The 57,671-nt window shown below is 71.0% G+C and carries 44 protein-coding genes, 3 tRNA genes and 1 pseudogene (1 of these 48 running past the window's edge); 34 read left to right on the top strand and 14 right to left on the bottom strand.

Annotated elements, in window-relative coordinates; all coding sequences use genetic code 11:
* Positions 1–588 carry the 3' portion of a MerR family transcriptional regulator gene (locus JUB10_RS06985; protein ID WP_207454986.1) on the top strand. 165 nt of this gene lie to the left of the window's left edge, so only the last 588 of its 753 coding nucleotides appear in the window; its start codon lies off the left edge, out of view; its stop codon occupies positions 586–588.
* Positions 589–750: 162 nt separating this feature from the next.
* Here the strand turns inward: JUB10_RS06985 and yczE are convergent, their stop codons facing one another.
* On the bottom strand, positions 751–1,392 hold the full coding sequence (gene yczE, locus JUB10_RS06980) for a membrane protein YczE (RefSeq protein ID WP_207454985.1): 642 nt from the start codon (positions 1,390–1,392) through the stop codon (positions 751–753).
* A gap of 62 nt (positions 1,393–1,454) precedes the next feature.
* Between yczE and yczR the strand changes: the two genes are divergently transcribed.
* Positions 1,455–2,873 (top strand): MocR-like transcription factor YczR, encoded by a 1,419-nt coding sequence (yczR, locus tag JUB10_RS06975; RefSeq protein ID WP_207454984.1) that lies wholly within the window; start codon positions 1,455–1,457, stop codon positions 2,871–2,873.
* A gap of 94 nt (positions 2,874–2,967) precedes the next feature.
* A complete protein-coding gene (locus JUB10_RS06970; RefSeq protein WP_207454983.1) occupies positions 2,968–6,093 on the top strand; it encodes an efflux RND transporter permease subunit in 3,126 nt (1,041 codons plus the stop codon).
* Between the two features lie 163 nt (positions 6,094–6,256).
* Here JUB10_RS06970 and JUB10_RS06965 read toward each other — a convergent pair whose 3' ends face one another.
* The gene (locus tag JUB10_RS06965; RefSeq protein WP_207454982.1) at positions 6,257–7,207 is read right to left on the bottom strand and encodes an alpha/beta hydrolase; all 951 of its coding nucleotides are present in this window, start codon (positions 7,205–7,207) and stop codon (positions 6,257–6,259) included.
* A gap of 239 nt (positions 7,208–7,446) precedes the next feature.
* Between JUB10_RS06965 and JUB10_RS06960 the strand changes: the two genes are divergently transcribed.
* The gene (locus JUB10_RS06960) at positions 7,447–9,519 is read left to right on the top strand and encodes a DEAD/DEAH box helicase (protein ID WP_207454981.1); all 2,073 of its coding nucleotides are present in this window, start codon (positions 7,447–7,449) and stop codon (positions 9,517–9,519) included.
* A gap of 109 nt (positions 9,520–9,628) precedes the next feature.
* Here the strand turns inward: JUB10_RS06960 and JUB10_RS06955 are convergent, their stop codons facing one another.
* Together JUB10_RS06955 and JUB10_RS06950 are read right to left on the bottom strand one after the other, a co-directional pair.
* Complete coding sequence (locus JUB10_RS06955; protein WP_207454980.1) at positions 9,629–9,964, bottom strand: hypothetical protein; 336 nt, start codon at positions 9,962–9,964, stop codon at positions 9,629–9,631.
* A gap of 50 nt (positions 9,965–10,014) precedes the next feature.
* The gene (locus JUB10_RS06950; RefSeq protein WP_207454979.1) at positions 10,015–10,887 is read right to left on the bottom strand and encodes an EamA family transporter; all 873 of its coding nucleotides are present in this window, start codon (positions 10,885–10,887) and stop codon (positions 10,015–10,017) included.
* 81 nt (positions 10,888–10,968) lie between these two features.
* Between JUB10_RS06950 and JUB10_RS06945 the strand changes: the two are divergent.
* Positions 10,969–12,329 (top strand): annotated as a pseudogene (locus JUB10_RS06945) (L-serine ammonia-lyase).
* A 49-nt stretch (positions 12,330–12,378) separates the two neighbouring features.
* Here JUB10_RS06945 and JUB10_RS06940 read toward each other — a convergent pair.
* On the bottom strand, positions 12,379–13,242 hold the full coding sequence (locus tag JUB10_RS06940; protein ID WP_207454978.1) for a S1 family peptidase: 864 nt from the start codon (positions 13,240–13,242) through the stop codon (positions 12,379–12,381).
* 243 nt (positions 13,243–13,485) lie between these two features.
* On the opposite strand from JUB10_RS06940, the gene JUB10_RS06935 reads away from it, so the two are divergent.
* The 4 genes from JUB10_RS06935 (at position 13,486) to recQ (ending at position 20,613) form a co-directional block, all read left to right on the top strand.
* Positions 13,486–17,094, top strand: coding sequence for an ExeM/NucH family extracellular endonuclease (locus JUB10_RS06935; protein ID WP_207454977.1), 3,609 nt, complete (start codon positions 13,486–13,488; stop codon positions 17,092–17,094).
* 137 nt (positions 17,095–17,231) lie between these two features.
* Positions 17,232–18,173, top strand: coding sequence for a cysteine synthase A (gene cysK, locus JUB10_RS06930; RefSeq protein WP_207454976.1), 942 nt, complete (start codon positions 17,232–17,234; stop codon positions 18,171–18,173).
* Positions 18,170–18,706 carry a serine O-acetyltransferase EpsC gene (gene epsC, locus JUB10_RS06925; protein WP_207454975.1) on the top strand — a complete coding sequence of 179 codons (537 nt, stop codon included), beginning with the start codon at positions 18,170–18,172 and terminating at the stop codon, positions 18,704–18,706. Before cysK ends, epsC begins: the two co-directional genes overlap by 4 nt.
* 62 nt (positions 18,707–18,768) lie before the next feature.
* On the top strand, positions 18,769–20,613 hold the full coding sequence (recQ, locus tag JUB10_RS06920; protein WP_207454974.1) for a DNA helicase RecQ: 1,845 nt from the start codon (positions 18,769–18,771) through the stop codon (positions 20,611–20,613).
* A gap of 91 nt (positions 20,614–20,704) precedes the next feature.
* Here the strand turns inward: recQ and JUB10_RS06915 are convergent, their stop codons facing one another.
* The gene (locus tag JUB10_RS06915; RefSeq protein WP_207454973.1) at positions 20,705–21,997 is read right to left on the bottom strand and encodes a GNAT family N-acetyltransferase; all 1,293 of its coding nucleotides are present in this window, start codon (positions 21,995–21,997) and stop codon (positions 20,705–20,707) included.
* 99 nt (positions 21,998–22,096) lie between these two features.
* Here JUB10_RS06915 and ypfJ point away from each other — a divergent pair, with 99 nt between their 5' ends.
* The 6 genes from ypfJ (at position 22,097) to JUB10_RS06885 (ending at position 29,099) form a co-directional block, all read left to right on the top strand.
* Positions 22,097–22,978, top strand: a complete 882-nt coding sequence (ypfJ, locus tag JUB10_RS06910; protein WP_207454972.1) for a KPN_02809 family neutral zinc metallopeptidase — start codon at positions 22,097–22,099, stop codon at positions 22,976–22,978.
* Positions 22,979–23,092: 114 nt separating this feature from the next.
* On the top strand, positions 23,093–24,625 hold the full coding sequence (locus JUB10_RS06905; RefSeq protein ID WP_207454971.1) for a CoA-acylating methylmalonate-semialdehyde dehydrogenase: 1,533 nt from the start codon (positions 23,093–23,095) through the stop codon (positions 24,623–24,625).
* A 145-nt stretch (positions 24,626–24,770) separates the two neighbouring features.
* On the top strand, positions 24,771–25,667 hold the full coding sequence (locus tag JUB10_RS06900) for a serine/threonine-protein kinase (RefSeq protein WP_307859174.1): 897 nt from the start codon (positions 24,771–24,773) through the stop codon (positions 25,665–25,667).
* Positions 25,668–25,846: 179 nt separating this feature from the next.
* On the top strand, positions 25,847–26,470 hold the full coding sequence (locus JUB10_RS06895; protein WP_207454969.1) for a hypothetical protein: 624 nt from the start codon (positions 25,847–25,849) through the stop codon (positions 26,468–26,470).
* Between the two features lie 140 nt (positions 26,471–26,610).
* Positions 26,611–27,561 (top strand): DUF2382 domain-containing protein, encoded by a 951-nt coding sequence (locus JUB10_RS06890; RefSeq protein WP_207454968.1) that lies wholly within the window; start codon positions 26,611–26,613, stop codon positions 27,559–27,561.
* A gap of 155 nt (positions 27,562–27,716) precedes the next feature.
* Positions 27,717–29,099 (top strand): PRC-barrel domain-containing protein, encoded by a 1,383-nt coding sequence (locus JUB10_RS06885; protein WP_207454967.1) that lies wholly within the window; start codon positions 27,717–27,719, stop codon positions 29,097–29,099.
* Positions 29,100–29,218: 119 nt separating this feature from the next.
* On the opposite strand, the gene JUB10_RS06880 is transcribed toward JUB10_RS06885, so the two are convergent.
* From JUB10_RS06880 to JUB10_RS06865, 4 genes are all read right to left on the bottom strand, one after another.
* Positions 29,219–29,563 carry a hypothetical protein gene (locus JUB10_RS06880; RefSeq protein WP_207454966.1) on the bottom strand — a complete coding sequence of 115 codons (345 nt, stop codon included), beginning with the start codon at positions 29,561–29,563 and terminating at the stop codon, positions 29,219–29,221.
* A gap of 356 nt (positions 29,564–29,919) precedes the next feature.
* Positions 29,920–29,995 (bottom strand) — tRNA-Phe (locus JUB10_RS06875).
* A 23-nt stretch (positions 29,996–30,018) separates the two neighbouring features.
* Positions 30,019–30,092, bottom strand: a tRNA-Asp gene (locus JUB10_RS06870).
* A gap of 41 nt (positions 30,093–30,133) precedes the next feature.
* Positions 30,134–30,206: transfer RNA gene (locus JUB10_RS06865), tRNA-Glu, on the bottom strand.
* A gap of 292 nt (positions 30,207–30,498) precedes the next feature.
* Here JUB10_RS06865 and JUB10_RS06860 point away from each other — a divergent pair.
* Together JUB10_RS06860 and JUB10_RS06855 are read left to right on the top strand one after the other, a co-directional pair.
* Entirely contained in the window at positions 30,499–31,845 is a 1,347-nt protein-coding gene (locus JUB10_RS06860; RefSeq protein WP_207454965.1) for a M23 family metallopeptidase, read from the top strand.
* Positions 31,846–31,852: 7 nt separating this feature from the next.
* Positions 31,853–33,289, top strand: coding sequence for a C40 family peptidase (locus JUB10_RS06855; protein ID WP_207454964.1), 1,437 nt, complete (start codon positions 31,853–31,855; stop codon positions 33,287–33,289).
* A gap of 71 nt (positions 33,290–33,360) precedes the next feature.
* On the opposite strand, the gene ppa is transcribed toward JUB10_RS06855, so the two are convergent.
* Complete coding sequence (ppa, locus tag JUB10_RS06850; protein ID WP_207454963.1) at positions 33,361–33,852, bottom strand: inorganic diphosphatase; 492 nt, start codon at positions 33,850–33,852, stop codon at positions 33,361–33,363.
* Positions 33,853–33,900: 48 nt separating this feature from the next.
* Between ppa and tilS the strand changes: the two genes are divergently transcribed.
* From tilS to JUB10_RS06770, 16 genes are all read left to right on the top strand, one after another.
* Positions 33,901–34,896 carry a tRNA lysidine(34) synthetase TilS gene (gene tilS / locus JUB10_RS06845; RefSeq protein WP_207454962.1) on the top strand — a complete coding sequence of 332 codons (996 nt, stop codon included), beginning with the start codon at positions 33,901–33,903 and terminating at the stop codon, positions 34,894–34,896.
* A 12-nt stretch (positions 34,897–34,908) separates the two neighbouring features.
* On the top strand, positions 34,909–35,475 hold the full coding sequence (gene hpt, locus JUB10_RS06840) for a hypoxanthine phosphoribosyltransferase (RefSeq protein WP_207454961.1): 567 nt from the start codon (positions 34,909–34,911) through the stop codon (positions 35,473–35,475).
* Between the two features lie 200 nt (positions 35,476–35,675).
* Positions 35,676–37,670, top strand: a complete 1,995-nt coding sequence (ftsH, locus tag JUB10_RS06835) for an ATP-dependent zinc metalloprotease FtsH (RefSeq protein WP_207454960.1) — start codon at positions 35,676–35,678, stop codon at positions 37,668–37,670.
* 1 nt (position 37,671) lies between these two features.
* Positions 37,672–38,535 (top strand): dihydropteroate synthase, encoded by an 864-nt coding sequence (gene folP / locus JUB10_RS06830; protein WP_207454959.1) that lies wholly within the window; start codon positions 37,672–37,674, stop codon positions 38,533–38,535.
* On the top strand, positions 38,532–39,008 hold the full coding sequence (folK, locus tag JUB10_RS06825) for a 2-amino-4-hydroxy-6-hydroxymethyldihydropteridine diphosphokinase (protein WP_207454958.1): 477 nt from the start codon (positions 38,532–38,534) through the stop codon (positions 39,006–39,008). The genes folP and folK overlap by 4 nt, the downstream gene beginning before the upstream one ends.
* The gene (locus tag JUB10_RS06820) at positions 39,005–39,490 is read left to right on the top strand and encodes a DUF3180 domain-containing protein (protein ID WP_207454957.1); all 486 of its coding nucleotides are present in this window, start codon (positions 39,005–39,007) and stop codon (positions 39,488–39,490) included. Before folK ends, JUB10_RS06820 begins: the two co-directional genes overlap by 4 nt.
* 20 nt (positions 39,491–39,510) lie before the next feature.
* The gene (locus tag JUB10_RS15030; protein WP_307859131.1) at positions 39,511–40,002 is read left to right on the top strand and encodes a PH domain-containing protein; all 492 of its coding nucleotides are present in this window, start codon (positions 39,511–39,513) and stop codon (positions 40,000–40,002) included.
* The gene (locus tag JUB10_RS06810; protein WP_307859130.1) at positions 39,999–41,705 is read left to right on the top strand and encodes a PH domain-containing protein; all 1,707 of its coding nucleotides are present in this window, start codon (positions 39,999–40,001) and stop codon (positions 41,703–41,705) included. Before JUB10_RS15030 ends, JUB10_RS06810 begins: the two co-directional genes overlap by 4 nt.
* Entirely contained in the window at positions 41,702–42,451 is a 750-nt protein-coding gene (locus JUB10_RS06805) for a Rossmann-like and DUF2520 domain-containing protein (RefSeq protein ID WP_207454956.1), read from the top strand. Before JUB10_RS06810 ends, JUB10_RS06805 begins: the two co-directional genes overlap by 4 nt.
* Positions 42,448–43,302 carry a pantoate--beta-alanine ligase gene (gene panC, locus JUB10_RS06800; protein ID WP_307859129.1) on the top strand — a complete coding sequence of 285 codons (855 nt, stop codon included), beginning with the start codon at positions 42,448–42,450 and terminating at the stop codon, positions 43,300–43,302. The genes JUB10_RS06805 and panC overlap by 4 nt, the downstream gene beginning before the upstream one ends.
* A gap of 17 nt (positions 43,303–43,319) precedes the next feature.
* The gene (gene lysS, locus JUB10_RS06795; protein WP_207454955.1) at positions 43,320–44,861 is read left to right on the top strand and encodes a lysine--tRNA ligase; all 1,542 of its coding nucleotides are present in this window, start codon (positions 43,320–43,322) and stop codon (positions 44,859–44,861) included.
* 239 nt (positions 44,862–45,100) lie between these two features.
* Positions 45,101–47,695, top strand: a complete 2,595-nt coding sequence (locus JUB10_RS06790; RefSeq protein ID WP_207454954.1) for a M14 family zinc carboxypeptidase — start codon at positions 45,101–45,103, stop codon at positions 47,693–47,695.
* A 93-nt stretch (positions 47,696–47,788) separates the two neighbouring features.
* Positions 47,789–50,701, top strand: a complete 2,913-nt coding sequence (locus tag JUB10_RS06785) for an aminotransferase (RefSeq protein ID WP_207454953.1) — start codon at positions 47,789–47,791, stop codon at positions 50,699–50,701.
* A 59-nt stretch (positions 50,702–50,760) separates the two neighbouring features.
* Positions 50,761–51,588, top strand: coding sequence for an HpcH/HpaI aldolase/citrate lyase family protein (locus JUB10_RS06780; RefSeq protein WP_207454952.1), 828 nt, complete (start codon positions 50,761–50,763; stop codon positions 51,586–51,588).
* 142 nt (positions 51,589–51,730) lie between these two features.
* On the top strand, positions 51,731–51,904 hold the full coding sequence (locus tag JUB10_RS06775) for a hypothetical protein (RefSeq protein WP_207456105.1): 174 nt from the start codon (positions 51,731–51,733) through the stop codon (positions 51,902–51,904).
* 10 nt (positions 51,905–51,914) lie between these two features.
* Complete coding sequence (locus tag JUB10_RS06770; protein ID WP_307859128.1) at positions 51,915–52,592, top strand: SAM-dependent methyltransferase; 678 nt, start codon at positions 51,915–51,917, stop codon at positions 52,590–52,592.
* Between the two features lie 93 nt (positions 52,593–52,685).
* Here the strand turns inward: JUB10_RS06770 and JUB10_RS06765 are convergent, their stop codons facing one another.
* From JUB10_RS06765 to JUB10_RS06755, 3 genes are read right to left on the bottom strand one after another with little or no spacing between them, the layout of a single operon-like run.
* A complete protein-coding gene (locus JUB10_RS06765) occupies positions 52,686–53,657 on the bottom strand; it encodes a pirin family protein (protein ID WP_207454950.1) in 972 nt (323 codons plus the stop codon).
* 10 nt (positions 53,658–53,667) lie between these two features.
* Positions 53,668–53,919: a helix-turn-helix domain-containing protein gene (locus tag JUB10_RS06760; RefSeq protein ID WP_207454949.1), complete on the bottom strand. Its 252-nt coding sequence runs from the start codon at positions 53,917–53,919 to the stop codon at positions 53,668–53,670.
* Positions 53,919–54,554, bottom strand: a complete 636-nt coding sequence (locus JUB10_RS06755) for a hypothetical protein (RefSeq protein ID WP_207454948.1) — start codon at positions 54,552–54,554, stop codon at positions 53,919–53,921. Before JUB10_RS06755 ends, JUB10_RS06760 begins: the two co-directional genes overlap by 1 nt.
* Positions 54,555–54,742: 188 nt before the next feature.
* Here JUB10_RS06755 and JUB10_RS06750 point away from each other — a divergent pair, with 188 nt between their 5' ends.
* Positions 54,743–57,226 carry an ATP-dependent Clp protease ATP-binding subunit gene (locus JUB10_RS06750; RefSeq protein WP_207454947.1) on the top strand — a complete coding sequence of 828 codons (2,484 nt, stop codon included), beginning with the start codon at positions 54,743–54,745 and terminating at the stop codon, positions 57,224–57,226.
* Positions 57,227–57,671: the final 445 nt, after the last annotated feature.

The following is a 57,671-nucleotide window of genomic DNA, read 5'->3' as shown; positions in this document are numbered from 1 at the left end:
CGGGAGCTCGGGCTCGGCCTGCCCGCCATCGCGGAGGTGCTCGAGGGCGAGCGCGACGACGCCGCGGCCCTGCGGCTGCACCTGACCTGGCTCGGTCGCGAGAAGGACCGGCTCGACCGGCAGATCGCGAGCGTGCGGAGAACCCTCGAGGCACTGGAGGGAGGTGAGGAACCCATGGCAGAGGAGATGTTCGACGGCTTCGACCACCGCCGGCACAAGGACGAGGTGGTCGAGCGCTGGGGGCAGGATGCGTGGACCGCGAGCGACCGCTGGTACTCGAGCCTGTCCGAGGACGAGAAGCGCGGCTTCATGGCGAGCCAGCAGGCGATCCAGCGCGACTTCGCCGCGGCGCACGCGGCGGGCGAGCGGCCCGACGGCGACGTCGCGCAGGCGATCGCCGCGCGCCATCACGAGTGGGTCGGCATCGGCTGGGGCGGCAAGCCCGTCGATGCGGACGCGTTCATCGGGCTCGGCGACATGTACGTCGCCGACCCGCGCTTCGGCCGCAACTACGGCGAGCCGGGCGACGGCGGCGTCGAGTTCGTGCGTGACGCGATGCGCACGTACGCGGAGCGGAACCTGCGGTAGCCGTTCGGCGGTCGAGTATGCGGCTGTTTCCGCCTACTCGACCGCCGTTCGCGGGTCAGAGGTACCGCACGGGCACCGCGCGGTAGCCGTCGCGGGCCAGGTCGCCGACGGTCGTCAGCGCACCCCAGAGGGAGAGCACCGCGAGCGCGAGCAGGAAGCCGGTCATGATCGCCTCCCTTCGAGAGCGGGAGCGGGCGCGCCGTGAGCGGATGCCGCGGCGCCGGGAGTCAGGAACCAGGGGAGTGTCAGCTGCAGCAGCGGCCCCACGAGCAGTGCGAACGCGAGGGTGCCGATGCCGACGGTGCCGCCGAGCAGCCAGCCGATGGAGAGCACGGTGAGCTCGATCACGGCGCGCACGCGGCCGATGCGGAAGCCCCAGCGGCCGTTGATCGCGGTCATCAGGCCGTCGCGGGGGCCGGGGCCGAAGCCGGCGCCGATGTAGAGGCCGGTGGCGATGACGAGCAGTCCGAGTCCCGACGCGAAGAGCAGGGCCTGCGCCCAGAGCTCGGTCGGGGCGGGGATGAACGGCATCGCGACATCCGCCGCCGGCCCGACGAGGAGGACGTTGAGCAGCGTGCCGACGCCCGGCTTCTGCAGCGGCAGCCAGGCGAGCAGCACGACGGCGCCGATGAGCAGGGTGACGAGGCCGAAGCTCAGCCCGGTGTGGGCGGAGACGCCCTGGCTGAGGACGTCCCAGGGCGAGACGCCGAGGCCGGCGCGGATCATCAGGGCGAGGGCCACTCCGTAGAGCGACAGGCCGACGATGAGTTGCACGAGGCGTCCGGTGAGTCCAAAGCGGGGCATGACGTACATCCAATTGCTCTATTGGCCTTGTTGCTAGAGGCCAATCGTTCTACGGTGGCTCCATGTCGACGCTCTCCGCCCGTCAGACGGGCCTGCTGCTGTCGGGCTGGCGCGACGCGGCATCCGCCGCGGCCTACCTCGCGCTCGCCGACCGGTTGCGGCTTCTCATCATCGACGGCCGCATCCCCGTCGGCACCCGGCTGCCCGCCGAGCGCGAGCTCGCGACGCAGCTCGCGGTGAGCCGCACCACCGTCACGGCCGCCTACGGCGCGCTGCGCGAGGGCGGCTGGCTCACGAGCGTGCGCGGATCGGGCAGCGTCGCGCGCCTGCCCCAGCGGGCGCCCATCCTGACGGAGTCGCCCTCGACCGGGGTGCTCGACTTCACCAAGGCCGCGATGCCGGCGACCCCGGCGCTCGCCGCGGCCGCTCAGCGCGCGGCGGCCCGGCTGCCCGAGTACCTCGGCGACCCCGGCTTCGACCGCGTCGGGCTGCCCGAGCTGCGGGCGCAGATCGCCGACCGCTACACCCAGCGCGGGCTGCCCACCGACCCCGACGAGGTGCTCGTCACGATCGGCGCCCAGCACGCGATCACGCTGCTGCTGCGCACCCTCGTCTCGCGCGGCGATCGCGCTCTCGTCGAGACCCCGAGCTACCCGCACGCGTACGAGGCCCTCAAGCTCGCGGGCACCCGCATGGTGCCGGTCAGCGTGAGCGACGACGGCTGGGACCTGCCCGCCCTCGAGCAGTCGCTGCAGCGCACGAGCCCCGCCATCGCCTACCTCATGCCCGACTTCCACAACCCGACCGGGCAGGTCATGCCGGCCGCGGTCCGCGCGCATCTGCTGGACCTCGCGTCGCGGCAGGGCACCGTCGTCATCGCCGACGAGACCATGGCCGAGATGAACATCGACCACCCAGCCCTGCCGCTGCCGCTCGCCGCGTACGGCGACGCCGTGCTCATCGGCAGCGTCGGCAAGAGCGTCTGGGGCGGGGTGCGCGTCGGTTGGATCCGCGCGGGCCGGCCGCTCATCCAGCGCATCGCCAACGGCCGCACCGCGGTCGATCTCGGCACCCCGACGCTCGAGCAGCTCATCGTCTCCGAGCTCCTGCCGCAGATGGACGACATCCTCCGCGAGCGGGGCGACGTGCTGCGCGCCGGCCGCGACCACCTCACCGCCCGGCTCGCCCGGAGCTTCCCGGAGTGGGAGGTGCCCGACGTCAGCGGCGGCCTGACGTTCTGGATCAACCTGGGCGAGGCCGTCAGCTCGCAGCTCACCCTCGCCGCCCGGGCCGAGGGGCTGCTCCTCGCCGCGGGGCCGAAGTTCGGCATCGACGGTGCGTTCGAGCGCTTCCTCCGCCTCCCGTTCAGCTACCCGACGGCCGAGCTCGACCGGGCCGTCGACGCGCTCGAGACGGCGTGGCGCCGGGTCGGCCACGTCGTGCTGCCGGAGGACCAGGGCCTCCTCGCAGCCGTCGTCTGAGGTAACGGACTGCTGCGAATCATCCTCCGGACTGACTGATCGGTCAGTCCGGTCTGGTTCACTTTCCGGTGCCACCACATCCCCGGGAGCATCCGTGCATCTGCTGTCCGTCTTCAGCCTGCGCAACCGCGCGCTGATCGCGCTCGTCACCATCGTCATCGGCCTCTTCGGCGGTATCGCGCTGACCAACCTGCGCCAGGAGCTCATCCCCTCCGTGCAGTTCCCGCAGCTCGTCGTCGTGACGGCCTATCCCGGCGCCGCGCCCGAGGTCGTCAACACGGATGTCTCGGAGCCGATCGAGACCGCCATCCAGAGCGTCGCGGGGCTCGAGGAGACCTCGTCGACCTCGACCACGAACCTCTCCACCGTCTCGGCGTCCTTCCAGTACGGCACGAACATCACGACCGTCGAGCAGCGGGTGCAGCTCGCGATCAACCGGATCGAGTCGCAGCTGCCCGCCGACGTCGACCCGCAGGTCATCACGGGTTCGATCGAGGACCTGCCCGTCATCCAGATCGCGGTCATCAGCGACCTCGACGCCACCGAGCTGACGTCGCGCCTCGAGACATCCGCGATCCCCGACCTGCAGCAGCTCGAGGGCGTGCGCGACGCGCAACTGCTCGGCACCACCGGTCAGCGCGTCACGATCACGCCCGACCAGACCGCCCTTCTCGCGGCCGGCTTCACGACGCAGTCGATCCGCGACGCGCTCGACGCCAACGGCGTGCTGATCCCCGCCGGGTCGATCACCGAGGACGACAGCACCCTCACCGTGCAGGGCGGCGAGCGCATCGGCGACGCCGAGACGCTCGCGGCGCTGCCGCTCGTCGGCGACCCGGGCGAGGTCACCACGATCGGCGACGTCGCGACCGTCGACGTCGTCGAAGACCCGATCACCGGCTACTCCCGGGTGAACGGCGAGCCCGCCCTCACGATCGCGGTCACCAAGACGCCCGAAGGCAACACCGTCGACGTCTCGCACGTCGTGCAGGACGAGCTGCCCGCGATCGCCGACGCCGTCGGCGGCGACACCGAGTTCACGAACGTGTTCGACCAGGCGCCCTACATCGAGGAGTCGATCGAGTCGCTCGCGACCGAGGGGCTGCTCGGCCTCGTCTTCGCGGTGATCGTGATCCTCGTCTTCCTGCTGTCGATCCGGTCGACGCTGGTCACCGCGATCTCGATCCCCGCGAGCGTGCTCATCACCTTCATCGGCCTGCTCGCGGCCGACTACACGCTCAACATCCTGACCCTCGGCGCGCTCACGATCGCGATCGGCCGCGTCGTCGACGACTCGATCGTCGTCATCGAGAACATCAAGCGGCACCTCTCGCTCGGCGAGGAGAAGCTGCAGGCGATCCTCACCGCCGTGCGCGAGGTCGCGTCGGCCGTCACGGCGTCGACCGTCACGACGGTCGCGGTGTTCCTGCCGCTCGCGCTCGTCGGCGACATCGTCGGCGAGCTCTTCCGCCCGTTCGCGCTGACCGTGACGATCGCGCTCGCCGCGTCGCTCTTCGTCTCGCTGACGATCGTTCCGGTGCTCGCCTACTGGTTCCTCCGCGCGCCCCGCGCCCGCAAGCGCGCGGCGACGGATGCCTCGGGCGGCGCCACCCCGGCCCGGCTCACCCGCTCGGTCGCGGTGCCCCGCCCCGCCGACCTCGAGCGGCGCGGCCCGCTGCAGAAGGGGTACCTGCCGGTGCTCCGCTTCTCGCTCAAGCGCCCGCTGCTCACCCTGCTCGCCGCGGGCCTCGTGCTCGTCGGCACCGTGGCGCTCGTGCCGAGCCTGCAGACCAACTTCATCGGCGACAGCGGGCAGAACACCCTGACCGTGACGCAGGAGCTCGAGCCGGGCACGAGCCTCGAGGCGCAGAACGCCGCCGCATCCGAGGTCGAGGACATCCTGCTCGACATCGAGGGCATCGAGACGGTGCAGACCTCCGTCGGCTCGAGCGAGGGCGACGTGCAGGCCGCCTTCTTCGGCAGCGGCGACGCCACCTTCTCGGTCACGACCGACGAGACGGTCGACCAGGTCGAGCTGCAGGCCGAGGTGCGCGAGCGCCTCGACGAGCTCACGGACGCCGGCGACATCCGCGTCACCGCCTCCGGCAGCGGCTTCGCGTCGAGCGACATCGAGGTCGACGTGCGCGCGGCCAACCAGGACGACCTCGGTGCCGGCGCCGAGGCGGTGCTCGCGGCGGTCGAGGACCTCGACGTCACCGCCGACGCGACGAGCAGCCTCGCCGAGTCGCAGCCCTTCATCGCCGTGACCGTCGACCGCGAGGCCGCCGCGGCCGCGGGGCTCTCGGAGATCGCCGTCAGCGGCATCGTCGCCGAGGCGAAGCTGCCCAACTCGATCGGCGACGTCGTCTTCGACGGCGACACCCTCTCGGTGTACATCACCAACCCCGACGCGCCGCAGACCCTGCAGGAGCTGCGCGACTTCCCGATCCCGACCGCGACCGGACTCGTGCCGCTGTCGAGCCTCGCGAGCGTCGAGGAGCAGCAGGGTCCCGCGAGCATCTCCGCGCAGCGCGGCGTGCGCACGGCGACGATCAGCGTGACGCCGTCGATCGCGGATGTCACGAGCGCGTCGGCCGCGATCCAGGAGGCCGTCGACGAGGCGGACCTGCCCGAGGGCGTCACGGCGGAACTCGGCGGCGTCACGACCGAGCAGGCCGACGCGTTCGGTCAGCTCGGCATCGCCCTGCTCGTCGCGATCCTCATCGTGTACGTCGTCATGGTCGCGACCTTCCGCAGCCTGCGCCAGCCGCTGCTGCTGCTGATCTCGGTGCCGTTCGCGGCGACCGGCGCGATCCTGCTGCAGGTCATCAGCGGCATCCCGCTCGGCGTGCCGTCGCTCATCGGCGTGCTCATGCTCATCGGCATCGTCGTCACGAACGCGATCGTGCTCGTCGACCTCGTGAACCAGTACCGCGAACGAGGGCTGCCGGCGCGCGAGGCCATCGTCGAGGGTGCGTCGCGGAGGCTCCGGCCGATCCTCATGACGGCGCTCGCCACGATCTTCGCGCTGACCCCGATGGCGCTCGGCATCACGGGGCAGGGCGGATTCATCTCGCAGCCGCTCGCGATCGTCGTGATCGGCGGCCTCGTGTCGTCGACCGCGCTGACGCTCATCGTGCTGCCGGCGCTGTACTGGCTCGTCGAGGGGGCGAAGGAGCGCCGGGCGGAGCGCCGCGCGGTGAAGGCGGCGGCTGCGTAGGGGCTGCTGCCCCGCCCAGCCCCGCCCACAGCGGGCGGCGAGTGTACGGAAACTGCTGCCTCCGGTCGGTGCGGGCAGCAGTTCTCGTACATTCGGCCGCGGCTGAAGCAGGGAGAGGGTGCACTTTCGAGGGGCGGGCGCCGCGAAGGGCACCGGCCCCGCGTCAGCCCACCGACAGGTGCAGGTCCAGGAACCGCACGATGCGCTCGCAGATCTTCCGGTCGAGCAGCGCCGAGGCGTGCGCCTGCCCCTCGACGCGCACGAACGTGGCGGAGGCCCCCGCCTCGCCGAGCTGCTCGACGAGCCGCTCCGACTGCTCGATGGGCACCCAGTCGTCCTCGGCATGCACGACGAGGAACGGCGGGTCGGAGGCATCCGCGTGGTACCCGGGGCTCGCGGCGCGGGCGGCGTCGCAGCCCTCGAAGTCGGCGCAGCCGAGGTAGTTGAGCTGCAGCTTGGCGAACGACGGCAGCCCGTACGGCCCGAGCTCCTGCCCCTCGGCGGTGAGGTCGGTCGGGGCGCTGAGGTCCACCACCGCCGCGACGCGGGTGCCCTCCCGGTAGGAGCCCTCGCCGCTCGTGCCGAGCAGCGCCGCGAGGTTTCCGCCGGCGGAGTCGCCCACGGCGCCCACGCGCGCGGGGTCCACGTTGTAGCGCTCGAGCGTGTCGGCGGACCGCACGAACTCGACGGCCGCGCGGGCGTCGTCGAACTGCGCCGGGAAGGTGTGCTTCGGCGCGAGCCGATAGTTCACGTTGAAGACGACGTACCCGGCCTGGGCGAGGTACTGGCAGAGGCTGCGCCGCGAGGCATCCGACTTGCTGCCGCGCGTCCAGCTGCCGCCGTGCAGCTGCACCAGGGCGGGCCGCTCCGCCGTCGCGTCGGTGTCGTCGCCGGCGCCGGGTGGCAGGCAGACGTCGAGCATGAGGGACTCGCCGTCGACCTCCGTATAGGCGACGTCCTCCTCGACGGCGACCTCGGGGTACTCGAGCGTCATCGGATAGGTCGGCAGCACCGGCTCGACGGTCGCGCTCTCGGTGGGGGTCGCGCCCGCGCACGCGACGAGCAGGGCGACGGATGCCGCGACGAGGAGCCCACCGCCCGCGCGTCGCCTCATGGCGCGGAACTATAGCCGCACACGCGCCGACCCTGGTGCGACAGAGGTCCCGCGGGGTATGGTGGAGGGTCGGCCATGGACGGCGCGGAGTTGCAGCCGCGTGAACATGTAGTCCTGTGGGCCGGTTTCGGCAGCGAGTCCGCTGCTGAACACATCCTCATGTGGAACGGCCCCGGTCGACGAATGCCCGGGTTTGTTAGGCGCTGCGCGCCGCCATGTGCACTACCCGGAAGAATCTGATGCCTCAGTTCAAGAAGGCGGCGTCTTCGCACGCCCGCAACAACCCCAACGCCCCGCGCAAGGCGGGCAGCAAGAGCCCCAAGCACCGCGGGTTCCGCGCCGAGTCGGATGCCTCGTCGAAGAAGCCCCGCTGGTCGAGCGACGAGCGAGTGGCCCGTGGCCGTGGCGCCGAGCGTCCTCGTGGGGGCGAGCGCCCCGACTGGAGCCCCCGCGGCAACGACGGCGCCGTGCGCGGCCGCCGCGACGCCGAGCAGCCCCGCGGTGGTCGCCGTTTCGACCGTGACGAGCGCCCCGCCGCCCGCGGTGAGCGTCCGGACCGCCCGACGCGGTTCGACCGCGAGCGCCCGCAGCGCTTCGAGCGCAACGACCGCCCGCAGCGTTTCGAGCGTGACGACCGTCCGCGTCGCTTCGAGGACGACCGTCCCCGTCGCTTCGACCGCGACGAGCGCCCGAGCCGCGACCGCGACGAGCGCCCGGCCCGCGGCTACGACCGCGACGAGCGTCCCCGCCGTTTCGAGGACGACCGCCCGCGCCGTTTCGACCGTGACGAGCGTCCCGCTCGTGACGACCGCCCGGCCCGCGGCTTCAACCGCGACGAGCGTCCCCGTCGTTTCGAGGACGACCGCCCGCGTCGCTTCGACCGCGACGACCGCGCGCCCCGCGAGGACCGCGGCCCCCGCGACGAGCGTCGCTTCGAGCGTCCCCGCCGCGAGGCATCCGCTCACCCCAGCCGCTCCTACGGCGACCGCCCGCGCCGCGACGACCTCGAGCGCGAGCCCCGCAGCTTCGAGGACCGCCGTGACTCGCGTTTCTACCCGGAGCGCGCCGAGCGCTTCGAGCCGCAGGACGACGTGGTGCTCGAGCGCCTCGAGGCCGAGGCCATCCAGGCCGAGGACGTCGAGGGCGTGAGCTTCGCCGACCTCGGACTCGGCGCGAACATCACCCGCGTGCTCGGAGAGCTCGGCGCGACCTCGCCGTTCCCGATCCAGGCGGCGACCATCCCCGACGTGCTCTCCGGCAAGGACGTGCTCGGCCGAGGCCGCACCGGCTCCGGCAAGACCATCGCGTTCGGCGCGCCCCTCGCGGAGCGCCTGCTCGAGAACGGCGGCGCCAAGGGCCGCAAGCCCGGCCGCGCGCCGCGCGCCCTGATCCTCGCGCCGACCCGCGAGCTCGCGCTGCAGATCGACCGCACCGTGCAGCCGATCGCCCGCAGCGTCGGCCTCTTCACGACGCAGATCTACGGCGGCGTGCCCCAGGCGCGCCAGGTGGGTGCGCTCAACCGCGGCGTCGACATCATCATCGGAACGCCCGGCCGCATCGAGGACCTCGTGGAGCAGGGCCGCCTCGACCTCAGCGAGGTCGCGATCACGGTGCTCGACGAGGCCGACCACATGTGCGACCTCGGCTTCCTCGAGCCGGTGCAGCGCATCCTGCGGCAGACCAAGGAGGGCGGCCAGAAGCTGCTCTTCTCGGCCACGCTCGACCGCGGTGTCGCGAACCTCGTCGATGAGTTCCTCGTCGACCCGGCCGTGCACGAGGTCGCCGGTGAGGACCAGGCGTCGTCGACGATCGACCACCGCGTGCTGCTCATCGACCAGCGCGACAAGCGGGAGATCATCGAGCAGCTCGCCTCGGGCGACAACAAGACGCTCGTCTTCGCCCGCACCCGCGCCTTCGCCGAGGAGCTCGCCGAGCAGCTCGACGACGCGGGCATCCCCGCGGTGTCGCTGCACGGCGACCTCAACCAGTCGCGCCGCACGCGCAACCTCGAGAAGCTGACGAGCGGCCGCGTGAATGTGCTCGTGGCGACGGATGTCGCGGCGCGCGGCATCCACGTCGACGACATCACCCTCGTGGTGCAGGCCGACGCCCCGGACGAGTACAAGACCTACCTGCACCGCGCCGGCCGCACCGGTCGCGCCGGCAAGCAGGGCACGGTCGTGACGCTCATCACCCGTGCTCGCCGCCGCCGCATGGAGGAGCTGCTCGGCCGCGCCGAGATCGAGGCGACCGTCGAGGCGGCCCGCCCCGGCGACGCGCTCGTCTCCGACCTGGTCACCTCCGCGCAGTAACCGCGGGGGCGCCATCCGGCGCTCGAGTTGCGGCGCAGCCGCGTATCGATTCCCTCGCACCGAATGGGCGAGCCCCGACAGTCCGACTGTCCGGGGCTCGCCCGTTCCGCTATCCGGTGCCGGAGCCGCTTCCCCAGAGGGGATGCGTCGCCGCGGCCGCCACGATCACCGCGACGCCGACGACGAACAGCACGACCTCGATCCGCGTCGGATGCCGGTGGGCAACTACCCCGCGCACGAGGGCGACCGCGCAGCCCACGGCGAGCAGCGCGGCGAAGCCCAGCAGCGTCCAGGCGAGGGCCCACGCGCCGGTCGACAGCGTCTCGGTCACCGCATCGGCCGATCCGATGGCGTCGCCGACCGCGAACACGAGGGCGGCTGCGCCGGCGAGGACGACCGTGGCGACCGCGACCGGCAGCCCCACCCGGGGCGAACTCGTCTCCATGGCGCGACCCTAGCGTCAGCCCGTGACAGCGTCAGCCGGTGACACCGTGGCTACGCGAGGGCGAAGAGCCCGCTCGCGCCGAGCGCGAGGGCGAGGCCCACGTACTGCAGCGGAGCGATCCGCTCCCGCAGCACGGCGGCGGCGAGCAGGATCGTGCCGGCCGGGTACAGCGCGATGAGCACCGACGTGACCGCGAGGTCACCGAGGCGCAGCGCGATCAGCGAGCCGAGGTTCGCGGCGGCATCCACGAGCCCGGCGGCGATCGCGAAGGCCAGCCCGGTGCGGATGCCGTTGCGCGGGCGCGCCTCGCCCGAGCCATCCGTCGCCCGGCGCCGCAGCAGCACGAGCACGAGCGCGGTGCCCATGATGAGCGCGTTGACCCCGCGGTTGTAGAACAGCGGGATCAGGCCCGAGTCCTCGGGGGTCAGCTCGAGCAGCACGAGGAACGCGCCGATGCCGGCACCGGCGCCGACCGCCATGACGAGCGCCAGGGGGCGGGGCCGCACCGCGCCCTGCTCCGGCACGAACCCGACGAGCACGACCGCGGCGAGCGCCACTGCCAGGGCGATCCAGCCGACCGCGGTGAGCTGCTCGCCGCGGGCGAGGCCCACCGTCACGGGCACGAGCGCCGACACGACCGCGGTGAGCGGCGACAGGATGCTCATCGGCCCGATCGCGAGGCACGCGTAGAGCAGCGAGATGCCGATCGCGCCCGTGACGCCGCTGATGGCGCCGAACAGGGCGGCATCCGGCGACCAGACTCCCCCCACGACGGGGTAGGCGAGGGCGAGCGCCCCGAGCCCGGACACCGCGACGACCAGCGTGACGGCGATCGTGTTCATGCGGCGCGACGCGAGCCCGCCGAGGAAGTCGGCGGCGCCGTAGATGATCGCGCTCGCGAGTCCGATCACCACCGACAGCACGAACCCTGAGCCTAGCGAGGCCCGGAGTTACGATGGCAGGTGCGGAGACGACGACGTCCGCCGCGCAACAGGAGGCCCCTCATGGGTGTGCACGTCTCGGCACTCGAACTCTTCTCGATCGGCATCGGGCCCTCCAGCTCCCACACCGTCGGGCCCATGCGGGCCGCCCGGGCGTTCGTGCTCGAGCTCGCCGAGACCGGCCTTCTGCCCGAGGTCGCCCGCGTCGAGGCGGTGCTCTACGGCTCGCTCGCCGCGACCGGGCTCGGGCACGGCACCCCCGACGCGCTCGTCGCCGGACTCCGCGGCCTCGACCCCGAGACTTGCGACCCCGCCGACGTGCGCGGCGCGTGGTCCGAGCACCCCGACGGCGCGCCACTGCCGCTGGCCGGCTCGCACGCCGTGCCGTTCAACAGGGCGGATGTCTCGTTCGAGTCGTTCACGCGCCTGCCGCGGCATCCGAACGCCCTCACCCTGCGTGCCTGGTCGGCGCACGCCCCGCTGCCGCTGGCCGAGTCGACGTACTACTCCGTGGGCGGCGGGTTCATCCAGCGCGAGGGAGACGGCCCGGGGGAGCGCGGGCGCACGGCATCCGGCTACACGACGGCCGCGGAACTGCTCGCGGAGTGTGCGGCGACGGGCTCGAGCATCGGCGACGTCGCCCGGCGGGCGGAGCGAGAGTTCCGCAGCGACGAGGAGACGGATGCTGGACTCGACGCCATCTGGGCGGCGATGCGCGAGTGCGTGACCGCGGGGCTGCACGCCGACGGGGAGTTGCCCGGCGGGCTGCGGGTGCGTCGGCGGGCATCGGGGCTGCGGCGGCACCTCGAGGCGGCGGCGCAGGACGGCCACGACACGTCGATCGAGTGGCTGCATGCGTACGCGCTCGCCGTGAACGAGGAGAACGCGGCGGGCGGGCGGGTCGTGACCGCGCCGACGAATGGTGCCGCCGGCATCCTGCCCGCGGTGCTGCACTACTACTGGAACTTCCTGCCCGGGGCATCCGCCGAAGGGGTGCGGGTTTTCCTGCTGACCGCCTCGGCCATCGGCTCGCTCGTCAAGGCGCACGCCTCGATCTCGGGGGCGGAGGGCGGATGCCAGGCCGAGGTCGGCTCCGCGTGTGCGATGGCCGCTGCGGGGCTGTGCGCCGTGCTCGGCGGCACTCCGCCGCAGGTGGAGAACGCGGCGGAGATCGCGATGGAGCACCACCTCGGCCTCACCTGCGACCCGATCGCGGGGCTCGTGCAGATCCGTGCATCGAGCGGAACGCAATCGCCGCGTCGACCGCGATCTCGGCGGCGCGGCTCGCGATCCACGGCGACGGCACGCACGTCGTGTCGCTCGACGCGGTGATCGAGACGATGCGCCAGACGGGTGCCGACATGTCGACGAAGTACAAGGAGACGAGCGAGGGCGGCCTCGCCGTCAACGTCGTCGAGTGCTGAACATGCGGAAGGGGGAGGCCCCGCAGGACCTCCCCCTCCTCGTACGTGATCAGGCTGCGGGCTGCAGTCCGAACTCCTTCAGCCAGTCGAGCGAGGCGTCGATGTCGACCCGCTGGTAGCCGCCGATGTAGCGGCAGTTCGACGTGAGGCCGTAGCTCGTGACGCCGACGATCTGGCCGCCGAGGAACACGGGGCCGCCCGAGTCGCCGAAGCAGGTGCCCCCGCCGCCACGGTTGTCATTCGGGTTGCCCTGCAGCTGGAACACCTGCGGGTCGAGCTTCTGACCGGGCGACGTCGTCTGCCGACGGATCAGCGGGTACGACTGCGGAGTCGGCTTCTGCGGCCCGGTCTCCGGCTGGCGCACCTCGGTGCCGTAGCCGACGACCTCGAAGATCGTCTTGTTGAACTTCAGGGGGTCGAGGGTGCCCTCCGGAGCGATCTCGGCCGGCTCGATGTCGAAGATCGGCTCGTCGAGCACGACGACGCCGAGGTCGTTCCAGGTGTCGAGGTCCGTAAAGTCGGAGTACTCGGGGTGCGTGAACGCCGTGCCCGACAGGTAGCCGGCCGCCTCCAGCTCTTCCTCTGTGTAGCCGGCGATTGGATCGACGGCATCCGGAAGCCCCGACGGCGGTTGCTCGGCGATCACCGAATCGAAGGTGACGAGTGTGCGTCCGGCCGTGCCGTCTGTGCAGTGGGCTGCGGTGAGGAGCACCGTCGACGATACGAGCGTTGCAGAGCACCGGTACCGGGCATCCTCGCCAGTTCCGTCGTAATAGAGGATCATCGCGACGTTCGGGTGGTCGTTCCCATCCGGCGTCCCTCCCGTAATGGCCGCCGCCGGCAGTGTTCCGGCGGCGCTCAAACCGATCAGTGACGCCGCGAAGAGCGCGGCGGCGCGGATCTTTCGATTCATGTGGACCTCCCCGTCCGAGTGATGGTCCTTTCGACGCTAATGACGCGAACGTTAACGGCGTGTAACCACTGTCTGAGAGTGGTGGCCAAAGTCGGTGGCGTCACTTACCTTCGTCACCTGTACGGGGGCCACATTCCCGTACTTCCACCACCACTCTCTGGAGTCATGCCACCCATGCGCTCAACTACGCGGCAGCCTGCCCGCACCACGAAACGGGGGCTCGCCGCCGCCGCCATCACAGGGGTGAGCGCGATCGCTCTCTCCCTGCTGCCCGCCACCTCGGCGTTCGCCGCACCCACCACCACGATCGCCGGAGTGCAGGGCTCCGGTACCTCCACCCCGGTGAGCGGTCAGTCGGTCACGGTGCAGGGCATCGTCACCTCCGACCTCATGGGCCCCGGCAACTACGACGGTTATGTCATCCAGTCGCAGACGCCGGATGCCGACCCCACCACGTCCGATGCGGTTTTCGTGTTCATCCCGAGCTCGGGTGACACCGCGACCCTGCCCGGCTTCGGCGTCGGCGACCTGGTCGAGGTCACGGGTGTCGCCGGCGAGAACTTCGGACTCACCCAGATTCGACAGACGTCGGTCAGCGTCGTGCAGAAGGCCGTGGGCGTGCCCGCCCCGGTCGTGCTTCCCGACACGGTGGTCGGCGCCGCTCGCGAGGCCTACGAGAACGTGCACGTCACGCTCGGCAGCACCTACCGCCTCGCCTCCACCCACAACGCGGTGAACTTCGGTGAGCTCTGGCTGAGCGCCGGCGATGCGCCGCTCGTCAAGAACACCGAGACCACGGATGTCTCCGATCCGCGGGCCGCCGCGATCGCCGCATCCAACGCCGAGCGGCTTCTCTTCGTCGACGACGGCTGGAGCCGCCGCACCGACACCGCACAGCACACGGCCGACCAGCCCTGGCTGTCGAAGGACGTCGTCGCCCGGAACGGGGACTACGTGAGCTTCCCCGGCCAGTCGTTCATCCTCAGCTACGGCTTCGACCGCTGGCGCCTGCAGCCCACGACGCCGATCTCCTCGGCTGATCGGAAGGGCTACGCGGCGACGTTCACGAGCGGCAACCCCCGCTCGGCAGCGGCACCGGCCGTCGGCGGCGACGTGCAGCTCGGCGCGTTCAACGTGCTCAACTACTTCACGACGCTCACCAGCCAGAACACGCAGGCCCGCGGCGCCGAGACGGCGGAAGAGTTCGCCCTGCAGGAGGAGAAGATCGTCAAGGCGATCAACGCCCTCGGCGCCGACGTCGTGGCCCTGCAGGAGATCGAGAACTCGATCAAGCTCGGCGAGGAGCGCGACGAGGCCCTCGCGACGCTGGTCAAGGCGCTGAACGCGGCGGGCGGCAGCTGGGACTACGTCCGCACGCCGGCGGAGCTCGTCGCGGCGAACACCGACTACATCACGAGCGCGATCATCTTCGACACGCGCAGCGTGAAGCCCGTCGGCAGCGCCCGCACCATCGTCGATGAGTCGGTCTGGGGCAATGCGCGCGAGCCGATCGCCCAGACCTTCGACGCGAACGGCGACGTCTTCACGGTCGTGGCCAACCACTTCAAGTCGAAGTCCGGCACCGACACCATCGACGGCACCGACCCGCAGGGCGAATTCACGCCCGACCGCGTTGCCCAGGCGAAGTCGCTGCTCGCGTTCACCGACGAGCTCACCGCGGCGAGCGGTTCCGAGGACATCGCGCTCATCGGCGACTTCAACGCCTACACCCAGGAGGACCCGATCCAGGTCTTCACCGGCGCCGGCTGGGTCGACGCCGAATCCTCCCACTCGGGCGGGTCGTACACCTACACCTTCGACGGAGAGCTGGGGTCGCTCGACCACATCCTCCTCAGCCCCTCGCTCGACGAGCAGGTGACCGACGCCGCCGTATGGTCGATCAACTCTCCGGAGTGGTCCGAGCGCGCCTATTACGGCGTCGCCGCGGATGACACGGTGTTCCGCTCGAGCGACCACGACCCGTCGCTCGTCGGCATCGACTTCGTCGACCCCGTGACCGAGATCGACGTCTTCGCGATCAACGACTTCCACGGGCACCTCGAGGCCGCGAACCCCGACCCGGGCGCCGCCGTGATCGCGGGCGCGCTCGAGCAGTTCCGCGCCGAGAACCCGGCGACGATCTTCGTCTCGCAGGGCGACAACATCGGAGCGTCGACGTTCACCTCCTTCATTCAGGACGACGAGCCCACGCTCGACGTCCTGAACGAGATGGGTCTCGCGTTCAGCGTGACGGGCAACCACGAGTACGACCGCGGCATCGACGACCTCACGGGTCGCGTGAGCGACAGCTCGGACTTCCCGTACGTCGCGGCGAACGTCTACGCGGCCGACGGCACCCGGATATTCGACGACTACTACGCGCAGACGTTCGGCGAGACCACCGTCGCCTTCGTCGGCGCCGTCACCGAGGACCTGCCGTCGCTCGTCAGCCCGGCCGGGCTCGAGGGCGTCTCGGTCACCGACATCTCGACCGAGGTCAACCGGGTCGCCGAGTACCTGACCGACGGGAACGAGGCGAACGGCGAGGCCGACGTGCTGATCCTCTCGCTGCACGAAGGTGCGCCGACCGCCAACCCGGTGGATGCCACAGGCGACAACGCGTTCGGCGAGATCGTCCGCAATCTCGACCCCGAGTTCGACGCGGTGCTCTCGTCGCACACGCACCAGGAGTACTCGTACGAGGTCGCCGGGCTGCCCATCATCCAGGGCGGCCAGTACGGTCAGAACCTCAGCCACCTGACGATCTCGGTCGACCCGGCCACGGGTGAGCCCACCGGGATCACCGGCGGCATCGTCGACCTGTCGCCGACGAGCCACAAGCCCGATCCCGAGGTCGCGCAGATCGTGGCGGCGGCGGTCGCCGAGGCGAACGTGCTGGGCGCGCAGCCCCTGGGCGACATCACGGCCGACTTCCGTCGCGCCGTGCAGCCGGCCGGCACCGAGAACCGCGGCGGCGAGTCCACCATCGGCAACTTTGTCGCCGAGGTGCAGGAGTGGGCCACGCGCCAGCAGGGCACCGACTTCGCCCTGATGAACCCGGGTGGCATCCGCTCCGACCTGCTCTACGCGTCCACCGGGTCCGCCGGTGACGCCGACGGGCTCGTCACCTACCGCGAGGCCGCGACCGTGCAGCCGTTCGCCAACACGCTCGTCGCGCTCGACCTCACGGGTGCCCAGCTGAAGCGCGTGCTCGAGGAGCAGTGGCAGCCCGCCGGTGCCTCGCGACCGTTCCTCAAGCTCGGCACGAGCGGCTCGCTCGAGTACACCTACGACCCGACGGCTCCCGCGGGTAGCCACATCACGGGCATCTACGTCGACGGCGTGCGCGTCACCGACGGAGACGTCTTCCGGGTCGCGGTCAACTCCTTCCTCGCGTCGGGTGGAGACAACTTCTCCACCCTCGCGCAGGGCACCAACCGCGCCGACACCGGGCAGGTCGACCTGCAGGCGATGGTGGATTGGTTCGAGGAGTTCGGCACGGCGTCGCCCTCGAGTGCGCAGCACGCGGTCGGCGTCGTCGCCAACCAGGGCGGTGTCTACGGCCCGAGCGACAAGGTCGAGCTGCAGCTCTCCTCGCTCACCTTCAGCCGCGGCGAGTTCCCGGAGGGCGCGACCGTGCAGGTGAGCCTCGGCGGCGAGGTCGTCGCGACCGCGCCGATCACCCGCACCCTCGTCAGCAACACCGACGAGGTCGGTCAGGCCAGCGTCCGCTTCCCCGCGCACGGCGCCGGCAAGAAGGGCACCTACGACCTGATCATCACCGTGCCCGGCACCGACACCGAGATCGCCTACCCGATCTCGTGGGACCCGCACAAGAAGAAGCGCGGCTAGCACCAGCCGAACCGCAGACACCGACCGGGCAGTCCTCGAAAGGGGGCTGCCCGGTCGTGTTACCGGTGGAATGTAATGGACCGCCGACTGAGTTCTAGGCTGACACCTGTCCTGTTTCACCGACGAAAGCACCCGACATGGCACGCATCCACTCGTCCATCACCGACGCCTTCGGCTCCACCCCGCTCGTCAAGCTCAACCGGGTGACGGATGGCGCGGGCGCCACGGTCCTCGCGAAGCTCGAGTTCTACAACCCCTCGGCGAGCGTCAAGGACCGTCTGGGCATCGCGATCGTTGACGCGGCGGAGAAGTCGGGCGAGCTGAAGCCGGGCGGCACGATCGTCGAGGCGACCAGCGGCAACACGGGCATCGCCCTCGCGATGATCGGTGCGGCCCGCGGCTACAACGTCGTCATCGCCATGCCCGAGACGATGAGCAACGAGCGCAAGACGATGGTCGCCGCCTACGGCGCCGAGCTCGTGCTGACCCCGGGCTCCGAGGGCATGAAGGGTGCCGTCGCGCGCGCCGAGCAGATCGTCGCCGAGCGCCCGGGCGCCGTGCTGGCCAAGCAGTTCGCCAACGAGGCCAACCCCGCCATCCACTACGCGACGACCGGTCCCGAGATCTGGAACGACACCGACGGCGGCGTCGACATCTTCGTCTCCGGCGTGGGCACCGGCGGCACGATCAGCGGCGCCGGCAAGTACCTCAAGGAGCAGAAGGACGGCGTTCAGGTCGTCGCGGTCGAGCCGAAGGAGTCGCCGATCCTCAACGGCGGCACCCCCGGGCCGCACAAGATCCAGGGCATCGGCGCCAACTTCGTGCCCGAGATCCTCGACCGCACCGTCTACGACGAGGTGATCGACGTCGACATCACCGAATCCGTCGCCATGGCTCGCCGCCTCGGCGCCGAGGAGGGCATTCTCGCCGGCATCTCGTCGGGAGCGACCGTGCACGCGGCCGTTGAACTCGCCAAGCGCCCGGAGAACGCGGGCAAGACGATCGTCGTCATCGTCGCGAGCTACGGCGAGCGCTACCTCTCCACCGTCCTCTACGAGGACATCCAGCGCTCGGTGTGAGCATCCGAGAGGACATCGCCGCCGCCCGCCAGCGCGACCCCGCGGCGCGCAGTGCGCTCGAGGTGTGGCTGACCTATCCGGGGCTGCATGCCGTCTGGGCGCACCGCGTCGCGCGCCGGCTGTGGCGCCTGCGCCTGCTGCTGCTCGCCCGCGTCGTGTCGCAGTTGGCCCGGTTCTTCACCGGCGTCGAGATCCATCCCGGCGCGACGATCGGGCGGCGGCTCTTCATCGACCACGGCATGGGCGTCGTCATCGGCGAGACCGCAGTGGTGGGCGACGACGTGATGATGTACCACGGCGTCACGCTCGGCGGGGTGACCTCCGAGCCGGAGAAGCGGCACCCGACCATCGGCGACCACGTCGTGCTCGGCGCGGGCTCGACGGTGCTCGGGCCGATCACGATCGGCGCGCACAGCGTCGTCGGAGCCGGCGCGGTCGTCGTGCGGGATGCCCCGGAGCGGTCGCTCCTCGTCGGCGTGCCCGCACACCCGCGGCCGCAGCGCCGCGACTACGGCCCCGAGTTCTCTATCTGATCGCTCCTCCCCATCCGCGCGCTGCCCGCCGTTCTCCTCCTGAGGTCGCAAGGCCCGGCCCGATGACGGATGCCCCGCCTACACTGCCTTCCGTGACGACCCCCTCCGCCGTGCTCGAGCGCACCTTCGGGTACTCCGCGTTCCGCGGGCAGCAGGCCGACATCATCGACCGCGTCGTCTCCGGCGGAGACGCCCTCGTGCTGATGCCGACCGGCGGCGGGAAGTCCCTCTGCTACCAGATTCCCGCGCTGGTACGCGAGGGCACCGGCGTCGTCGTCTCCCCGCTCATCGCCCTCATGCAGGATCAGGTCGACGCGCTCGGCGCCGTCGGCGTCCGAGCGGCGTTCCTCAACTCCACGCAGGACGGCCAGCAGCGCCGCGACGTCGAGCAGGCGTTCCTCTCGGGCGAGCTCGACCTGCTCTACCTGGCGCCGGAACGACTCCGGGTCGAGTCGACCGCCGCGCTGCTCGACCGGGGCCGCATCAGCCTCTTCGCGATCGACGAGGCCCACTGCGTGTCGCAGTGGGGCCACGACTTCCGCCCCGACTACCTCGGCCTGTCGATGCTGCACGAGCGGTGGCCGGATGTCCCGCGCATCGCCCTCACGGCGACCGCGACGCCCGCCACGCACCGGGAGATCGCCCAGCGGCTCGACCTCGGCAGCGCCGAGCACTTCGTGTCGAGCTTCGACCGGCCGAACATCCAGTACCGCATCGAGCCGAAGACCGAGCCGAAGCAGCAGCTGCTCAAGCTGCTGACCACGGAGCACCGCGGCGACGCCGGCATCGTCTACTGCCTCTCCCGCAAGTCCGTCGAGCAGACGGCGCAGTTCCTGGTCGACAACGGCATCCCGGCGCTGCCGTACCACGCGGGTCTCGACTCCGGCACGCGCGCGCGGCACCAGTCGCGGTTCCTCCGCGAGGACGGCATCGTCATGGTCGCGACGATCGCCTTCGGAATGGGCATCGACAAGCCCGACGTGCGCTTCGTCGCCCACCTCGACCTGCCCAAGAGCGTCGAGGGCTACTACCAGGAGACCGGCCGCGCCGGCCGTGACGGCTTGCCGTCCACCGCCTGGCTGGCCTACGGACTGCAGGACGTCGTGCAGCAGCGTCGGATGATCCAGGAGTCCGACGGCGACGAGGCGCACCGCCGGCGGCTGCAGCAGCACCTCGACGCGATGCTCGCGCTCTGCGAGACCGTCGAGTGCCGCCGCGTGCAGCTGCTCGCCTACTTCGGGCAGGCGAGCGAGCCCTGCGGCAACTGCGACACCTGCCTCACCCCTGCGGAGTCGTGGGACGGCACGATCCCGGCGCAGAAGCTGCTCTCGACCGTCGTGCGGCTCTGGCGCGAGCGTCACCAGCGCTTCGGCGCGGGCCATCTCATCGACATCCTGCTCGGCAAGCGCACGCCCCGCGTGATCGAGCAGAACCACGTCGAGCTGAAGACCTTCGGCATCGGCACCGAGCTGAGCGAGCAGGAGTGGCGCGACGCCGTGCGTCAGCTGCTGGCGCAGGGACTGCTCGCCGTCGCGAGCGACGGCTACGGCACCCTCGTGCTCACCGAGGCGAGCGCGAGCGTGCTCGACGGCTCACGGCAGGTGCGCCTCCGCCGCGACCCGGTCAAGCAGACGACCAGGGCCATGCGCACGACGGGGGTCGACCTGCCGAGCGACGCGCAGGGCCTGTTCGAGCGCCTGCGTGCCTGGCGCGCCGACACCGCGCGGGCGCAGGGCGTTCCCGCCTATGTCGTGTTCGGCGACTCGACTCTCCGCGGCATCGCCGTGACGCGCCCCTCGAGCCTCGAGGAGCTCGGCACGATCTCCGGCGTCGGTGCGAAGAAGCTCGAGGTCTACGGCGACGCCGTGCTCGAGGTCGTCGGGCAGTCGGCGGTCACCGCCGCCTGAGCGGGCTCGCGCAGGCCGTCAGCGGCCGCGACCGCTAGTCCGACCCCGACCCCGACCGGGGAGCGTCAGTACCAGCCCCGACCGCTGAGCGTCAGTACCAGACGCTCAACCAGGGCGTCCGATCCGACGCGAACAGCGCGTCCATCCCGTCGGGCACGGGCGATCCGCTCGCCCGCAGCAGGGTCGACGGGCGCACCCCGCCGAGCAGCACCGAGGAGAGCTGGTTCACGGTGAGCGTCAGCTCCGGGGCATCCGTCGTCTCGGTCACCGTCGCCGCGCCGTTCGCCACCTCGACGCGCCAGACCCCCGTGGCGAACCCGAGGTCGTCGGTGACACCGAGGGTGATCGCGCCGTCCGAGAAGTAGGAGCGCGACTCGAGCGTCACGGGCACGTCGAGCACGCGCAGGTACTGGTGCTCCTGCACCTCGGCCTTGACGCCGCGGAAGTCCGCGATCTGCCAGAGCAGCGGCTCGTCGACGCTGCGCAGGCCCGCCCGCACCTCGCTCACCAGGTCCATCTCGAGCACGAAGCGCCAGAGCGCGGCGTACGCGTCATCCGTCTCCGCCAGCAGGTGCTCGAGGTGCAGGGTGTGCTTCGTGAAGTCGGCGTCGCCACCGTCGATCTTGAAGATCGCGACGCCGCGGGTCTCGCCCTGCTCGTCGGCGTAGCGGAGCGTGCGCAGCCCGCGCTTGCGGGCCTCGTCGTCGCCCGTCAGGCCGGCGAGCTGCTGCCAGCGCAGCGGCCACACCGGCAGCTCTCCCGGGCTCGACAGCCGGTAGCGCTCGTGCACGCCGGCGACCTCGTCCACGAACCGCTCGTTCGGGATGAAGTGCACGTTTCCGCCCGGCACCGGTCCGGTCCACCGGGCGCGCTTCGTGTCGATGACGAGGTCGGCAGCGAGAGCGGCCGGCGCGAAGCCGTAGCGTCCGTAGATGGATGACTCCGACACCGTCAGCATCGCCAGCGGCAGCCCCAGCGCGGCCGCTGTGCGCAGCTCGGACTCCAGCATCGCGCGGGCGACGCCCCGGCGGCGGTGGGTCGGCGCGACCGTCACCGAGCTGATGGCCCACGCGGGGACGGTGCGGCCACCGGGCACCGTGAGGTTGGCCGGCCACGAGTTCACCGTCGCCACGGGCACCACCGGCTCGTCGACCGTCTCGTCCCAGACGCCCGTCGTGCGGCGGTAGGCGAGCCCCTCGCGCTGCTCCTTGAGCACCTTCTCCGACGGGTCGCCCTGGTGGAAGCCGCGGAGGTCCGCGCGCAGCCACGCGTCGAAGGCGGCCGCGTCGCTCGTGTCGACGAGACCGAGGCGCAGGCCCTGCGCGGCGAGGCGCTCCTGCGAGACGGCGTCGATCGGGAACGTGGTGAAGTCCTCGTTGGTCACCCGTCCGAGCCTATTGACGACGTGCCGCGCGGGCGAGCGGGAGCGGCCGGCCCGAACCATCCGGTGTCGCCCCGTGCCCGCCTGGGTACCGTCCGGGTCATGACGTTCAACGACGATGCGAACCTCCGCGGCAACCGGGTGCGCAAGCGCGGGCGCAATGCCGCGATCGCGGGCGGAGGCGGCGGCCTGCTCGTGGTGGGCCTGTTCATCGTGTCGCAGCTGCTCGGCGTCGACCTCACGGGCCTCGCCCCGGCCATCCAGGGCGGCGCGGGCGGCGGGGGCACGCAGCAGGAGCAGAGCCTCGAGCAGTGCCAGACGGGCGAGGACGCCAACCAGTACGTCGAGTGCCGCGTCGCCGGCACGCAGCTCTCGCTCGACGACTTCTGGGCCGAGCAGCTCGGTCAGGACTACGTCGAGCCCGGCATCGTCATCTTCGAGGGCGCCGTGGCCACGGCGTGCGGCAACGCCACGAGCGCCGTCGGGCCGTTCTACTGCCCGGGCGATCAGACCGTCTACATCGACACGAGCTTCTACGACGACCTGCGCACCCGCTTCGGCGCGAGCGGCGGACCGCTCGCCCAGGAGTACGTGATCGCCCACGAATGGGGCCACCACATCTCGAACTTGACCGGGGTGTTCGACCGGATGAACCGGCAGGACACCGGTCCGACCTCGGATGCCGTGCGCAGCGAGCTGCAGGCCGACTGCTTCGCCGGGGCGTGGGCACAGGGCGCCTCGAGCACCGAGGACGAGAGCGGCACGCCGTTCCTCGAGCCGCTCACGCAGCAGCAGATCGCCGATGCTCTCGACGCGGCGAACGTCATCGGCGACGACCGGATCCAGGAGTCGACGCAGGGTCAGGTGAACCCGGAGACGTGGACGCACGGCTCGAGCGAGCAGCGTCAGCGCTGGTTCGAGACGGGCTACGAGGGCGGGCCGGGCGCCTGTGACACGTTCGCGGTCGACGGCTCGCAGCTCTAGCGGAGGAATCCGCAGCAGAAGGAGCGGTCCCCGACGGGATCCGTCGTTCTTCGCGGTGTCATTTGTTGGAAACAGCGGCTGCTGGATAATGCAAGCACCGACTGGAGGACGCCCATGACCGACACCGCGCTCGACCCCGCCGTCACCGACCAGGACGCCCTTCCGGTCGTTCCGCATTGGATCGACGGAGCGCCCTCGCCCTCGTCGAGCGGGCGCACGGCACCGGTGTTCGACCCCGCCCTCGGCGTGACCACCAAGCACGTCGCGCTCGCCGACGCCGCCGAAATCGAGCGCGCCGTGGCATCCGCCCGCGCCGCCTTCCCCGCCTGGCGCGACACGTCGCTGGCGAAGCGGCAGACCGTGCTCTTCGCCTTCCGCGAGCTGCTGAACGCCCGCAAGGGCGAGCTCGCGGAGCTCATCACGAGCGAGCACGGCAAGGTGCACTCCGACGCGCTCGGCGAGATCCAGCGCGGGCTCGAGGTCGTCGAGTTCGCGACCGGCCTCGCGCACCACCTGAAGGGCGAGTTCTCGGAGCAGGTGTCGACAGACGTCGACGTGTACTCCCTCCGGCAGCCGCTCGGCGTCGTCGGGATCATCTCGCCCTTCAACTTCCCGGCGATGGTGCCGATGTGGTTCTTCCCGATCGCGATCGCCGCCGGCAACGCGGTCATCGTGAAGCCCAGCGAGAAGGACCCGTCGGCGGCGAACTGGCTCGGGGCGCTGTGGAAGGAAGCGGGCCTGCCGGACGGCGTCTTCACGGTGCTGCACGGAGACAAGGTGGCCGTCGACGGGCTGCTGACGCATCCCGACGTGCGGGCGATCTCGTTCGTCGGGTCGACGCCCATCGCCCGCTACGTGTACGAGACGGGCACGGCGCACGGCAAGCGCGTGCAGGCGCTCGGCGGCGCGAAGAACCACATGCTCGTGCTGCCCGACGCCGACCTCGACCTCGTCGCCGACAGTGCGATCAACGCCGGCTTCGGCTCGGCGGGGGAGCGCTGCATGGCGATCAGCGTCGTCGTCGCCGTCGAGCCCGTCGCCGACGACCTGATCGGCAAGATCCGCGACCGGATGACGCAGCTGAAGGTCGGCGACGGACGGCGCGCGTGCGACATGGGACCGCTCGTCACTGAGGCGCACCGCGACCGCGTCGCCTCGTACATCGACATCGCCGCCGAGGACGGCGCCGACGTCGTGGTTGACGGTCGCGGCATCGAGGTCGACGGCGACCCGCGCGGCTTCTGGCTCGGGCCGACCCTGCTCGACAAGGTGCCGACCACCTCGCGGGCCTACACCGACGAGATCTTCGGCCCCGTGCTCTCGGTCGTGCGCGTGGCCAGCTACGAGGACGGCGTCAAGCTCATCAACGAGGGCGCCTTCGGCAACGGCACCGCGATCTTCACCAACGACGGGGGAGCGGCCCGCCGCTTCCAGAACGAGGTGCAGGTCGGCATGATCGGCATCAACGTGCCCATCCCGGTGCCCGTGGCGACCTTCTCCTTCGGCGGTTGGAAGGACTCGCTGTTCGGCGACACCAAGGCGCACGGCGCCGAGGGCGTGCGCTTCTTCACCCAGACGAAGGCGGTCACCGCGCGCTGGCTCGACCCGAGCCACGGCGGGATCAACCTCGGCTTCCCCCAAAACTGAGGCGGATGACGCCGAGCCGAGGCGGATGACGCGGCGCTGAGTCCAGCCCAGTGGCCGGAGCAGTCGCCTCGGCCACGGGCACCCGCGGCATCCGGATCCCGATCGTTCAGGGTTCCGTTATCGGTGGACTTCTTACACTTGAACCATCGACGCCACGACGCCCCCGGAGAAGCTCCCGAAGCGGGATGAGAGCACCGGCACGCTCCTGCTCAGGAGGTACCGGCTGGGAGAGCTGCTGTCGAGCGGCGGTGCCTCCACCGTGTGGCGGGCGCGCGACGAGCAGCTCGGGCGCGACGTCGCGGTCAAGATCTTCCGCAGCGATGCGGTCACGCCGGAGCAGATCGAGGAGCAGGAGCGCGAGCTGCGCCTGCTCGCCGGCCTCAACCACCACGCGCTGTCGTGGCTGCTCGACGCCGGCGTCGGTCTCTCCGACCGGCGCAACCCGCGCGTCTATCTCGTGCTCGGCCTCATCGACGGCGACAACCTGCAGGACATGATCGCCGCCTCCGCTCCCTTCAGCACGCGGTTCACGGGCTACATGGGCTACGACGTCGCCGAGGCGCTCGAGTACCTGCACCACCGCGGGGTGGTGCACCGCGACCTCAAGCCGGCGAACATCGTCATGACCCGGTACGCCAATGCCGACGCGAGACACCGCGCGAAGGTCGTCGACTTCGGCATCGCGCAGCTGCTCGACAAGCTCCGCACGGGCGAGGTGCTCAAGGGCACGGCGGCGTACCTCAGCCCGGAGCAGGCGCTCGGACGCAAGGTCACCCCGGCGACCGACATCTACTCCCTCGGGCTCGTGCTGCTCGAGTGCCTCACGGGGCAGATCGCCTTCCCGGGCGACGCACTGACCAGTGCGAAGGCGCGGATCACGGGCGACCCGTTTATCCCCGACACTCTCGCGGAGGACTGGCGCAACGTCATCCGCGCCATGACCGCGCGCGATCCCGAGGCGCGGCCGACCGCCTCCGACGTGCTCATTCAGATGCGCGACATCCTCATCGCCGACATCGGCCGCCGCCGCGCGGATCGCTGACCCTAGCCCCATGGGAGCGTTCTCCCGGCAGAAAGCGGGTTGTCTGAACAGCGCAACCGTAGGCGCCTGGGAGTCGTCCGCGCGCGGCCTCCGTCCCCACTGAAGAAACCTCGAACGGGCTTGCCTCTCGTCCCTTCCCGTGACTGTCTTGATGAAGGGACGGACGAAAGGGGAGCGCGATGAGCTTCGACAACACCAACACCGAGGGTTCGGTACCGGCGCAGTCGCCTCGCGCTCGCCGTGAAGAGGCCGTGGAGCGGGAGAAGGAGCAGTTCGGCGGGGTCAAGATCGGTTCCGCGTTCTTCGGATGGCTCGCCGCGACCGGCCTCGCCGTGCTGCTGACCGCGCTCGTCGCCGCCATCGGTGCCGCCGTCGGCCTGAACGCCACGGGCGGAGACGCTGCGGAGGCCACTGAGGCCGCGACCCAGAACCCGTCGACGGCGGGCATCATCGGCGCGATCGCGGTGCTGGTGATCCTCTTCGTGTCGTACTACTCCGGCGGCTACGTCGCCGGCCGGATGGCGCGCTTCAACGGAGCCAAGCAGGGCATCGCCGTGTGGGTGTGGGCACTCCTGTTCGCCGTCATCGTCGCGATCCTCGCCGCCATCGCCGGCACGCAGTTCAACCTGCTGCAGAACCTCAACAGCTTCCCGCGCATCCCGGTGAGCGGTGACGACCTCACCGTCAGCGGCATCGTGACCGCCGTGCTCGCCGCGGTCGTCGCACTCGTCGGCGCCGTCCTCGGCGGCATCGCGGGCATGCGGTTCCACCGTCGCGTGGACCGCGCCGGCTTCGAGGGCTGACCCAGCCCCTTCACCCAGACCAGCTCGACCAGTCCCGGGCGTCCGGATCCGGGACATCCGAGAACCACCCTCACCTGGGCGTCTCCGGCGCGCCCGCACACGGCCACGAGCCACGAAAAAGATAAAGAGGAAGAGGAAAGATGATCAGCACGAACAACATCGAGCAGCTCTTCGACGCGAAGGTCGTCGGCTCCGACGACGACCGCATCGGCACCGTCGGTCAGATCTTCGTCGACGAGCAGGACGGCCACCCCACGTGGGCCACGGTCCGCACCGGGCTCTTCGGAACGAAGGAGACCTTCGTTCCGCTCGACAGCGCGACCTACACCGACGACGCCCTCCACGTCGCCTTCACCAAGGACTTCGTGAAGGACGCCCCGCGCATCGACACCGACAGCGCCCTCACCCCGCAGGAGGAGGACGAGCTGTACAGCTACTACAACCTGGGCAGCAACGCGGGCCTGACCGACTCCGGCACCGCCGACACCTTCGCCGGTACCGACACCTCCGACCGTGACGCCGACCTCGGCACCACCACGGGCACGGCCGGCACGTTCACCGGTACCGACACGACCGCCTCGGACTACGGCACCACCGAGACCGCGGGCGCGGGCGTCGGCGGCTTCGACAACGAGCGCACCGGCGTCGACAGCGACCGCACGGCCGCCGGGTTCGGCGACACCGGACACGACACCTCGGGTCCGAACACCGACAGCGCGATGACCCGCTCCGAGGAGCAGCTGCACGTGGGCACCGAGCGCGTTCAGACGGGTCGTGCCCGCCTGCGCAAGTACGTCGTGACCGAGCAGCAGACCGTCACCGTTCCGGTCGAGCGCGAGGAGGTCCGCCTCGAGCGCGAGCCCATCACCGACGCCAACGCCGGTGCCGCCTACGACGGCCCGGCGATCAGCGAGGAGGAGCACGAGGTGACCCTCAGCGAGGAGCGCCCCGTGGTGGAGAAGGAGGCCGTCCCGGTCGAGCGCGTGCGCCTCGACAAGGACGTCGTCACCGACCAGCAGCAGGTGAGCGAGGACGTCCGCCGCGAGGAGATCGAGCTCGACGGCGACACTAACGGCGACCGCCGCCTCTGAGTCGCAGAACACGGAGAAGGGCCGGACGACGTCCGGCCCTTCTCTCGTCCGCCCGTGATCACACCCTGCAGAGTGTCTGATTCCTTGCTGGGAACGCAGCCCCGCTGCATCCGCTCTCGGTTCACTGAGATCAGGGACGAATTAGGAGGTTCTCCATGATCAACCACTCCCTCATCGACCGGCTGTTCGACAAGACCGTGGTCGACAAGGACGACGACAAGATCGGCACGGTCGGTCAGGTCTTCGTCAGCCGCCGCGACGGGCATCCCACCTGGGCGACGGTGAAGACCGGCCTTTTCGGCAACAAGGAGTCGTTCGTGCCGCTCGACAGCGCGACCTACTCCGACGACGTGCTGCACATCGCGTTCGACAAGGCGTTCGTCAAGCACGCGCCCCGCATCGACACCGACGGCGCGCTGAGCCCCGAGGAGGAGGACGAGCTCTACCGCTACTACAGCGTGCAGGACGACGACTCGGATGACTCGTCGGACCGGAACGACGACCGCGACCACGACAAGGGCGGCCTGTTCCACCGCGGCCACGACGGTGATCGTGACCGCGACGGGGACCACGAGAAGCGCGGCCTCTTCGGGATCGGCGGCGGACACGGCGACGACCGGCGCGACGACGACGGCCAGGGCCGCGGCAAGCACGGCCTCTTCGGCCACGGCGACGACGACCGCCACGACTCCGACTCCGGTGGTCGGGGCAGGCACGTCGCGACCGCGGCGAGTGCGGCCGCTGCCGCCGCCGGCGGCACCGCCGCCGCGGGAGAGGTGCGCAGTGAGGACGGGCTCGGACACCGCGGACTCGGCGAGCCCGCGCCCATCGACGGCTCGAGCCATTCGACAGGAAGGAACGACGACATGACGGCAGGCGACGGCAGGGACGCGCTCGGCAGCGACGCACAGCGCTCGGCGATGGAGCACCAGGGCCTCGGCAACGACCAGCCCGGCTTCGGCGACGCCGAGAAGCGGAGCGCCTTCAGCGACGACACCGACAGCGCCACGCGTGACGCGGGCCTCGGCAGCAACGCCGGTGCCTCGTCCGACGGCGTGACCGGCCGCGACACGGCGACGCGCGATGCCGGTCTCGGCAGCGGCCCCGACGGTGTCGGCGGCGGGCAGCGCGACACCGCCACGCGCGACGCCGGGCTCGGTGACGAGGACCAGGGCCGCGGGCTGAACGATCCCGCGACCCGCAACCGCTCCGACGACACCGCGACGGACCTCGCCGGGTCGGATGTCTCGCACCGCGACCCGCTCGCATACGACCCCGTGCACGACGTCGACTCCGGCACGGGCCGGCACGCGAGCAACCTGGAGTTCGACAACCAGGTGAACGAGCGCAACAACCGCGAGGGCGAGATCACCAACACCGAGGACGGCGGACGTGACACCGACACCCTCGGCCGCCCGATGAACGACCCGGAGTCCGTCGGCTTCGGCACCGGGGGCGACGCGAGCCGCACAGGCGGCGAGCAGAGCCGCGAGAGCCGGATGCGCCGCTGGTCGGGGAACGAGGGCGATCAGCGCTGACTGCGACTCACGAACGAAGGCCCGGGGCATCCGCTCCGGGCCTTCGTCGTTCGGGAAGATCCTGTCGGGGGAGGGGCTGCGGGGCCGGCTTCCCTCCAGCCCCGCAGCCGTGTCGAGGGTCAGCTCTCGGCGGCGAGCAGCAGCACTGCGCTCACGGCTGTGGACAGAGCGACGAGGCCCGTCGCTGAGGCGAGCACCGTGAGGAGAACCTCGCGCGGCGCCCGCTTCGGCGACGCCTCGGGTGCGTCGCCGGCGAGTACCCGCTGCTCCAGGTGCGCCTGGGCCTCGGTCAGCGTGGGGAAGACCCCCACGCTCGACCCCTCGGAATCACGGACGCGGAACCGGTTGCCGAGGAGCTCGACCGATCCGCGATAGGCGGTCTCGTCATCGGCCGTCCAGAAATCCGAGACGACGTGATGCCAGGAGACCTGGGCGGGCGTGGCCGGCGGTGCCGGTTCCGCCACGGGCAGGAGGGTAGGGGTCCGCAGGGCGCGGACCGGGGCGGCGGGGCTGGCGAGAAGCGCGCTGCTGCGCGTCGGGTCGGCGAACGTCACCGTGTGAACTGCAATCCCGGAGCTGGGCCTGCTCCGACTTACGACCGATCGTCCGTCAGGTCCGGCCCCGTCGGGATGGCGAGGTTGTCGAACCCTCCGGAAGGAAGTCCGACCGGTGGCATCACCGTAAATCTGCTCTGACCCTTGAAAAAGGCCTTGCAAGCGGGTGCTGCATCCGGTGACAATTCGAGGTTCCCTCGGGCCGCAGCAGGGCGGGCTCGCCGGGAACGACGAAACCCCCGGCCGAGACCGGGGGTTCCTGACGTTGGTGGCTCCGACCGGCGTCGATCCGGTGACCTTTCGATTTTCAGTCGAACGCTCTACCAACTGAGCTACAGAGCCAAAAGAGCGACGTGTCGCTCTCGCGACCCTGACGGGACTTGAACCCGCGACCTCCGCCGTGACAGGGCGGCACGCTAACCAACTGCGCTACAGGGCCTTGCATATTTCGTTGTGTGGCTGCGTCCCGAATCGTGACCGTGACCCCAACGGGATTCGAACCCGTGCTGCCGCCGTGAAAGGGCGGTGTCCTAGGCCACTAAACGATGGGGCCGGGCAGAAGAGGTCTTCTACGCAACCGAGGGACAAGCATACGTGCCATCCCGTCAATCGCAAAACCGAGCCGGCGAGGGCCTCGAACACGCCGGAATCCGCGCCTGCGGCCGCGTCGGCAGCTCGGGGCTTACCTTCAATCTGTCGTTGAGACTTCCGCTCCCGCGAAGTACTCTTCTCGAGACTCCCGTCCCCCATACGTGGGGTGTGGGGTACGAGAGCCTGTCGCTACTGTTGCTTGCGTTGACTGTGTGACTGGCGTGACATAACGAAAGCAGCGCGACAGCAGAGCTATGAAGAAGACCCACCGCAATCGCCTCATCGCCTCCGCGGCCGCGTTCGCCGTCGCCCTGAGCGCATCGCTCTTCGGCGCGTCCCCGGCCTGGGCCGAGCGGGACTACCCGACATGGGACGAGGTCGAGGCGGCACGGGCGAACGAGTCCGCCCAGCAGGCGCTGATCTCCGAGCTCGAGGGCTTCATCACCCAGCTGCAGGGCGAGGTCGCGGCCGCTGAAGCCGAGGCGCAGCGCAAGGGCGAGGAGTACGCCGCGGCGCAGGAGGCCTACGACACCGCCGCCTACGAGGCCGACCAGCTGCAGGCCGAGGCGGATGCCGCGCAGGTCAAGGCCGACGAGTCGATGTCCCAGGCCGGCCAGCTGATCGCACAGCTCGCCCGAAGCGGCGGCGTCGACATGAGCGCGAACCTCTTCCTCAGCGGCGAGGAGGCGGACGACCTGCTCTACCAGCTGGGCGCGATGAGCCAGGTCACGCAGCAGGCCGACGGCATCTACACCCGCGCGGTGCAGGACAAGAACGACGCGCAGCAGCGCACCGAGCAGGCCAAGGTCGCCCGTGACGCGCTCCAGGCCCTCGCCGAGGAGGCGCAGCGCCTGCTCGAGGAAGCCCAGGCCGCGGCGTCCGCCGCTCAGTCGAAGCTCGACGAGCAGCTCGAGTACGAGGTGCAGATGGAGGCGCAGCTGTCCGTGCTGCGCGAGAACCGCGCCGCGACCGAGGCCGACTACCAGGCGGGCGTCGAGTACCGGGCTGAGCAGGCCCGCATCAAGGCCGAAGAGGAGCGCAAGGCACGCGAGGCGGCGGCAGCGGCCGCAGCGGCAGCTCGCGCGGCGGCAGCGGCAGCGGCGGCGGCGAACTCCGGCGGCGGAAGCAGCTCCGGTGGCGGCGGCAGCAGCAGCGCCGGCGGTGGCAGCAGCGCGGGCGGTACGCCGGTCGCGTCGGGCTGGTCCCGTCCCACGAGCGGCCGCGTGACCTCGGGCTACGGCATGCGCTATCTCGAGCTGTACGGCTACCTCCGCATGCACGCGGGCATCGACTTCGGCCCCGGCTGCGGTGCCGCGATCTTCGCGGCCGCCGACGGCACCGTCGACTACGCCGGCTACCTCGGCGGCAGCGGCTACACCGTGCGCATCAACCACGGTGGCGGGCTCACCACCTCCTACTCGCACATCCGCCAGGGCGGCATCGCTGTGCGCGTCGGGCAGTCGGTGAGCTCCGGCGACTACATCGCCGCCGTCGGCACGACCGGCAACTCGACCGGCTGCCACCTGCACTTCGAGGTGCGTCAGTACGGCGACTCCACCGACCCGGCCGCCTTCCTCCGCGCCCGCGGGGTGAGCGTCTAGGCACACCATGACCTGTCGACGTCGCGCCACGGGCGCGGCCGCCCTCACGGCGGCCCTCGCTCTCTCGGCGACGGTGCTCTCGCCGCTGCCCGCCTGGGCCGAGCCGGACCTGCCGACCTGGGACGACGTCGAGGACGCCCGCGCCGACGAGAGCGCGACGGCCGCGTTGATCGCCACGCTCGAGGACGGCCTCGCCGCGCTCGACGCGCAGGCCATCGCCGCGGGGCAGACGGCGCAGCAGGCGAACGAGACGTACCTGGCCGCGCAGCTCGAACTCGAGGACGCGACGGCCGAGGAGCAGTCGCTGCTCGCCGATGCGGCTGCGGCTCAGGAGCGGGCGGATACCTCGGCGCACCGTGCCGGCGCGATGATCGCCCAGCTCTCGCGCTCCGGCGGTTCGGACCTCTCGATGCAGCTGTTCCTGAGCGGCGACGAGGCGAGCGACCTGCTCTACCAGCTCGGCACGATGGACCGCCTGAGCGGACAGGCCGGCGAACTCATGGACGAGGCCGAGCTCGACCGGAACAGCGCGCAGTCCCTCGCCGATCAGGCGAGCCGGGCGAGCGCAGAACGCGAGCGTCGCGCCGCCGACGCCGAAGCCGCCTTCTCCGACGCGGAGGCGAGCTACGTCGCGGCCGTGACCGCGCTCGACGAGCAGCTCGCGCAGACCGAGGTGCTCTACGCCCAGCTCGCGCAGCTGAAGGGGACGACGGCCGAGATCGAGGCGGCCTACTACGCCGACCGCGACTGGTCCGGCGACGGCTCCGGTTCCGTGCCCGTCGAGCCGACGCCGGTCGTGCAGCCCGAGCAGCCGGTGCCCGCACAGCCGTCGCAGCCCACACCCGCTGGGCCGCAGCAGCCCGCACGGCCGAGCGCCCCGGTGCCGAGCCCGACGCAGCCGTCTCAGCCGGCCCCGACCCAGCCCAGACCGACACAGCCGGCGCAACCGGCGCCCGCGCCAGCGCCCGCCCCGGCACCAGCTCCCGCTCCAGCCCCGGCCCCTGCACCCTCGCCGACCCCCACCAAGGCTCCCGCGCCAAGCCCGGCGCCGGTGCCGCAGCCCAACCGCAGCGCAGTGCAGACCGCGATCGACTTCGCCAAGGCGCAACTGGGTGACCCCTACAAGTTCGCCGGCGCGGGCCCGGATGCCTGGGACTGCTCCGGGCTCACCCGCGCCGCCTACCGCGCGGCCGGCATCGACATCGGGCAGCACCTCGTGTCGTCGCAGTACAACACGATGTCGCGCCGCGGCCTGCTGGTGCCCAAGTCGCAGATGCAGGCGGGCGACCTGCTCTTCTACAGCAACAGCGGCGGTTTCTACCACGTGGCGATGTACATCGGGGGCGGCCAGATGATCGAGGCCCCGCGCGCGGGTGTGCCCGTCCGCATCACCGGGGTCCGCAACTACGACCTGATGAGCATGGTCGGCCGCCCGACCGGCTGATCACGCCGTTAACGACGGAAGCGGATGCCCCGGGGCGAGCCCCGAAGCATCCGCTTCCCTCGAGCAGAGGGTCAGTGCCCCTCGGCCTCCAGCTTCTTGAAGCCGTCCTGCACGATCTGCTCGGCCTCGGCGGCGTCGCCCCAGCCGTCGACCTTGACCCACTTGCCGGGCTCGAGGTCCTTGTAGCGCTCGAAGAAGTGCTGCAGCTCGTTCTTGATGTGCTCCGGAACATCGGTGATGTCCTGGATGTGCGACCAGCGCGGGTCCTTGTGCGGCACGCAGACGACCTTCGCGTCGCTGCCGGCCTCGTCGCTCATGTTGAGCACGCCGACCGGGCGCACCTTGACGCCGACACCGGGGAAGACCGGGTACTCGAGCAGCACGAGCGCGTCGACCGGGTCACCGTCGAGGCCGAGGGTGTTCTCGAAGTAGCCGTAGTCGGTCGGGTAGACGAACTGCGTGAACAGAACGCGGTCGAGGTAGACGCGTCCGGTCTCGTGGTCGACCTCGTACTTGTTGCGGCTCCCCTTCGGGATCTCGACGACGACGTCATAGGCGCCCATGCGGCTGCTCCTTTTATGTCCGGTGGAAAATCCCAATAACGTTATCGGATGCCCTCAGACCGGCCCCGCCTGACCCCGGCCGTCGCCGACGTGCGGCGGGCCGTGCGCGAGGCGGTGACGGATGTCCCGCAGGGCGGGCTCCTCCTCGTCGCGCTCTCGGGCGGGCCCGACTCCCTCGCGCTCGCGGGCGCGACCGCCTTCGAAGCCCCGCGCGCCGGCCTGCGCGCCGGCGCCATCGTGGTCGATCACGCCCTGCAGCCTGACTCGGCGGAGGTCGCCGAGCGCGCCGCGCAGCAGGCCCGCGACCTCGGGCTCGAGCCTGTGCTCGTGCGCCGCGTCTCGGTCGGTTCGGCGGGCGGGCCGGAGGCCGCCGCTCGCGACGCCCGCTACGCCGCCCTCGCCGAGGCGGCGGCGGAGACGGGCGCCGCCGCGATCCTGCTCGGCCACACGCTCGACGACCAGGCGGAGACCGTGTTGCTCGGTCTCGCGCGGGGGAGCGGCGCTGCGAGCCTGCACGGGATGGACGCGGTGAACGGGCTGCTCCGGCGGCCGCTGCTCGGCATCCGGCGTGCGACGACCGAGCAGGCCTGCGCCGACGCGGGGCTCGCGCCCTGGCGCGACCCCCACAACGACGACCGCACGTACGCACGTGTGCGGGTGCGGCACGACCTCGTGCCGGTGCTCGAGGAGTCGCTCGGTCCCGGCGTGGCCGAGGCTCTCGCCCGCACGGCCGAGCAACTGCGCGAGGACGACGCGGCTCTGCAGCACCTCGCCGAGGAGGTCGCCGAGGACCTCGCCGATCACGCCGAGGCCGGCATCTCGCTGAGCGTTCCGGGGCTCGCCGCGAATCCCGCGGCCGTGCGGCAGCGGATCATCCGCTTCGTCGTGCAGAGCGAGTTCGCCGTGTCGCTGTCGAGGGTGCAGACGCTCGAGGTGGCACGGCTCGTGACCGATTGGAAGGGGCAGGGAGCCGTGCACCTGCCCGGCGTTAGGGTGGAGAGGCGCGGCGGGCGCCTCGTCTTCTCCGCCGCCGCGAAGCAGTAAAAAGGAGAACGAATGGACCTGGCCGCCGTCGAGGCCGATCTCACCGAGGTGCTCATCTCCGAGGAGGAGATCAAGGCGAAAATCGCCGAGCTCGCCCGTCAGATCGAGGCGGACTACACCGATGACGACGACGTGCTGCTCGTCGGCGTGCTGAAGGGCGCGGTCATGGTCATGGCCGACCTCGCCCGCGAGCTGAAGCTGCACCTGACGATGGACTGGATGGCCGTGTCGTCCTACGGGTCGGGCACGCAGTCCTCCGGCGTCGTGCGCATCCTGAAAGACCTCGACACCGACCTCACCGGCCGCAAGGTGCTGATCGTCGAGGACATCATCGACTCCGGTCTCACCCTGTCGTGGCTGCGCGCGAACCTCGAGAGCCGCGGTGCCGAGTCGGTCGAGATCTGCGCCTTCCTGCGCAAGCCCGAGGCGGCGAAGGTGCAGGTCGACTGCAAGTACGTGGGCTTCGAGATCCCCAACGCCTTCGTCGTCGGCTACGGCCTCGACTACGCCGAGCGCTACCGCAACCTCGCCGGCATCGGCGTGCTCGCGCCGCACGTGTACGAGAACGCCGAGGCGTAGGCGCCGAGAATCCCTCGGCCGGCGCCGCGGAACGCCCGCTGGCGCGCGGCCCAGCGCCTCCGACATTCTTGGTGTCACCGGGGTAAACGCCCGCTCTGCCGCCAGCGAACACCCACTGGCCGCCCAGTGTCGGCGGGGTACTCTGACTGCACATTTCTCGTCAGGAAGGCGATCGGGGTCCCCGCACCCCGAGGGAACTAATGGACTTCAAGCGCATCTTCCGCGGCCCGATCGTCTGGATCGTGCTCGCCATCATCGCCGTGTGGGTCGGCTCGAGCCTGCTGACGGGCTCCGGCTTCCGCACGATCACCACCCAGCAGGGACTCGAGTACCTCGAGTCCGGCGCCGTCGAGTCGGCCACCGTGGTCGACGGCGAGCAGCGCGTCGACCTCACGCTCAACGAGGCGGGCGAGCAGGGCCAGCAGGTGCAGTTCTACTACGTCGAGCCCCGCGGCGAAGACGTCATCGCGGCGATCGACGCCGCCAACCTGCAGAGCTTCGACGACGAGGTTCCGCAGACGAACTGGTTCACCTCGCTGCTCGGCATCATCCTGCCGTTCCTCATCATCGGCGTGATCTTCTGGTTCCTGCTCTCGAGCATGCAGGGCGGCGGCAACCGCGTCATGCAGTTCGGCAAGTCGAAGGCGAAGCTCGTCTCGAAGGAGACCCCGAAGGTTACCTTCGCCGACGTCGCCGGCGCCAATGAGGCGATCGAGGAGCTCCAGGAGATCAAGGACTTCCTCAAGGACCCGTCGCGCTTCCAGGCGGTCGGCGCCCGCATCCCCAAGGGCGTGCTGCTGTACGGCCCTCCCGGCACCGGCAAGACGCTGCTCGCCCGCGCGGTCGCGGGTGAGGCGGGCGTGCCGTTCTACTCGATCTCCGGCTCCGACTTCGTCGAGATGTTCGTCGGTGTCGGCGCCAGCCGCGTGCGCGACCTGTTCGAGCAGGCGAAGCAGAACTCCCCGGCGATCATCTTCGTCGACGAGATCGACGCCGTCGGTCGTCACCGCGGCGCCGGACTCGGCGGAGGCCACGACGAGCGCGAGCAGACCCTCAACCAGCTGCTCGTCGAGATGGACGGCTTCGACGTCAAGACGAACGTCATCCTGATCGCGGCGACGAACCGTCCCGACATCCTCGACCCGGCCCTGCTGCGCCCGGGCCGCTTCGACCGCCAGATCGGCGTCGACGCCCCCGACCTGCCCGGCCGTCAGCGCATCCTCGAGGTGCACGGCAAGGGCAAGCCGCTCGCCAAGAGCGTCGACCTCGCCGTGCTCGCCCGCAAGACGCCCGGCTTCACCGGTGCCGACCTCGCGAACGTGCTCAACGAGGCCGCGCTGCTCACCGCGCGCGCCGGCGCCCAGCTCATCGACAACCGCGCCCTCGACGAGGCCGTCGACCGCGTGATGGCCGGCCCGCAGCGCCGCTCGCGGGTGATGAACGACAAGGAGCGCCTCATCACGGCGTACCACGAGGGCGGCCACGCCCTCGCGGCGGCGGCGATGCGGCACACCGACCCCGTCACGAAGGTCACGATCCTGCCCCGCGGCCGTGCCCTCGGCTACACGATGGTGCTTCCGCTCGAGGACAAGTACTCGGTCACCCGCAACGAGCTGCTCGACCAGCTCGCCTACGCGATGGGCGGCCGCGTCGCCGAGGAGGTCGTGTTCCACGACCCCACCACCGGCGCCTCGAACGACATCGAGAAGGCCACCGCGACGGCCCGCAAGATGGTCACCGAGTACGGCATGAGCGCGAACGTCGGCGCCGTGAAGCTGGGTCAGTCGCAGGGCGAGGTCTTCCTCGGCCGCGACATGGGGCACCAGCGCGACTACTCCGAGCAGATCGCCGAGCAGGTCGACGCCGAGGTGCGACTGCTCATCGAGCAGGCCCACGACGAGGCCTACAAGGTCATCACCGCCAACCGCGACATCCTCGACCGCCTGGCGACGGCGCTGCTGGAGAAGGAGACGCTCGACCACGACGAGCTCGCCGAGATCTTCGCGGATGTCAAGAAGCTCGACGAGCGCCCGCAGTGGCTGTCCAGCCGGAACCGGCCGATCAGCGACCTGCCGCCCGTGCAGATCCCGGCCAAGGCTCCGGTCGACGGCGAGGCCGTCGACGGCGGTGTCGACTCCGAGCCGAGCCGTCCGCGGCGCATCCCGCGCCGCAACCCGGGCATCGCCACCGCCTAGGGTGACCGTCCATACGACGCAGCAGGCGACCCCCGAGGGGTCGCCTGCTCTCGTGCGCCCGCTGGTCTTCGGCGTGCTCAACGTGACGCCCGACTCGTTCAGCGACGGCGGGCGCTTCCTCGACCCGGACGCGGCAATCGCCCGCGGGCTGGAGCTCAGCGCCCAGGGTGCCGACGTGATCGACGTCGGCGGCGAGACCACGAGGCCCGGCGCGGCCCGCACGGATGCCGGGGAGGAGGCCGACCGCGTCGTGCCGGTCATCCGCGAGCTCGCCGCGCGCGGCATCCGCGTCTCCATCGACACCATGCGCGCCTCGACCGCGGCCGCCGCCCTCGAGGCCGGTGCCACGATCGTCAACGATGTCTCCGGCGGGCTCGCCGATCCCGGCATCGTGCCCGTCGCGGCCAACGCCCAGGTGCCGTTCGTCGCGATGCACTGGCGCGGCCACAGCGACACGATGACCTCGCGCGCGATCTACGACGACGTCGTCGCCGACGTGCGCCGCGAACTCGGCGCGCGGGTCGAGGCGCTGCTCGCCGCAGGCCTCGACCCGGCGAAGCTCGTGCTTGACCCCGGACTCGGCTTCGCCAAGGACGCCGACCACAACTGGCAGTTGCTCGGCCGGATGACGGAACTGCAGAGTCTCGGCTTCCCCCTGCTGATCGGCGCCTCCCGCAAGCGGTTCCTCGGCGCGCTGCTGCCGGACGGTGCCCCCGTCGAGCAGCGCGACCTCGGCACCGCCGTCGTCAGCGCGCTCTCCGCGACATCCGGCGCGTGGGCGGTGCGCGTGCACGACGTCGCCTCGACGGTCGCGGCGCTCGACGTGGCCGCCGCTTGGCGCCGCGGCGCGGAGGCGACGCGATGACCGCCGCCGTCATCGCGCTCGGCAGCAACCTCGGCGACCGGTCCCGCATCCTGGCCGACGCGGTCCGGGCCATCGCGGAACTCGGCGGGGTCGAGCTCACCGCGATCAGCTCCTTCCACGAGACCGCCGCGCTCAAGCCGCACGGCGTCGACGAGAGCGCACCCGCCTACCTCAACGCCGCGCTGACGGCGGAGGTCGCGCTCACGCCCGAGCAGCTGTTGGATCGCCTCATGGACATCGAGCAGCACTTCGGGCGCGTGCGCGCCGAGCGCTGGGGCGACCGCACGCTCGACCTCGACATCATCGTGTTCGGCGACGAGCGCCGCGACGTCGACCGGCTGCAGCTGCCGCACCCGCGCGCGCACGAGCGCGACTTCGTCCTCCGGCCGTGGCTCGAGATCGACCCCACCGCCGAACTGCCCGGGCGCGGCCCGGTCGCCCGACTGCTCGCCGCCCTGGAGGCCCAGCCGTGACCACGACGCGTCCCCTCACCCTGGTGCTCCTCGCCGTGCTCGGCGCGGGGCTCGGCTGGCTGCTGCAGACCGCCCTCGCGGCATCCGGTCAGCCGGTCTTCCCGATGCCGTACACGCTTGCCCTCGCCCTCGCCGCGGTCGCCGTGATCGTCGTGAGCCTCGCGCTGCCCGTGCGGCAGGTCGCCCGCGGCAGGACGAAGGCGCGCATCGACCCGCTCTACGCGACGCGCGTCGTGCTGCTGGCGAAGGCGTCGTCGCTCAGCGGCGCGCTGCTCACCGGCTTCGCCGGCGGTGTGCTCGCCTACCTGCTCACCCGTCCGGTGCCGACGGTAGGCTCTGTCGGGCAGGCGGGGGCGAGCGTCATCGGCGCGATCCTGCTGCTCGCCGGCGGCCTGCTCGCCGAGCAGATGTGCCGCGTCCCACCCGACGACGAGGACGAGGACGAGGATGACGACGGCCGCCCGGTGAGGGTGCAGCCGTAGTACACGCTGGAGAGGCGGACGTGACAGAGACGGCAGTGACCCGGCCCACCGAGATCGAGTGGCACGGGGTCTCCCCGAAGTACATCGCGGTCGACCTCATCGGCACGGCGGTCTCGGCGCTGATCTTCACCGCCGCAGCGACCGTGCCCTACTGGCTCATCCAGGAGCCGTGGGCGCTGATCCCGTCGGCGGCGGTGCTGCTCGTGCACCTCGTCGTGCTCGTGCTGACGCCCCGCCGCATCCGCTCGATCCGCTACGCCCTGCGTGCCGACGACCTGCTCGTGCGCCGCGGCATCATGTTCACCCGCCTCGTCGCCGTGCCGTACGGGCGGATGCAGCTCGTCGACGTCAACCGCGGACCGATCGCCCGCGCCTTCGGGCTCAGCGAGCTGAAGTTCGTGACGGCGGCGGCGTCGAGCAACATCCTGCTTCCCGGCCTGCCGGCAGAGGAGGCGGATGACCTGCGCGACCGCCTCGTCGCCCTGGCCGAGAGCCGCCGGACGGGCCTGTGACCGAGCCGCTACCGCCGCGCTCGGACACCCAGCGCCCCGAGGAGCGCGAAGGACTCGGCAGCCCGCTCACCGAGGGACGCGGAGCCGACCTCGCGGGGCCGCTTCCAGCCGGTAACCCCCGCACGGAGGGTGCGGGTTTCGAAGCACAGCAGCCCCAGCCCCTCCAGTCCCTGGCCACCGCGCCGCTCACGACCTCGCTCGCCGACGGCGAGTGGCACCGGCTGCACCCGGCCACCCCGCTGCTGCGCGGCGGCATCGCCCTCATCGCGATCGTCGGCTTCCTCATCACCAACCTGCGCGACCGGTTCATCGAGGGCTTCCTACCGATGTACCGCGACGAGGACTACTCGGGCGACCCCGTCGAGTTCCTCGTGGGCGAGGGCCTCCTGTTCTGGGCGCTGCTCGCGACCCTCGGCGTCGTGCTCGTCGTCGTGTTCTTCTTCTGGCTGTCGTGGCGCTTCCACACCTTCCGCATCACCGCGGAGATCGTCGAGGTGCGGCAGGGCGTGCTCATGCGCACGAACCGGCGCGCGCGGCTCGACCGCATCCAGGGCGTGCACATCCAGCGGCCCTTCTTCGCGCGACTCTTCGGCGCCGCCAAGCTCGAGATCGAGCAGGCGGGCGACGACGCGAACGTGCAGCTGTCGTACCTGCGCGGGCACGAGGCCGACGCGCTGCGCCGCGACGTGCTCGCCCTGGCATCCGGAGCGCAGCGCGCCGCGGCGGCCGCGGCCCCGGCGGCGCCCAACGGCGTGCCCGGTCTCGTCGAGGCGCGCGTGCAGGAGCTGCTCGCGCCCGAGCTCGATCCCGCCGAGGCCGCGGCCGAGTCGGTCGTGCGCATCACCCCCGGCCGGCTGATCGGTTCCGTGCTGCTGTCGAGCGGCACGCTCTCGGTGCTCGCCGTGCTCGCCGGCCTCGGCATCGTCTCGCTCGTCACGGGCGAGCCGATCGCCGTCTTCGGCGCGCTTCCGGCGCTGCTCGGTCTCGGTACCTACCTCGTCAACCGGATCACCTCGGGCCTGCGCTACTCCGTCGCCGGCACCCGCGACGGGCTCCGCGTCGGCTACGGGCTGCTCTCGACCACCAACGACACCCTGCCTCCGGGTCGCGTGCACTCCGTGCAGCTCTCGCAGGGACTGCTGTGGCGCCCCTTCGGCTGGTGGGCGATCCGCGTCAACCGCGCCTCGCGCTCGTCGACCAACGCCCAGCAGCAGCAGACGCGCTCGCTCGTGCTGCCGGTCGGCACGCTCGACGACGCCGTCCGCGTGCTCGAGCTCATGCTGCCCGGCTTCGACGCCGCGACCGTGCAGCGGGCCGCCGCCGCGAAGGGCGGTGAGCCGGATGACCCGTTCACCAACTCGCCGCGCCGCGCGCGCGTGCTGCGGTGGTTCAGCCGCCGCCGCAACGGCTTCGCGCTGCTGCCCGACGTCGTCGCGCTGCGCCGCGGCTGGCTCTGGCGGGAGCTCGTGCTCGTGCCGCTGCCCCGCGTGCAGAGCGTGGCGATCCGCCGCGGACCGCTCCTTCGCGCGCTCCGGCTCGCGGGCGTGCACGTGCACACGGTCGCCGGGCCGATCTCGAGCGCGATCGGCGCTCTCGACGACGCCGACGCGCAACGCTTTTTCGACGAGGTCGCCACGGGCGCTGTGCGCGCGGCGGGCAACGACTCGTCGCACCGCTGGCGCTCCGCCGAGGCCGCCTCGTGACCGAGCGCTCCGGGCGCCTCGGCGTCGGCATCGTCGGGGCCGGCCGCGTCGGCCCGGTTCTCGGGGCCGCCCTGGCCGGCGCCGGCCACGCCCTCGTCGGCATCAGCGCCGTCTCGCAGGAGTCGAAGGACCGGGCGGATGCCATGCTGCCCGGCGTTCCCGTGCTCGACGTGCCCGAGGTCGTGCGTCGCGCGGAGCTCGTGCTCCTCGCGATCCCCGAGTCCGAGCTTCCCGGGCTCGTCTCGGGGCTCGCCGCCGTCGGGGCGTGGCAGCCCGGTCAGCTCGTCGTGCACACGGCGCCCGGCCTCGGGGTCTCGGTGCTGAAGCCGGCGCTCGCGCAGGGCGTCATCCCGCTCGCGATCCATCCCGCGATGTCGTTCACGGGCACGAGCATCGACCTCGTGCGGCTGCGCGAGTCGTACTGCGCCGTCACCGCACCGGCCCCCGTGCAGCCCATCGGTCAGGCGCTCGTCGTCGAGATGGGCGCCGAGCCCGTGATCGTCGCCGAGGCCGACCGCGCCGCCTACGGCGAGGCGATCACGACCGCGACCAGCTTCTCCACCGCGATCGTCGCCCAGGCCGTCGGGCTGCTCGACGGCATCGGCCTGCCCGACCCCGGACGGCTGCTCGCGCCGCTCGTGCGCTCGTCGGTCGAGAACGCCCTCGTCGCCCCACCCGATACGATCGACCTGACCGCCCTGGCGGACGAGACAGCACTGCCGGGCGACACGGAGGACGACGAGTGAGCACCACCCCCGTCGTCGTGCACACGATCGCGGAGATCCGCGGGCACGTGGCATCCGCCCGCCGCACCGGACACGTCGCGGTCGTGCCGACCATGGGCGCGCTGCACGACGGCCACCTCGCGCTCGTCGACCGGGCGCTCGAGGTCGCCGAGACCGTCGTCGTGACGATCTTCGTCAACCCGCTGCAGTTCGGCGCGAACGAGGACCTCGACCGCTACCCGCGAACGCTCGAGGCGGATGTCGAGAAGCTCGCCGCCAAGGGCGTGCACCTCGTCTTCGCGCCGAGCGTCGACGCGATGTACCCGGACGGGCCCAGCCAGACGCGGGTCACCGCCGGCCAGGTCGGCGGGCTCTACGAGGGCAAGACGCGGCCCAAGCACTTCGACGGCATGCTCACCGTCGTGACGAAGCTCTTCAACATCGTCACCCCCGACATCGCGGTCTTCGGGCAGAAGGACGCTCAGCAGGTCTTCCTCGTGCGCCGCATGGTCAAGGACCTCGACCTGCCCATCGAGATCGAGGTCGTCGAGACCGTCCGCGAGAACGAGGGGCTCGCCCTCAGCAGCCGCAACGTGTACCTCACGCCCGAGGAGCGCCGCGCGGCCCTCGCGCTGTCCGTCTCGCTCGAGGCCGCGTCGTCCGCAGCCGACCGGGGGGTCGACGGAGTGGTCCGCGCCGCCCAGGCCGTCTTCGCCGAGGAGCCCCTCGTTACACTTGACTACCTGGTCGTCGTCGACCCCGAGACCTTCCTCCCCGTCGACGACGGGTACCGAGGACCTGCGACCGTGCTGGTCGCCGCGCGGGTCGGATCGACGCGACTGATCGACAACGACACCATCCATCTGTACTGACGCCTTCGAGGGCCACCATGACTTCTTCGGACGAAACGCCGATCGCCACCACCGACGCCACCTCCCGCGAGGCCGAGGCCGAGCGCCTCGCCGCCGCCGAGGCGTCCGAGCAGAAGGCCGTGCGCCTCGCGAAGCGTCAGCGTCTGCTCGAGGAGGGCGCCCAGGCCTACCCTGTGTCGCTGCCCGTCACCGACACCATCCCCGCCGTGCGTGAGCGCTTCGACGGACTCGAGCCGGATGTCTCGACGGGCGAGACCGTCGGGCTCGCCGGCCGGGTCGTGCACCTCCGCAACACGGGCAAGCTCTGCTTCGCCGCGCTCCAGGCCGGCGACGGGTCCCGCATCCAGGCGATGCTCTCGCTCGCCTCGGTGGGCGAGGAGTCGCTGCAGCGGTTCAAGGAGCTCGTCGACCTCGGCGACCACCTGTTCGTGCAGGGCGAGGTAATCACGAGCCGCCGCGGCGAGCTCTCGGTGATGGCCACCGACTGGGCGATCGCGGCGAAGGCGATCCAGCCGCTACCCAACCTGCACTCCGAGCTCAGCGAGGAGACGCGGGTGCGCGCCCGCTACCTCGACCTGATCGCGCGCGAGCAGGCCCGCACCACCGTCCGCGCTCGGGCCACCGCCGTCGCGTCGCTCCGCTCCACGTTCGCGTCGCACGGGTTCCTCGAGGTCGAGACCCCGATGCTGCAGACGATCCACGGCGGCGCCTCGGCCCGCCCGTTCAAGACGCACTCGAACGCGTTCGACACCGAGCTCTACCTGCGCATCGCGCCCGAGCTGTTCCTCAAGCGCGCCGTGGTCGGCGGCATCGAGCGGGTGTTCGAGATCAACCGCAACTTCCGCAACGAGGGCGCGGACTCCACGCACTCGCCCGAGTTCGCCATGCTCGAGGCCTACCAGGCGTACGGCGACTACAACTCGATCGCCGACCTGACGCAGGAGCTGATCCAGAACGCCGCCGTCGCGGTCGCCGGCTCGCACGAGGTCACCTGGGCCGATGGCACGAAGTACGACCTCGGCGGCGAGTGGGCGCGCATCTCGATGTACGGCTCGCTCAGCGAGGCATCCGGCCAGGAGATCACCCCGCAGACCAGCTTCGAGGAGCTGTCGAAGCTCGCGAATGCCGTGGACGTCGAGGTGGACGTGCCCACCAAGGGCAAGCTCGTCGAGGAGCTCTGGGAGCACTTCGTGAAGGGCTCGCTCGATCGGCCGACGTTCGTCATGGACTTCCCGGTCGACACCTCACCGCTCGTGCGCGACCACCGCTCGGTCGAGGGCGTCGTCGAGAAGTGGGACCTGTACGTGCGCGGCTTCGAGCTCGCCACCGGCTACTCCGAGCTCGTCGACCCGGTCATCCAGCGCGAGCGCTTCGTCGAGCAGGCACGCCTCGCCGCCCGCGGCGACGTCGAGGCCATGCGTCTCGACGAGGAGTTTCTCCGCGCGCTCGAGTTCGGGATGCCTCCCTGCGGCGGCATGGGCATGGGCATCGACCGCCTGCTCATGGCGATCACCGGTCTCGGCATCCGCGAGACCATCCTGTTCCCCCTGGTGAAGTGAGCTGACGTGATGGACGACAAGGGCAACGGCGTGACCAAGGGCCGACTCATCCTCTGGGGCGTGGGCGCGGCCGCGGGACTGTACTTCCTCATCAGCGGGATCATCGGCATCCTCACCTGAGCGACTCTCGGCAACACCGCCGACACGAGCGCGAAACACCTGCTCCGTAGTGTCCGGAGCGGACGTCCCCCGTATTGGGCACGGCGTCCGTTTCCGTCCACCACAGTTCCGGAGCAACCTTGCCTTCTCGCGCCATCGCGGCGACGATCGGCGGCGCCCTCAGTGCCGCGCTCGTGCTCGCCGCAGCCCCACCCGCCACTGCGGCGGTCGAGACGCCGGCTCTGCCGATCGTCCGTCCGGCCGCCGACATCCGCCTTCCCGCGGCGCTGCCGAGCGAGCAGCTGCTGCCGGAGGTAGCCGATAACCCGGCCGACGCGTCGATCAACCGCGGCGTCATGCCCTACGACGAGATCGCCCCCTTCGTCAACGACCTGATCGAGTCGAGCGACCGCGTCTCCGCGCAGGTCGTCGGCAAGTCGGCCCAGGGCCGCGACATCTACCTGGTGACCGTCACGAAGCCGGAGACCGCCGCCGAGGTGGCGCAGCAGGCGAAGTGGCGCGACGCCATCAAGTACTCGCCCGCGGCTGCCGCCGCAGACGACGAGCTCGCCGAGGGCTACAAGGTGCCGATCTGGTACAACGGCAACATCCACGGCAACGAGTGGGAGGGTACCGACATCACCCTCAACTACATCGAGGAGCTCGCGACCTCCGCGGACCCCGAGGTGGAGGCACTGCTGTCGGGTCACCGGCTCTACTTCACGGTGACGAACAACCCCGACGGCCGCGCCCTCGGGCAGCGTGCGACGGCGACCGGCTACGACGCCAACCGCGACTTCATCACGGGCGCGACGGCCGAGGCGGCCATCGTCCGCGATCTCGCCGGAGTCATCCAGCCGACCTACTTCATCGACCTGCACGGCTACACCGGCGTGCTCCAGGTGGAGCCCTGCGGCCCGCCGCACGGCGAGAACTACGAGTACGACCTGTTCGTGCCGCACGCCTACTCGACCGCGCTCGCGATCGAAGAGGCGGTGGTCGCTGCCAACATCCCCGGCAACACCTACTACGACCGCACGAAGACCGGCAACGCGCGCTACACGACCACGAATACCGGCCAGATCAACATCCCCTACCGTGATCAGCGCAGCGGATGGGACGACTGGCCCCCGATCTTCGCCCCGCAGTACGTCGCGTACCAGGGCGCGATCACGAACACCGTCGAACTGCCGCTCGGTCGGGTGACGTCCACGACGCAGAACAAGGCCAACGCAGCCGTGAACATCGCGGTCGGGGAGATCGTCGTCGAGACGGTCGCCGACTACGTCGCCGAGCACCACGACACCCTGCTCGCGAACCAGATCGAGATCTTCTCCCGCGGCATCGCCGGCGAGCCGATCGCGCCGATCCCCGCGGATGTCAGCGCTGAGGACCTGCCCGCGGGCACGCCGACCGAGTGGACCGAGATCTGGGACGAGACGGACGTCTTCCCCACCGAGATCCCGCGCGCCTACGTCATTCCCATGGGCGAGGGCCAGCGCTCCGACTCCGACGCCGAGCGTCTCGTCGAGCAGCTCCTGGTGCACGACATCCAGGTGCAGCGCACCACGGCGCCGCTGAAGGTGGGCGGAACGACCTACGCGAAGGGCTCCTTCGTCGTCGACATGCACCAGCCGCTGCGCGGGCTCGCCAACGTGCTCCTCGCCGACGGCTCCGACATCTCCAAGCGCACGCCGGCGATGTACGACATCTCCGCCTGGAGCCTGTCGCTGCTCTGGGGCGCTGACGTCGTGCCGGTCGGGGACACGACCGACCCGGCGCTGAAGCTGAAGGCGCAGCCCATCACCACGGTGGCGCAGAACGGGTCCGCGAAGGGCGGCCGCTACCAGGCCCTCCGTCCCACCGGCGTCAGCGAGTACCAGGCCGTCATCGAGCTGCTCGCCGAGGGTGTCGCGCTCTCGCAGCTCGCCGACGGCACCATCGTCGTAGGACCCGGCAAGAACGACGCCGTGCAGCGGGCAGCCGACACTTTCGGTGTCGTCTTCGAGTCGCACAACGGCGCCGGTCTGCGCGACGCGACCACCGTCGCGCTGTCGCTGCCCACCGTCGGGTACGTCGGCTCTGAGTACCGTGACGTGCTCGCGAAGCTCGGCTACCGCGACACCGTCGAGCTCACCGCGACGGGGATCGCCTCGAGCGGGGTCCCCGCGCAGGTGGACGTCATCCTCGGCAACGTGAGCTTCGACCCGCGCACTTATACGCCGGCTCAAATCGCAGCCGGTAACTCGGGGCTCGCCGAATTCGTCGCCCGCGGTGGCGACCTCGTGGGCAGCGGAAGCGCCGGCGCCACCATGGCGACCTCGTCGGGCATCGCCGCGGTCGTCGCGACGACGGCGCCGGGCGGTTCGAACGGCATCGTCAACGTGACGACGCCGGCGAGCGGCGTCCTCGGCGACTACGCCCAGGACACCGCCTTCGTCTATCCGGCGACCTGGTATTCAGGCACCGGCCTCACCGTCGAGCAGAGCTACGACGCGACCGACCCGTTCGTCAGCGGTCATTGGGCCGACCAGACGGGCCGTTCTCAGATGGATGCCGCGGGCAAGCCCGCCGCGATCTCCGCCGTGAAGGGCACGTCGAAGCTGTTCCTGTTCGGCACGACGCCCTCGTTCCGCACCCACCCGGTCGGCGCGTTCAGCGACATCGCGCGGGCCCTGCTGTGGACCGCGGACGCCGGCACCCCGGTGACCCCGCCGAACGGCAAGGGACTCTGAGGTAGCCATCGCAGCGAGGGGCCGGGAAACCGGCCCCTCGTTCGCGTATAGAGGGGTACCGCGCCGCCCCCGCAGGATCGCTAATGTTCGAGCATGACGGCCTCCGACTTCACCGATGTGGGTCTCGTGCGGCCGGAGGTGGGCGGCGACGACGCGGTGCGCATCGCCCGCGAGGTCTACGGGCTCGAGGCATCCGCTCGCGAGCTCGGCAGTCAGCAGGACCGCAACTACCTGCTCGAGACCGACCGCGGGCGCTTCCTACTCAAGATCGACAACGCCGCCTTCGCCGACGACGAGCTCGCCGCGCAGGACACCGCGCTCACGCACCTAGCCAATCTCGGCCTCCACGTGCCCGCTCCCGTGCCCGGGCCCGACGGCGCGACGCGGCAGTCGTGGCAGGGGCACCGCGTGCGCCTCCTCACCTTCCTCGAGGGGCGCCCGCTCGCGAGTGCCGCTCACGTCTCGCGCGACGCGATGCACGCGCTCGGCCGGCTGTCGGGCTCGGTGGCATCCGCGCTCGCCGGCTTCACGGCACCCGGGCTCGAGCGTGCGCTGCAGTGGGACCTGCGGGTCGCGCCCGGCGTCGTGCGCGAGCTGCTGCCCTTCGTGCCCGACGCGAGCCGCCGGGTGCTCATCGAGCGGGCCGTGACGGATGCCTGGGCGCGCGTCGCCACCGTCGCCGACCGCCTGAGAGTGCAACCGATCCACGGCGACATCACCGACGACAACGTCGTCTGCACCCCCGATCCCTCGGGCCGCTCGATCCCCGACGGGGTCATCGACTTCGGCGACCTCGGGCTCGGCTGGCGCGTCGCCGAGCTCGCGGTGACCCTGTCGTCGCTGCTGCCCCACGCCGACGACCTCGCCGACGTCTTCGCGGCAGTCCGCGCCTTCCACGCGGAGTCCCCGCTCGACGACGCCGAGCTCAGCGCGCTCTGGCCCCTCGTCGTGCTGCGCGGCGCCGTGCTCGTGGTCAGCGGCGAGCACCAGGTGTCGCTCGAGCCCGGCAACGACTACGCGGCCGAGCGGATGGCGGGGGAGTGGCGCATCTTCGAACTCGCTCGCTCCGTCGACCCGGACCTGGCCGAGGCGGCCGTCCAAGCCGCCGCCGGCGCCGAAGCCCCCGCCCCGCTCGCCCCCGCCACCCGGCTGCTTCCCGAGCTCGGCGAGACGGCCGTGCTCGACCTCTCCGTCGACGCCGACGCGCTCGCCGCGGGGCGCTGGCTCGAACCCGACGCCGAGTGGTTGCTCGCGCTCGAGGCGCTCGCCGGTCACGACGCGGTCGTGCTCCCGTTCGGGCAGCGCCGCCTGACGCGCACCCCCGTCCGCTCGGTCGTTGCGCCCGAGACCGCCGCCCTCGTGACTGAGCTTGTGCTGCGGGCGGGCTCGCCGGTCGTCGCGCCGTTCGACGGCGAGATCGTCGAGGCGGATGCCACGGGCCTCCTCCTCCGCAGCGCGGCGGGCGACCTCGAGGTCGGTCCGCTCGAGCTCGCCGTGCCGCTCGGCCCGGTCACCGCCGGCACGCTGCTCGGGCGCACCTCGTCGTGCCCCGATGCCGTGCGCAAGACGGATGCCGCGGGGCATCCGCTCGCCCGGCTGCGCGTGCGGCACGTGCGCCTGCCGGAACTGGAGGCGCCCGACTTCACGTCCGACGCGTGGTTCCCCGCCTGGGCGCGCGTCGTCGCCGACCCGGCACCGCTGCTCGGGCTCGACCCCCTGCCCCAGCGCGCCGACCCGGACGCGGAACAGCACCGCCGCGAGCGCCTGTTCGCGAGCGCGCAGGAGCGCTACTACGCCCACCCGCCGCAGATCGAGCGCGGCTGGCGGGAGTTCCTCATCGACACGGCCGGGCGCAGCTACGTCGACATGGTCAACAACGTCTCCGGCATCGGGCACGGGCACCCGGCGCTCACCGAGGCGGTCGCGCGGCAGCTGGCCAAGCTCAACACCAACTCGCGGTTCCTCTACCGCGCGCTCGCCGACCTCAGCGAGCGGCTCGTCGCGCTCGCGCCGCACCCGTCGCTCGACACCGTGCTGCTCGTCAACAGCGGCACCGAGGCGGTCGACCTCGCGATCCGGCTCGCTCAGCTCGCGACCGGGCGTCGCACGATCGTTGCGCTGCGCGAGGGGTACCACGGCTGGTCGATGGCGACGGATGCCGTGACGACCTCCGCCTACGACAACCCCTCCGCACTCGCGAACCGGCCGGATTGGGTGCGCATCGCCGACGTGCCGAACGCCTACCGAGGCACCCACCGCGGTCCGGATGCCGCCGAGGCGTACGCCCGCGACTTCGCCGCGTTCCTCGAGGGCGAGAGCGTGGCCGGGTTCGTCGCCGAGCCGATCCTCGGCAACGCCGGCGGCGTCGTGCCGCCGGAGGGCTACCTCGCCGCGGCGTACGAGGCGGTGCGCGCGAACGGCGGACTCTGCATCGCCGACGAGGTGCAGGTCGGCTACGGCCGCATCGGTTCGCACTTCTGGGCGAGCGAGTGGCAGGGCGTCGTGCCCGACATCGTCACGACCGCCAAGGCCATGGGCAACGCGTACCCGCTCGGCGCCGTTCTCACCCGGCGCGAGATCGCCGAAGCGCTCGCCACCGAGGGGCACTTCTTCTCCTCGGCCGGCGGCGCCCCGGCCAGCTGCGCCGCGGGCATCGCCGTGCTCGACGTGATGGAGCGGGAGGGCCTGCAGCAGAACGCGGCGGAGGTCGGCGCGCACCTCGTGCAGCGCTTCGAGGCGCTCGCCGCGAAGCATCCGCTCATCGGCGCGGTGCACGGGCGCGGCCTCTACCTCGGTGTGGAACTCGTGCGCGACCGGCAGACGCTCGAGCCGGCGGATGCCGAGACCCAGGCGATCTGCGACCGCATGCTCGACCTCGGCGTCATCGTGCAGCCCACCTCGGAGCGGCAGAACGTGCTGAAGATCAAGCCGCCGCTGTGCCTCTCGAGGCAGAGCGCCGACTTCGTCGTCGACGCTCTCGACGAGGTGCTGACCCGCGGCTGGTAGCCCGTACTTCTCCGCGTACTCGACGCGGACGCCCATTCGGCGCCCGCTAATGTCGAGGCGTGCACAACGAGGTCAACCCCGAGATCGCCCGCTCCTGGCTCCTGGTGAACGGCAACCACGCCGAGGCCTTCGACCGGGCGGCGAACTCGCGAGCCGACCAGATCGTGCTCGACATCGAGGACGCGGTCGATCCCTCCGACAAGGACGCCGCCCGCGGCAAGGTCATCGACTGGCTGAGCGGCGGTGGCCGTGCCTGGGTGCGCATCAACGACCGCTCGAGCGACTTCTGGTCCGACGACGTCGACGCCCTGACCGGGGTCCCCGGTCTCCTCGGGGTCATGCTCGCCAAGACCGAGGACGCCGCGCACGTCTCCGAGACGTTCGACCGCCTGCGCGGCGAGAAGCCCGTGCTCGTCCTGATCGAGTCGGCCCTCGGCATCGAGGAGGCCGTGACCATCGCCCGCGCCCGCGGCGCGTTCCGCCTCGCCTTCGGCTCCGGCGACTACCGCAAGGACACCGGCACGAGCGCCGACGACCTCGCCATGGCCTACCCCCGCTCCCGCCTCGTCGTCGCCAGCCGCATCGGCGGCCTGCCCGGTCCGATCGACGGCCCCACCGCCTCGCGCTCGCACCCGGTGCTCCGCGAGTCGAGCGAGGTCGCCGTCGCGCTCGGTCTCACCGGCAAGCTCTGCCTCGACACCGAGCAGCTGCCCGTCATCAACGAGGTCATCAGCCCGACCGCCTCGGATGTCACGTGGGCCCGCGACTTCCTCGCCGACTTCGAGGCGCGCGGCCGCGTCATCCGCGACGGCAGCGACCTGCCCCGCCTTGGCCGCGCCGAGAAGATCGACAAGCTCGCCCGCGCCTTCGGCATCAACCCGCTCTAGCGACGAGGAGGCGCTCTCCGCCGCGGCGCCGCTGAGAGAGTACGCAAACTGCTCTTCCGATCTGAAGAGGGCAGCAGTTTCCGTACAGTCGCGACCGACGACGGCCCAGCCTCGGGGGCTCCGGCCGCGTATCCTTGAGCCCGTGATCGAGGACTTCTGGCTGAACGCGCTCTACTCCGTGACGCCGACCATCCTCCTCGGCGGCATCTTCTGGTACGTCATGCGCTCGGTCATCCGCGCCGACCGTGGTGAGCGCGACGCCTACGCGAAGATCGAGGCGCAGGAGCGCGCCCGCCTCGAGGACCAGGCCCGCTAGGAGCCCGACCGTGGCGGACTGGGACGCGGCTTTCTGGGACGCCCGCTATCGCTCGCTCGACGCCGTGTGGAGCGGTGCGCCGAACGCCCAGCTCGTCGCCGAGGCATCCGCACTCCGTCCGGGCGTCGCCCTCGACGTCGGTTGCGGCGAGGGGGCGGATGCCATCTGGCTCGCGCAGCACGGCTGGACCGTCGTCGCCGTCGACTTCTCCGGCTACGCGCTCGAGCGGGCCGGCAAGCGCGCCGACAAGGCGGGTGACGACGTCGCCGACCGGATTCTCTGGCGGCTCGCGGATGTCACGGCGGAGGACGACCCCCGACTGCCGCAGGCCGATCTCGTGTCGGCGCAATTCCTGCACGTGCCGGGCGACCAGTGGCGCCGGGTGCTGTCGCGACTGATAGACGCCGTCGCGCCCGGCGGGACGCTGCTGCTCGTCGGACACGACCCGTCCGACCTGCACTCGACGGTCTCGCGACCGAAGGACGAGGACGTCTACTGGTCGCCGGTCGACGTCGCCGCAATGCTCGACGAGGAGCAGTGGGTGGTCGAGGCTGCCGAGTCGCGCGAGCGCTTCCAGCGCACCGACCCGGTCGACCACCAGCACGGCCACCACCACGGCGACGTCGTGCGCGACGCGGTCCTTCGCGCCCGCCGCCGAGGCCCGGCTCCTCACCAGTCGGCGGAGTAGCGGCCCCTCACCAGTCGGCGGAGTAGCCGTTCGTCGCCGGTCGGTAGCAGGGCGAAGCCCGCCGTGCCGAGACCCCTTCCCGACGAGGCCGCACTACCCCCGAGCTGACAACCGCACGTTCGGCAGCTCCGGCGCCGGCAGCGGCTCCCCGTCGAACCCCTCCACGAGCCCGAACCACCCCGCCGGGTCGCGCCGCGCGATCCCGTCCGCCTGCCACTTCGCGCGGTACTCGACGATCTCGTCGTGGCTCCGCCCGACGAAGTTCCACCACATCACGATGCGCTCGCCGAGCGGCTCGCCGCCGATCAGCAGCGCGCGCAGCGGAGCATCCGTCGCCTCGACGCGCAGTGTGCTGCGGCCGGGGGCGACGTAGGCGAGCTCTCCGGATGCCACGGCGTGGCCCTCGAACCGAGGCGCCCCGGCGTCCACGAGCAAGCCGTGCTCGAAGCGGGGGTCGACCGGCAGCTCGACGCTCGCCCCCGCGGGAAGGTCGAGCTGTGCACCGAGCAGTGGGGTGAACGTCGTCGCCGTGCTCGTCGACCCGACGAGCGAGCCGAGGAACACCCGCACCGTCGCGGCGCCGAACAGCACGGGCTCGGGCACGTAGCGCTCGAAGAACGGCGCATCGTGGCGGTGCGCGTCGGGCAGCGCGAGCCAGAGTTGCGCGCCATGCAGCATCGTGACCGCGTCGGTCGAGACCTCGGAGTGCTGGATGCCGCGCCCCGCCGTCATCAGGTTCAGCTCACCGGGACGCACGAGCGCGTGCGCGCCGGTCGAGTCCCGGTGCTCGATCTCGCCGGCGAACAGCCAGCTGACGGTCGCGAGCCCGGTGTGCGGATGCGGCGGCACGTGCATCCCGCCCTGGATCCGCACGTCGTCGGGGCCGTAGTGGTCGAGGAAGCACCAGGCGCCGATGAGGGAGCGGGCGCGCTGCGGCAGGGTGCGGCGCACGCTCATCGCCCGCGGTCCGCCGAGCGGGACGTCGCGGGGCTCGAGCAGTTCGACGCCGTCCGCGGGGGCGGCCTCGCACAGCACGGCTCCGGGCTGCCTCTCGAGGTTGCTCACGCAGCGAACACTACGCCCGGCCGGCGACGGACGCAGGGGGTGACAGCACGAGCAGTTCGCCCACCTCGCAGTCGAGGGCGTCGCAGATCGCGCGGAGGGTGGAGTACCGAATGGCTCGGGCCCGGTCGTTCTTCAGTACAGAGAGATTCACGACGCTGATGCCCACGAGTTCGCTGAGGCGGGTCACCGTCATCCCGCGCTCCGCGAGCAGTTCGTCGAGCCGGCAGTGGATGCCGGTCGGCTCGTCGTCGGCGGGAGCCATCAGACGAGGGTGTCCGTCTCGCGCTGCATCCGCCGCCCGAGCTCGAACGCGGTGGCCACGACGGCGAGGGCGAGGCCCCAGCCGATGGGGGAGAGGTCCGTCAGCATGACGAACCGGGTGAAGCCCGGGTAGGAGCCGGACTGATCGCCGCCGGCGGTCACGGCCTGCGGCCCCAGGAAGTCGACGACCGCGGCGCGTGCGTAGGCGGCGAAGGCAGGCTGCAACAGGCCGCCCACCATCAGGAACACCCCCGCGAGACCGACCGCCCAGGTGGCCGAGCGCACGAACGGACGCCCGTCGAGCACCCTCAGCCCGACAAGTGCGACCGCGGCGCAGATGCCGAGGGCCGGCAGCCCCTCGGCGAGACGCTCGGCGATCAGCAGGCCGCGCGCGCCACCGTCGAGGCCGACGACCGTGGCATCCGCACTGCTGACGTCCGCCTGCACGAGGGCGGGAGGGGCGTCGCGGACCTCGGCCTCGCCCGTGTACGGCATCCCGGTGATGCGGAGCTCGTCGTCGACCGCCAGAGAGATCGTGGACAGCGCCAGACCGACGATGGTGAGCAGCGCGAAGAGGATCGCTCCTCCCACGACGACCCGCAGCAGGTAGAGGTCGAGCTTCGAGACCGTCGTCATGGCCGTCCTTATCGAATGTCGTTGTTATCGGTAGTCGATAAGCTAGCCCGCCGCGGCCGCCCGGACAAGAGCCCCCTGAAGAGCCGCTGCAACTCGTCACGCCGCCAGCGAACAGGGGCAGGTTCGCCAGGATCCGCTGGTTACTCTCTTCGTACGGCGCCACCCTGCACGGCGCCCGAGGAGTTCACATGTTTGAGAGATTCACCGACCGAGCCCGTCGTGTCGTCGTTTTGGCCCAGGAAGAGGCCAAGATGCTCAACCACAACTACATCGGTACGGAGCACATCCTGCTCGGCCTCATCCACGAGGGCGAGGGAGTCGCGGCCAAGGCGCTGGAGTCCCTCGGAATCTCCCTCGACGCGGTCCGCGAGCAGGTCCAGGACATCATCGGTCAGGGCCAGCAGCAGCCCACCGGTCACATCCCGTTCACCCCGCGCGCCAAGAAGGTGCTCGAGCTCTCTCTGCGCGAGGCGCTGCAGCTCGGTCACAACTACATCGGTACGGAGCACATCCTGCTCGGCCTCATCCGCGAGGGTGAGGGTGTCGCGGCGCAGGTCCTCGTCAAGCTCGGCGCGGACCTCAACAAGGTGCGGCAGCAGGTCATCCAGCTCCTGAGTGGTTACCAGGGCAAGGAGGCCGTGGCGGTGGGCGGCAATGAGCAGCAGCCCGACAAGGGAAGCCAGATCCTCGACCAGTTCGGTCGCAACCTCACGCAGGCGGCTCGGGACAACAAGCTCGACCCGGTCATCGGCCGTGAGAAGGAGATCGAGCGGGTCATGCAGATCCTCTCGCGTCGGTCGAAGAACAACCCCGTGCTGATCGGCGAGCCCGGCGTCGGCAAGACCGCCGTCGTCGAGGGCCTCGCGCAGGCGATCGTCCGCGGCGACGTCCCCGAGACGCTGAAGGACAAGCAGCTCTACACGCTCGACCTCGGTTCTCTCATCGCCGGCAGCCGCTACCGCGGTGACTTCGAGGAGCGCCTCAAGAAGGTCACCAAGGAGATCCGCACCCGCGGCGACATCATCACGTTCATCGACGAGATCCACACGCTCGTCGGTGCCGGTGCCGCTGAGGGCGCTATCGACGCCGCCTCGATCCTCAAGCCGCTGCTCGCCCGTGGTGAGCTGCAGACGATCGGCGCGACCACGCTCGACGAGTACCGCAAGCACTTCGAGAAGGATGCCGCGCTCGAGCGCCGCTTCCAGCCGATCCAGGTCAACGAGCCGTCGCTGCCCCACGCCATCAACATTCTCAAGGGTCTGCGCGACCGCTACGAGGCGCACCACAAGGTGAGCATCACCGACGGTGCCATCGTCGCGGCGGCGAACCTCGCCGACCGGTACATCCAGGACCGCTTCCTGCCGGACAAGGCCATCGACCTGATCGACGAGGCCGGCGCCCGCCTGCGCCTGTCGATCCTGTCGGCGCCGCCGGAGCTGCGCGAGTTCGACGAGCGCATCGCCGGTGTCCGCGCCCAGAAGGAAGCAGCGATCGAGGACCAGGACTTCGAGAAGGCCGCCTCGCTGCGCGACGAGGAGAAGAAGCTGCTCGGTGAGCGGCTCCGCCTCGAGAAGCAGTGGAAGTCCGGTGACGTCGCGACGACCGCCGAGGTCGACGAGGGCCTGATCGCCGAAGTGCTCGCCCAGGCGACCGGCATCCCGGTGTTCAAGCTCACGGAGGAGGAGTCCTCGCGGCTCATCTTCATGGAGAAGGCCCTGCACGAGCGCGTCATCGGTCAGGAGGAGGCCATCTCGGTCCTCGCCAAGACCATCCGCCGCACCCGCGCCGGCCTCAAGGACCCGCGTCGTCCCTCCGGTTCGTTCATCTTCGCCGGCCCCACCGGTGTCGGTAAGACGGAGCTGGCCAAGGCGCTCGCCGAGTTCCTCTTCGACGACGAGGGTGCGCTGATCTCTCTCGACATGTCGGAGTACGGCGAGAAGCACACCGTCTCGCGGCTGTTCGGTGCCCCTCCTGGGTTCGTCGGCTTCGAGGAGGGCGGCCAGCTAACCGAGAAGGTTCGCCGCAAGCCCTTCAGCGTCGTGCTCTTCGACGAGATCGAGAAGGCGCACCCCGACATCTTCAACTCGCTCCTCCAGATCCTGGAGGAGGGACGTCTGACGGATGGCCAGGGCCGCGTCGTCGACTTCAAGAACACCGTGATCATCATGACGACGAACCTCGGCACGAGGGACATCGCCAACGGTCCGGTGGGCTTCCAGCTCGAGGGCGAAAACTCGACCGGCTACCAGCGCATGCGCGCCAAGGTCGTCGAGGAGCTCAAGAAGCACTTCAAGCCCGAGTTCCTGAACCGCGTCGACGAGACGATCGTGTTCCCGCAGCTCACTCCCGCGGAGCTTCTGCAGATCGTCGATCTGTTCATCAAGCGCCTGGGCGAGCGGATGCTGGACCGCGACATGACCGTCGAGCTGACCACGCCCGCGAAGGAGCAGCTCATCAAGGTGGGCTTCGACCCGACCCTGGGTGCGCGCCCGCTCCGCCGCGCGGTGCAGCACGAGATCGAGGACCGGCTCAGCGAGAAGATCCTGCACGGCGAGCTCAACGCCGGCGACCACGTGCACGTGGACTTCGCCGAGGGCGAGTTCGTGTTCTCGACGTCGCGCCAGCCGGGCCGTGAGGAGCTCACGGTCGGCGCCGCCGCGATCGAGTCCTAGGCGGCACGCGCCGGAAGGGGCGGTGGGGGAGACCCCGCCGCCCCTTTCGCGTACCCGGAACGATGCGATGCGCAACCGTTACCCGAGCGAGCGGGGCCAGGCATCGATCGCGGGGCGGCCGGTGGCGCTGCGGTCGGATGACGCGCAGCGGCGAGAACCGCGGGATTCCGGGCTTCTTCGGCGCGACACGCCCGGGATGTGGCGCTGGCTTGCCGCAACGGCGGATCCCACGTAATGTTTCTCCTCGTTGCCCCAAAGGGTGCGGGAAGCGGAAGCTGACCGGCCCTCAAGCGGGAACCAATCCTCTCCCTCGAACGGAACCTCGGTTCCACGCTCCTTGCGAGCCGGTTCGAGTCGAGTTACGATTGACAGCCCTCCTGAACGGATAGCCACTGTGTGGTGGTCCTGGGAGTGGTGTTGGATAGTTGCCCTGAAGGCCAGCATG

This window comes from Desertivibrio insolitus, assembly GCF_017355965.1.
GTDB lineage: Bacteria > Actinomycetota > Actinomycetes > Actinomycetales > Microbacteriaceae > JAFIQW01.
This window is presented reverse-complemented; position numbering and strand designations above follow the sequence as displayed.

What these genes read in the sequence shown, in the direction of transcription:
- cysK (WP_207454976.1), top strand. Translation starts at nt 17,232, where the DNA reads ATGGCACGCATCCACTCGTCCATCACCGACGCCTTCGGCTCCACCCCG.
- JUB10_RS06885 (WP_207454967.1), top strand. Translation starts at nt 27,717, where the DNA reads ATGATCAACCACTCCCTCATCGACCGGCTGTTCGACAAGACCGTGGTC.
- JUB10_RS06750 (WP_207454947.1), top strand. Translation starts at nt 54,743, where the DNA reads ATGTTTGAGAGATTCACCGACCGAGCCCGTCGTGTCGTCGTTTTGGCC.
- yczR (WP_207454984.1), top strand. Translation starts at nt 1,455, where the DNA reads ATGTCGACGCTCTCCGCCCGTCAGACGGGCCTGCTGCTGTCGGGCTGG.
- JUB10_RS06890 (WP_207454968.1), top strand. Translation starts at nt 26,611, where the DNA reads ATGATCAGCACGAACAACATCGAGCAGCTCTTCGACGCGAAGGTCGTC.
- tilS (WP_207454962.1), top strand. Translation starts at nt 33,901, where the DNA reads ATGCCCTCAGACCGGCCCCGCCTGACCCCGGCCGTCGCCGACGTGCGG.
- ftsH (WP_207454960.1), top strand. Translation starts at nt 35,676, where the DNA reads ATGGACTTCAAGCGCATCTTCCGCGGCCCGATCGTCTGGATCGTGCTC.
- JUB10_RS06855 (WP_207454964.1), top strand. Translation starts at nt 31,853, where the DNA reads ATGACCTGTCGACGTCGCGCCACGGGCGCGGCCGCCCTCACGGCGGCC.
- JUB10_RS06785 (WP_207454953.1), top strand. Translation starts at nt 47,789, where the DNA reads ATGACGGCCTCCGACTTCACCGATGTGGGTCTCGTGCGGCCGGAGGTG.
- hpt (WP_207454961.1), top strand. Translation starts at nt 34,909, where the DNA reads ATGGACCTGGCCGCCGTCGAGGCCGATCTCACCGAGGTGCTCATCTCC.
- lysS (WP_207454955.1), top strand. Translation starts at nt 43,320, where the DNA reads ATGACTTCTTCGGACGAAACGCCGATCGCCACCACCGACGCCACCTCC.
- ypfJ (WP_207454972.1), top strand. Translation starts at nt 22,097, where the DNA reads ATGACGTTCAACGACGATGCGAACCTCCGCGGCAACCGGGTGCGCAAG.
- JUB10_RS06905 (WP_207454971.1), top strand. Translation starts at nt 23,093, where the DNA reads ATGACCGACACCGCGCTCGACCCCGCCGTCACCGACCAGGACGCCCTT.
- JUB10_RS06940 (WP_207454978.1), bottom strand. Translation starts at nt 13,242, where the DNA reads ATGAATCGAAAGATCCGCGCCGCCGCGCTCTTCGCGGCGTCACTGATC.
- JUB10_RS06965 (WP_207454982.1), bottom strand. Translation starts at nt 7,207, where the DNA reads ATGAGGCGACGCGCGGGCGGTGGGCTCCTCGTCGCGGCATCCGTCGCC.
- recQ (WP_207454974.1), top strand. Translation starts at nt 18,769, where the DNA reads ATGACGGATGCCCCGCCTACACTGCCTTCCGTGACGACCCCCTCCGCC.
- folK (WP_207454958.1), top strand. Translation starts at nt 38,532, where the DNA reads ATGACCGCCGCCGTCATCGCGCTCGGCAGCAACCTCGGCGACCGGTCC.
- ppa (WP_207454963.1), bottom strand. Translation starts at nt 33,852, where the DNA reads ATGGGCGCCTATGACGTCGTCGTCGAGATCCCGAAGGGGAGCCGCAAC.
- yczE (WP_207454985.1), bottom strand. Translation starts at nt 1,392, where the DNA reads ATGCCCCGCTTTGGACTCACCGGACGCCTCGTGCAACTCATCGTCGGC.
- JUB10_RS06895 (WP_207454969.1), top strand. Translation starts at nt 25,847, where the DNA reads ATGAGCTTCGACAACACCAACACCGAGGGTTCGGTACCGGCGCAGTCG.
- JUB10_RS06755 (WP_207454948.1), bottom strand. Translation starts at nt 54,554, where the DNA reads ATGACGACGGTCTCGAAGCTCGACCTCTACCTGCTGCGGGTCGTCGTG.
- JUB10_RS06955 (WP_207454980.1), bottom strand. Translation starts at nt 9,964, where the DNA reads ATGGAGACGAGTTCGCCCCGGGTGGGGCTGCCGGTCGCGGTCGCCACG.
- JUB10_RS06860 (WP_207454965.1), top strand. Translation starts at nt 30,499, where the DNA reads ATGAAGAAGACCCACCGCAATCGCCTCATCGCCTCCGCGGCCGCGTTC.
- JUB10_RS06960 (WP_207454981.1), top strand. Translation starts at nt 7,447, where the DNA reads ATGCCTCAGTTCAAGAAGGCGGCGTCTTCGCACGCCCGCAACAACCCC.
- JUB10_RS06760 (WP_207454949.1), bottom strand. Translation starts at nt 53,919, where the DNA reads ATGGCTCCCGCCGACGACGAGCCGACCGGCATCCACTGCCGGCTCGAC.